The organism is Pseudomonas sp. UBA3149, assembly GCF_002364655.1.
In the GTDB taxonomy this organism is placed as follows: Bacteria; Pseudomonadota; Gammaproteobacteria; order Pseudomonadales; family Pseudomonadaceae; genus Chryseomonas; species Chryseomonas luteola.
Genome location: NZ_DEYV01000001.1, coordinates 1 through 57671 on the forward strand (window position 1 = coordinate 1; position 57671 = coordinate 57671).

The window sequence follows — 57671 nt, forward strand, 5'->3', positions numbered from 1 at the left end:
GTTGACCGTGAAGAGCGGCCGCCGTGAGAAGAGCGCCGACAGCGTGACCTACTTGCACCAGGGCATCGCCCAGCGTGCCTTCAAGCTGTCCTTCCGCCTGGCTGATCATATCGAGGTGAAAGGTGCGAGCTTGAAGAATGGCCTGCTCAACATCGATCTGGTACGTGAAGTACCGGAAGAGGCCAAGCCCAAGCGCATCGCTATCAACGGCCAGTTGAGTGCTGATGAAAAGCCTGCGCTGGAAGGCCAGATTGCCTAAGTACAGCAGGCATCAGACCCTAGAAAAGGGACGCCATGTGCGTCCCTTTTTGTAGTGCCTAAGTAATACCAGCCCATATAGTCTTTTCAAACACCTCAATAAAAAAGCAAAAGCAGCAAGTCATCAGAAAAGACGCTACGTTAAGAAGCTGGCTTCATACAAACGTAGCTTTCATGCCAGGAGAAGAGGGGCATTACCAGCCGTAGAAATGAATCGCTGTCTAACCAAATATTTTTCCAGTGCTCCAGCTTCATCTTTTCCTTCCAGATCAGCGGAGCGGGGCATTCGCGTCGGCATCGCAATCAGCGTTTCGAGCAGTAATCGAACGGTAGGAAATACGCCCAATGTATCCAGACCTCTAGCATTGCTCCATGATGTTGATGCTTACCTTATGAAGCATGACCGGTAAAAGCGGGTACGTTGCATATGAACCGTTACGAGTACTTATAAAGTCTCGTAACGGTAGGGGAGGAGCGCTATTTAAAAGCCTTGGCGACTCGAGAGCCTGTATCGCGGCCTAGGACCTCACAGATTCGTTGACCTGCGGCAATCAGCCGAGAAAGATCTACTCCAGTCTGGATACCAAGGCCGTTGAGCATGTAGAGCACGTCCTCTGTGGCCACATTACCGCTTGCACCCGTTGCATAGGGACAGCCTCCCAGGCCAGCAACAGAGCTATCGACCACAGAGACACCCTCCAGTAGGGCAGCATAGATATTGGCCAATGCCTGGCCATAAGTGTCGTGGAAATGCACAGCCAGTCGATCACACGGAATCTCTTGGGAGAGCTTACCTATGAGCGTTCGTACAGCGCCCGGTGTACCAATCCCTATCGTGTCACCCAATGAAATTTCACGGCATCCCATATCAATCAGTTCACGTGCAACTGATAAGACTTGATCAGGCGTAATGTCGCCCTCATAAGGACACCCCAGTACGCAGGAAACATACCCACGGACGCTAATCCCATGCTGCCGTGCAGCCTCCATTACAGGTTTAAACCGCTGCAGGCTCTCATTGATAGAGCAGTTGATATTACGTTGAGAAAAGCTCTCGGATGCTGCTGCAAAGATGGCTATTTCTTTCACACCTACATTCAGGGCAGCTTCGAAACCCATCATGTTAGGCGTCAAGGCACTATAGGTAATACCAGCCCTTTTAGAGATCTTCAAAAACAGATCAGAACTCCCTGCCATCTGGGGCACCCACTTGGGAGAAACAAAACTACCCACTTCAATGTAATCAAGGCCAGTATCAGTCAAATCATTTACCAGCCGTACCTTGTCCTCCAGGCTAATCGGCTGTGTTTCATTCTGAAGGCCATCTCGTGGGCCTACCTCAACCAGACGAACACGCTCAGGCAGCATCATCAGCCTCCATTTCAACCAAGATTGAACCCTCGCTGACCATGTCACCCTCATGGCAAAGGATGGCCTTGAGCATGCCTGGAGTCTGGGCCCGGATGGTATGTTCCATCTTCATGGCTTCCAGAACCACTAGGGGAGCGCCGGCTTCAACACGCTGACCTGGTTCTACCAGTATCCGCACAATGCTGCCATTCATAGGAGCGGTAAGCCCGCCTGAGTGAACCGTTTTATTGGTTGCGGCCTGTATGGGATCGAAGCGGGTAAGGGTGTGGGTTTCGCCTCGACAATTCAGATAGAGGTTGTCGTCGCGGCGCTGCGCCTTGACCTTTCGATCTTTTCCATCCCAGACAACACGCTGTTTTTCTTCATTGCATATCAGCGTTACTGCCTGCCGATTCGGCAAGCCTGCTCGCCATCCGGGCAACGATGCCCAAGGAGCGCTGGGGTCATCAGCCCTTGCTACCGGCGGCTCACTGCCTAGCCAGCCTTGAACAGCTGCTTGCCAGAAATCATTGTCATGCTCTGCAGGGGCTGGCAGTAATTCATTCCGATACCGAGGAATGAAATCTGTATCCAGTTCAGCACGCGCGAAGGCGGGGTGAGCCAACACGCGCTTGAGAAAGGCCAGGTTAGTTCGCAGCCCGCCTACCTGGGTATGCTCCAGCATGGCGAGCAGACGTTGTCTGGCTTCTTCGCGGTTCTCGCCCCAAGCGATGATCTTGGCCAGCATGGGATCGTAAAAGGGCGATACTGTATCCCCCTCGGTTACACCACTATCGATGCGGCGACCAGGACCACTGGCGGGTTCCTGATAGAGATGCAAGGTACCGGTAGCGGGCAGGAAATCATTGCCAGGATCTTCTGCATACACGCGTACCTCAATAGCATGCCCTTCAAGCGGGACCTGATCTTGAGTGATGGGCAGGGCTTCACCTCGGGCGATGCGAATCTGCCAAGCAACAAGATCCAGTCCGGTGATAGCCTCTGTCACAGGATGCTCTACCTGTAAGCGCGTATTCATCTCCATAAAGAAGAATTCGCCACGGTCGTCCAACAGAAACTCGACGGTACCAGCACCGACATAGCCGATCGCCTGTGCAGCCCGTACGGCAGCTTCTCCCATGGCTTTACGCAATGCAGGAGAAAGTCCGGGGGCAGGGGCTTCTTCTATGACTTTCTGATGGCGACGCTGAATAGAACAGTCGCGTTCGTTCAGATACAAACAATGACCGTGCTGATCGGCAAAGACCTGTATTTCGACATGTCGAGGCTTGAGCACGTATTTTTCAGCCAACATGCGGGCGTCGCCAAACGCAGATTGAGCTTCACGCTGCGCCGAGGCCAGGGCTTCAGCCAGATCGGCCTCTCGCTCAACGATTTTCATGCCCTTACCACCACCACCGGCAGCCGCTTTCAGCAGAACGGGATAGCCGATCTGCTCGGCGGCCTGTCTGAATGTTTCTAGCGTCTGGTCCTCGCCATGATAGCCGGGAACCAGGGGCACGCCGGCGGTTTCCATCAGGGCCTTGGCGGCAGACTTGCTACCCATCGCCTCAATTGCGGAGGCGGGAGGGCCAAGAAAGAGCAGGCCTGCTTTTTCAATAGCCTGGGCAAAGGCTGCATTTTCGGAAAGAAAGCCATACCCCGGATGGATGGCTTGGGCACCGCTGTGCTTGGCCGCTGCAATAATCTTGTCGATACACAGATAGCTTTCGCCCGGTTTACTACCACCCAGGTTAACAGCCAGGTCTGCTTCGCGAACATGGCGGGCTGTAATGTCGATCTCGCTGTGCACGGCGACCGTTCGGATGCCCAGCGATTGGGCGGTACGCATGATACGACAGGCAATCTCGCCGCGATTGGCGATCAGGAGAGTGTCGAGAGGCTTTAACATGCTCATACGGAGGGCTCCTGCCAGCTGGGCATACGTTTTTCAAGGAAGGCGCTTAGCCCTTCCTGTGCTTCTGGGCTTACCCGCAGTGATGCAATGAAGTGCTGGGTATAACCTTTCAGCGCATCATCCAGGTTTGCAGCCGTACCCACCTGGTGCAGCAGGCTCTTGCAGGCTTTAAGGGCCGCAGGGCTGTTGAGGAGCAGATTGTTTTTCCACTCGTTGACGGCGGCTTCCAGCTGGTCAGCCGGGTAGGTTTCATCCAGTAGCCCCAAGGCTTGCGCACGACCACTGGAAAAGCGCTCGGCTGTCAAGGCATAGCGGCGCGTGGCTCGCTCGCCAATAGCCCGAACGACATAGGGACTGATCACTGCCGGAGCCAAACCGATGCGGACTTCGGAAAGGCAGAACACAGCATCCTGTGCACCGATGGCCATATCGCAACAGGCAATCAATCCAAGTGCTCCACCAAAAGCCGCTCCCTGCACGACCGCCAACGTAGGCTGGGGTAGAGCATGAAGTGTTTCCATCAAAAGACTTAGTCGTTGTGCATCCTCATGGTTTTCCTTGAGGCTCAAGGTGGCCGATGCCTGCATCCAGGCAAGGTCTGCTCCTGCGGAAAAGTGCCGTCCCTGTCCACGTAGAATCAGAAACCGGATGGCCTCATTAGCACCAATTGTTTCCAATGCATGAATGAGCTCGGCAATCACCTCGGCATTGAACGCATTGTTTTTTTCAGGGCGGTTCAGCCACAAGGTGGCAACGCCGCGGCTGTCGATATCAAGTTGCAAGGTCTGGTAAGTCATCGCGGGATTCCTTACATGCGGAACACGCCAAAGCGGGTCGGCTCAATAGGTGCGTTTAAAGAAGCGGAGATAGCCAGAGCTAGTACTTCACGCGTCTGGGCAGGGTCGATCACGCCGTCATCCCATAATCGGGCGCTGGAGTAGTAGGGGTGACCCTGACGGTCGTACTGCTCCAGGATCGGCTCTTTGATGGCTGCTTCCTCTTCCATGCTGAGTGCTCCGCCTGTCCGCTCGGTCTGTTCCCGCTTGACCTGCACAAGTACACCGGCTGCCTGTTCGCCGCCCATTACCGCGATACGGGCGTTAGGCCACATCCAAAGAAAGCGGGGATCATAGGCTCGGCCGCACATGCCGTAATTGCCCGCGCCAAAGCTGCCGCCAATGATCACGGTAAACTTGGGGACTTGTGCGCAGGCGACAGCGGTCACAAGCTTGGCCCCATGCTTGGCAATGCCGCCTGCTTCATATTTCTGGCCAACCATGAAGCCCGTGATGTTTTGAAGAAACACCAGCGGAATACCTCGTTGACAGGCCAACTCGATGAAGTGCGCACCTTTTTGCGCCGCCTCGGCAAACAGGATGCCGTTATTGGCCAGAATTGCTACGGGGTAGCCGTGTAAATGCGCAAAACCGCAAACCAGCGTAGGCCCGAACAGCGCCTTGAACTCGTCGAATTCGCTACCATCAACCAGGCGCGCAATCACTTCGCGAACGTCGTAGGGCTGTTTGGCATCTGCCGGGATAACGCCATAAAGCTCATCGGGTGAGTATTTAGGTGCTACAGGGGAGCGCATCTGTACCTGACCCTGTTTGCGCCAGTTCAAATGGCCAATACAGCGACGCGCCAGGGCAAGGGCATGCTCATCATTCTCGGCGTAGTAATCCGCCACGCCGGACACCTTGCAATGTACATCAGCGCCACCCAGTTCCTCAGCGGTCACCACCTCACCGGTAGCGGCTTTGACCAAGGGCGGACCGGCCAGAAAGACGGTGGCCTGGTTGCGAACCATGATGGTTTCGTCCGCCATGGCGGGCACATAGGCGCCACCGGCAGTACAAGAACCCATCACTACCGCAATCTGCGGAATGCCTTGGGCGCTCATGGTTGCCTGGTTGAAGAAAATTCGTCCGAAATGCTCGCGATCAGGAAAGACCTCATCCTGTCGGGGCAGGTTGGCACCGCCAGAATCCACAAGGTAGATGCACGGCAGTCGGTTCTCTTTGGCAATGGCCTGAGCACGCAGGTGCTTTTTGACGGTAAGGGGGTAATACGTCCCTCCCTTGACCGTCGCATCGTTGGCAATGATCATGCACTCCACGCCCTCGACTCGGCCAATACCGGCTACCACGCCAGCCGCCGGTACGTCCTCGCCATAAACCTCATGAGCGGCAAGTTGGGCAACCTCCAGAAAAGGCGAGTTGAGGTCGAGCAGGTGATCAATGCGGTCTCGTACCAGCAGTTTGCCGCGTGAGGTATGACGCTCCTGCGCCTTGGGTCCGCCGCCTTGCTGGATGTGGGCAAGCAGCGCGTGCAGGTTTGCCACCTGTGCCTGCATGGCGTCTTGATTGCGGATAAAGTCAGGCGAGCGGGGGTCGAGCTGACTGGTTATAACGGTCATGGCGGATCTCGCTTCAGCGTTGTTGTTGGAATGTCCGCAGGATAAGAAGCGGGTTACATCGTTTCCTTGAACAACTCGCGCCCGATCAACATGCGCCGGATCTCGCTGGTCCCCGCACCGATTTCGTACAGCTTGGCATCGCGTAGAAGGCGGCCGGTTGGGAATTCGTTGATATAACCATTGCCGCCCAGAATCTGGATGGCATCCAGCGCCATCTGGGTTGCTCGCTCAGCCGTATAGAGAATGACGCCCGCGGCATCTTTGCGCGTGGTTTCTCCTCGATCACAGGCTTGGGTAACGGCATACAGGTACGCGCGGCTGGCATTGAGTTGGGTATACATGTCTGCCACCTTTCCCTGGATCAACTGGAACTCGCCAATGCTCTGGCCAAACTGTTTGCGGTCGTGAATGTAGGGGACAATGACATCCATGCAGGCCTGCATGATGCCGACAGGTCCGCCAGAGAGTACGACACGCTCGTAATCCAGCCCACTCATGAGTACCTTTACGCCCCCGTTCAGGGCGCCAAGGATGTTTTCTTCCGGCACCTCGACGCCATCGAAAAAGAGTTGGCAGGTATTGGAGCCTCGCATGCCCAGCTTGTCGAACTTGTTGCTGCGGCTGAAGCCTTTCCAGTCACGTTCAACGATGAATGCTGTGATGCCGTGTGGTCCTTTATCCAGGTCAGTCTTGGCATAGATCACATAGGTATTGGCATCTGGTCCATTGGTAATCCAGGTTTTAGTGCCGTTGAGGATGTAGCGGTCACCCTGTTTCTCTGCACGCAGTTTCATGGAAACCACGTCAGAACCGGCATTCGGCTCGCTCATGGCCAGGGCGCCGACATGCTCACCTGATACTAGCTTGGGCAGATATCTGGCTTTCTGCTCAGGCGTCCCATTACGGTGGATTTGATTGACGCACAGGTTCGAATGCGCACCATAGGAGAGGGCGATAGAGGCCGAGCCTCGGCTGATTTCTTCCATGGCCACTACATGAGCCAGATACCCCAATGTCGAGCCGCCGTACTCTTCATCCACTGTGATACCCAGGAGACCCATGTCGCCAAATTTGCGCCAAAGGTCATGGGGAAACGTGTTCTCACGGTCAACGGCTTCTGCGCGGGGTGCGATTTCCGCTCTGACAAAGCTTTGCACCTGCTCGCGCAGCATGTCGATGGTTTCGCCGAGGCCAAAGTCGAGCGAGGGGTATGTCATGGGGTCACCTGTGATTGTTTTTGTCTGGTGGAAGCAAAAGGGGATCAAGCCGTTGCGTTAGCCATCTCCAGCGCCGCACGACAGTGTTCTTCAGCCGTGTCTAGTTCGAGCTGCATCTGTTGAATATCCATCAGCTGCTGTGCAAGCTGCTCGCGACGTTCCGCAATCTTGGTCAGCATGCTATTGAGCTGCTTCTGGTTACCTGAACTCGGGTCATACAATTCGATTAATTCCCGGCACTCCGCCAGTGAAAACCCGATTCGCTTACCCCGCAGAATCAACTTGAGCGTGACGCGATCCTTGGCCGAGTAGATGCGCTCCTGACCACGCCGCTCGGGCGTAAGCATGCCTTGCTCCTCATAGAAGCGAATGGTTCGGGTTGTAATGTCCAGCTCTCGGGCCAGATCGGAAATGCTGTAACTCGCCGTCATATGTAAACTCATCTGGATTACCTTTACGTTAACGTAAAGCTGGTCAGCGAAGCTGTCAACTCGCTTCGGTAATGTCTGGATGTAAATACCTCGCAAGCATGCCAGACACCTTTTCAGAAATTTAGCTGTGCTGGTTGGATGCAACGACTTGCCATGCCCTTTACGTTAACGTAAAGATAACTAGGCTTTAGCGGTAGCCACATGAGTCAGCAGTTCCCACAACAATGACAAGAAGGGAAAGCCATGAACCAACCGAGCTATACCCAGGGCCGTCAAGACAAGCCCTTACTGGCCATGACGATTGGAGAGGCCTTTGATCTTACGGTAGCCCGTTACCCTGAGCGCGAAGCGCTAATTGTTCGTCACCAGAATGTACGACTGACCTGGCAGGCGTTGGCCGAGGAGGTAGAGCGTTGCGCCAGGGCCTTGGTAGCATTGGGTGTAGAGCAGGGGGACCGACTGGGTATCTGGGCACCAAACTGCATGGAATGGTGCGTGACGCAGTTTGCCAGCGCTAGAATCGGGGCCATTCTGGTCAATATCAACCCGGCATATCGGGTAGGTGAGCTGGAGTATGTGTTGAAGCAATCCGGCTGCCGTTGGCTGGTGTGCGCGCATATCTTCAAGACGTGCGACTACCACGCCATGTTGAACGAGCTTCTCCCTGATATTGAAAGCCAGCCCCCAGGACGGCTGCGCTGTGTAAACCTTCCGGATCTGCACGGCATAATCACGCTGGGCGAAACGGCACCTGCCGGTTTCCTGCGTTGGAGTGATCTTTCCAATTTCGCCAAGCAAACGAGCACGGCTGATGTGCATGAGCGCAGCGCGCTACTTCAGTTCGATGACCCTATCAATATCCAGTACACCTCGGGCACCACAGGCTTTCCCAAGGGAGCCACTCTGAGTCATTACAACATTCTCAATAACGGCTACATGGTGGGAGAAAGCCTTGGGCTGACCGAGCGGGATCGTCTGGTCATTCCCGTACCGCTGTATCACTGCTTCGGTATGGTCATGGGTAATCTAGGTTGCCTGACCCACGGTTCCACTATGATCTATCCAGCGCCATCTTTTGAGCCGTTGGCAACATTGAGCGCTATCTCGGAAGAGCAGGCCACCGTGCTCTATGGCGTTCCCACCATGTTTATCGCCGAACTTGATCATCCCGAACGTGTGCGTTTTGACTTGTCCTCCCTGCGCAGCGGCATCATGGCAGGATCGACATGCCCGATCGAAGTGATGCGCCGAGTCATAACCGAGATGCACATGAGCGAAGTGCAGATAGCCTACGGCATGACCGAAACCAGTCCGGTCTCCCTTCAGACCGGCCCGGACGATGAGCTGGAGCGCCGCGTTACCACCGTGGGCCGCAGTCAGCCCCATTTGGAAAGCAAGATCGTCGATGAGCAGGGCCGCATCGTTCCTCGTGGACAGATAGGCGAGTTATGTACACGCGGCTACAGCGTGATGCTGGGCTATTGGGAAAACCCAAAGGCCACATCCGACGTGCTGGACGGTGCCCGCTGGATGCATACGGGCGACCTTGCCTGCATGGACGAGCAGGGCTATGTGCAGATCGTGGGCCGCAGCAAGGACATGATCATTCGGGGTGGTGAAAACGTCTATCCACGTGAAATCGAAGAGTTCCTATTCCGTCACCCGTCAGTGGCAGATGTTCAGGTGATTGGCATTCCTGACGACAAGTACGGTGAGGAGATCGTCGCCTGGGTCAAGTTGCATGACGGGCATAGCCCGCAAGAGGAGGTACTTCGCGACTTCTGCAAGGCCCACATCGCACACTTCAAGGTGCCGAAACATGTTCGCTTCGTAGACGAGTTTCCCATGACCGTAACGGGCAAGATTCAGAAATTTCGCATGCGGGAAATCATGATCGAGGAGCTGACGCAGCGGAAGGCATCGTAGTGCGTATCGCTCCCGCTGGTCATGATGTCAGCGGGAGCGGGGGGAATTATTTGTATTTGCTCTCGATCTTACGCTTTTCCAGCGTGTACTGGGTCATGTCAATTTGACCCAGCTGAAGCTGGCTATCAAGCGTGTCCAGGTCCTTGTCACGCTCAGCATCAAGCTTAGCCTTGGTGGCCTGATAGTTGATGACCTTGGCTGCATCGTAACCGCCAACCGGGTCCCAGATGATGGAAAGAGGCCAGAGCAGAAGATTCACGACGCCAAAGCCGTATTCTCTGCTATAGAAAGAACCTCCTCCGGGAAGAAGGCCAAGGCCTGCTGCAAGACCAGGGCTCTTTTCTTGAACGACCAGACCGCGGGCTTCGTACCGGTCGAGTTCTGACTTCTGAAAACTGTTCAAGCCAGAGGCACATCCATTTAATAATACGGCCATTCCGATAGCCGCAACTGCTTTACGATACATCACTAATCCTTTCGGGCATCCTTGATTCGCACCATGCGAATTGTGATTAGGTTAACATTTTGCCGTGCCATTGATAAAGCCACCTTCTGCATTGGGATACGAGCGGCTCATTCCTGCAACCGCTCGATTCAACACCTTACAGCTGGGTAGTACGAATGCGCTGCAGAGTCTCCTGTACCTCAGCGGCAGCGTCTACAAACGAGGCTTGTTGCCTCAAGCGGGCCAGCAGTTCGGCACGCTTGCGTTCGGCAGTAGCCAGATAACGCTCCTGCACCGGGCCGAACCCCCGGATGTCCAGCGGCAACTTGGCAAGCTCAACCGCAACGGAATAATTGTCAGGCGTCAGACGCTGCAGGATTTCATCCAGGTTGGCTTCGTATTCCCTAAGCGTCTTCAACTCTCGCTTGCGGTCTTCAGTGCGGGCAAAGGGGTCCAGCCAGGTATTGCGGATACCTTTCAGGCGCGCCAGCACGCTGAAGCCTTTCATCATCCACGGTCCGAACTGCTGCTTCTTCGGACCCTCACCAGCCTTGGATTTATTGAAGATAGGCGGAGCCAAATGGAAGTTGAGCGTGTAGTCTCCTTCAAACATCGAAGCAATCTTGCGTTGGAAGTCGCCATCGGTGTACAGACGCGCCACCTCGTATTCGTCCTTGATAGCCAGGACTTTGTAATAGGCGCGGGCAACCGCCTCGCTCAACTCTCCGGCTTGTCCCATCAGGGCAGTGTCAGCTGCCTTGATCTTTTCAAGACGCGCAAGGTAGCGCTCGGCATAGGCGGTGTTCTGGTACGCCGTCAGATCATCCACACGCCGCAGAATCACTTCTTCAAGGGTTTTGGATAACTGGTGAGACGCGGTAACAACGGAGCCTTCCTTGACCTTCTGCTCGACCCGCGCCTGGTCAACGGCAGTTCGACGGCCCCAGATGAAGGCTTTTTTGTTCAGCTCGACGGCAGCGCCATTCATTTCGATCGCCTGGAATAGCGAGTCCTGGCTAACCGGCAGCCAACCTTTCTGATAGGCCACTCCCATCAAGAAGGTATTGGTTGCAATCGAATCCCCCATCAGCGCAGTGGCGATACGGCTGGCATTGAGGAAAAAGGCACGATCCGTTCCTACGGCTTCGGCGATCTGAGCGGCCATGTTCTGGGACTGGAATTGAGGATCAGGATGGGTGTGAACATCGCCACTGTTTGCCTGATGGGCAAAGGTGCGAACAAAGTGGCTGGTTACGCTTTCCTGGCTGTTGACGAGCGCATGGGTGACGCCCTGGCGAAGCTTATCAAGCGTCTCGGCATTGGCACTGACGATGAGATCGCCACCTAACAACAGGTTGGTTTCACCTTCAGCAATGTGGGGTGCAAAGAGCTGCTCCTGCCGCTCGGCGATCCGTACATGAGTCCACACTGCGCCACCTTTCTGCGCCAGCCCCGCCATGTCCAGCGTCAGCACTCCCTTGCCTTCAAGATAAGCCGCCATGCTCAGGAGGGCACCGATCGTGACGACTCCTGTACCGCCCACACCAGTTACCAGAATGCTGTAAGGCTCACTGACCGAGGCCAGTACAGGCTCAGGCAGATCCCAACTATCGGAAGGGTCTTCCGCCAGCGCCTTGGCCTTGCGCAGCTTTCCGCCTTCCACCGTGACAAAGCTCGGGCAGAAACCTGAAAGACAGCTGAAATCCTTGTTGCAAGCGGATTGGTCGATCTCGCGCTTGCGTCCGAACTCAGTCTCGACCGAAGCCACGGACATGCAATTGGACTTGCTGCTGCAATCACCGCAGTTTTCACACACGGCCTCGTTGATCACAACGCGACGAGCGGGATCAGGATAGGCACCACGCTTGCGGCGACGTCGCTTCTCGGCGGCACATGTCTGGTCGTAGATGATGACGGATGCGCCCGGGTGCTCTCGCAGCTCACGTTGCACAGCGTCCAGCTCGTCACGGTGTTTGACCGGTACATTCTCGGCAAGCCCTTTGACTGGCTTGTATTTGTCCGGGTCATCCGTGACGACCACGATGCGCTCGATACCCTCGGCGCGTAGCTGCTGGGAAATCTGCGGCACGGTCAAGGTACCGTCCACCGGTTGGCCGCCTGTCATGGCCACGGCATCGTTGTAGAGAATCTTGTAGGTAATCGGTACTTTCGCGGCGACCGATGCGCGAATGGCTAGAAGCCCTGAGTGGAAATAAGTCCCATCGCCCAGGTTCGCAAACACATGCTTTGTCTGAGTAAACGGTGCCTGTCCTACCCAGGCAACACCTTCACCACCCATCTGGCTGAATGTCTGGGTGTGCTCAGGGTAGATCCAGGTTGCCATGTAGTGACAACCGATCCCGGCCAGTGCGCGACTGCCTTCCGGGAGCTGAGTAGAAGTGTTGTGTGGACAGCCAGGGCAGTAATGGGGCATCCGCGCCATCTTGGTGACCAGTCCGCCTTTAGCTGCCAACTGAGCATCCAACACCGCCAGGCGCATCTGCAGCAGGCCATTGGATTGGCGTTGCAGGATGCGCTTGACCACTGCACGGGCAATCTGCGCTGGGGTCAAGTCACTGGTGGCCGGGAGCAGCCAGTCCGTATGGGGCAGTGACCATTCGCCCTTGTCGTCAAACTTGCCCACGATGCGTGGACGGACATCCTCGCGCCAGTTGTACAGCTCTTCTTTGAGCTGGTATTCGATCAACTGGCGTTTTTCTTCCACCACGATGATTTCTTCCAGCCCGTCGGCAAAATGCCGAACGCCTTCGGCTTCCAGGGGCCAGACCATGCCCACCTTGTACACGCGCAAGCCGATCTGCCGGGCCATGTCCTCATCAATGCCCAGGATCTTCAGGACTTGGCAGACTTCCAGATATGATTTGCCTGACGTGATGATACCGATGCGGGCATTGGGAGAATCATGGGTGATGCGGTCGAGCCCGTTGGTCCGCGCATAGGCGAGGGCGGCATAGAGCTTATGCTCCAGTAAGCGCTTCTCTTGCACCAGCGGCGGATCGGGCCAGCGGATGTTGAGACCATCCGCCGGGAGCTCATAGGTAGGCACCTTGGGCTGTACACGAAGCGGGTCGACATCGACCACCGCGCCACTTTCCACGGTTTCCGAAATGGCTTTCATGGCCACCCAACAGCCTGAATAGCGGGACATGGCCCAGCCATGCAAACCAAAATCGAGGTATTCCTGCACCCCGGAGGGAGACAACACGGGCATCATCACGGCCTTGAAGATGTGCTCGGTCTGATGAGGCAGGGTGGAAGAACGAGCGCCATGGTCGTCACCAGCGATAACCAGCACGCCGCCAAAGCGTGAAGAGCCTGCAGCGTTAGCGTGGCGGAAGACATCGCCACAGCGGTCAACGCCTGGGCCTTTGCCATACCACATGCCAAACACGCCGTCGTATTGCGCACCCTGGAAGAGGTTGACCTGCTGTGATCCCCAGACGGCCGTAGCGGCCAGGTCTTCGTTCAGGCCGGGCTGAAAGACAACGTGATGCTGTTTGAGATGGCTCTGAGCCTTCCATAAAGCCTGGTCCAGGCCGCCCAGTGGCGAGCCACGGTATCCCGAGATGAACCCAGCAGTATTCAAACCTGCTGCAAGATCACGTTGCCGTTGCATCAAGGGTAGGCGGACGAGCGCCTGGATACCGGTTAGCAGGATGCGCCCGCTTTCCAACGTGTACTTTTCATCCAACGTCTTGTTGGCTGCACTCATTCGCTATTCCTCGATTTATTGTTTTTGTCATCAGGATCGGGGCGAGCGAAGCCCCATTTGCTTTTGAGTGTAGGAAGGGGTACAGGTAACGTAAAATTCTAAAAACCGCACTCAGGTATTCGAAAATCAGATGGCCAGCTCCAAAGATATTTCGATGCGTCAACTACGCTACTTTGTGGCGGCTGCCACCACGGGCCGTTTCTCCCAGGCGGCATTGGATGTCCATGTTTCCCAGTCCGCGATTACCTCTGCAGTGGCTCAACTGGAGGAAAATCTGGGGGTCAATCTGTTTGAGCGACAGCCCTACGGGGTTGCTCTGACAGCAGAAGGGCACCGGTTCCTGCAGCATGCCCGGCACATTCTCGATACGCTGAACGATGCACTCAAGGAACCCCTATTCTTGAGTCATACCCAGGAGGGAGTGGTGCGCGTAGGAGCCACCTACGCAGTGCTGGGGTATTTTCTGCCCAGCCTGCTGGCTCGCTTCAAGCGCAGCTATCCACAGGTGGATATTGATCTAGTGGACATGGATCGGCCCAGCATCGAGCAGGCTGTTCTGGAAGGGCGCCTGGATCTTGGCCTGATCATTGTGTCCAACAGCGAGGCCATTGACCGTTTCGAGCATTATGTTCTGATTCGATCACGGCGCCAGCTCTGGCTGGCCAGTCACCACCCGCTGATGACCAAACCCGACATTACCCTCAAGGATGTGGCCGAGCATGCCTATATTCTCGGGACGGTCGAAGAGGGCGAAGCCTCGACCCAGCGCTATTGGCAGGCACGCGGTCTGGAACCAAGGGTCGCGTTTCGAACATCCTCCATGGAGTCTGTACGTGGCCTGGTTGCCCATGGATTTGGCGTGACCATCCTATCGGACATGGTGTTTCGTACCTGGTCGCTTGAAGGCAAGAAGATCGAGGTCCGCCCGCTCAATGATGCCGTTCCGCCTATGGAGCTCGGGCTGATCTGGAAGCCGGATACCGAACTGCCGACGGCGGCAGAAGCCTTTCGACAATTTCTCATTCAAGCCTGCGGAATGTAGAAGCAGCTTTTGCTGAATGGTCAAGTTGTCGTATAACCGTTGCAGACCTAAGCATAAGCACAACAGAAGAGAGGAGAACGCCTTGAGCTATACGGCTGCCATCAACCGATACGAATCCATGCCTTACCGTCGGGTAGGCAAGAGTGGTCTGGTCCTGCCTGCACTGTCCCTGGGCTTGTGGCACAACTTCGGTGACACCACACCCATTGAAAACCAGCGGGCCCTGTTACGTACGGCGTTCGACTTTGGCATCAACCATTTCGATCTGGCCAATAACTACGGTCCCCCCTACGGCAGCGCCGAAACCAACTTTGGCCGAATCCTGCGGGAAGACTTCAAGCTCTATCGGGACGAGCTGATCATTTCCAGCAAAGCCGGCTGGGATATGTGGCCAGGGCCTTATGGACAGGGCGGTGGCTCACGCAAATACGTCCTGGCAAGCCTTGATCAAAGCTTGAAGCGTATGGGGCTGGATTACGTCGACATCTTTTACTCCCACCGCTTCGATGCCAACACACCACTTGAGGAAACCGCCAGTGCATTGGCTACGGCCGTGCAGCAGGGCAAGGCCCTGTACATTGGCATATCATCCTATTCAGCTGGCAAGACACGCGAGATGGCGGCACTGCTCAAGGAATGGAAGGTTCCTCTTCTCATCCATCAGCCTTCCTACAACCTGTTCAATCGCTGGATCGAAAAAGACCTGCTGGATGCAACTGATGAGGTCGGTGCAGGCGTCATCGCATTTACACCGTTGGCCCAAGGCTTGCTGACCGGCAAATACCTCAATGGCGTACCGGAGGATGCACGGGTGAACCGTCCCGGTGGTGCCTCCTTGCGAACGGAGCACCTGTCCGATGACAACATCGCACGGGCGCGCGCACTGAATGATATTGCCCAGCGTCGCGGTCAGAGTCTGGCTCAGCTTGCCCTGGCCTGGACGCTACGCGATCCGCGTGTCACCTCGGCGCTGATCGGAGCGAGCCGTCCGGAGCAATTGCAGGAAAATATCGGCGCGCTAGGCAACCTATCCTTTACACCAGAAGAGCTGGCAGAAATCGATAAGTATGCCGTTGAAGGGGGAATCAATCTGTGGGAAAAACCCTCTACCGATAGCCCTATTTGATCGAGTGAAAGGGTATGGCCTCTTCAGGTCGTACCCTTTGGAGAAGTATATGCAACCCGCGTGGCCGCTCACCTTGTTTTACGATGGCGACTGTCCGCTGTGTGCCCGCGAGATTCGACATCTGCGTCGACATGCTGACCCTGCACGTCTTTTATTTACAGACGTAGCTGACCCGGCCTTCGAGGCACCGGCACCTGGCATGTCATCACAGCAGTTCAGGGATCTGTTGCACGCCCGATTTGCCGACGGGCAATGGGTCAAGGGGCTGGATGCAACCTATTGGAGTTGGCGAGCGGCAGGGCTTGGCCGTTGGGCAGCACCTCTTGCCTGGAAGCCGCTGCGGCCGTTGTTTGATTTGGGTTATCGCCTGTTTTTGCGCGCTCGCCCGCAACTGATCTGGATTCCTCATCCGGAAGGCTCCAGACGCTGTAAGGATGATCAATGCGCGCTTCCTGAGAAACCGAACGCTACCCGCGATTAGTAGCTCTAACAGTAACCCTATAAGGTTTCTGAAAAGGAAATGACCAGCAGGTCATCTTTATTCCTTACCGTTTGGTTTGAGGATCCGGGCAATCTTTGAACTTTTCCTATGCGTTCTGATGTCCCAATAGCATCACTGCCAAGGGAGTGGCCTTATTCATACAGCCCGCCCATGTCCCAGACAGGAGGGACCTTCACGCTGTTGGTGACGGGACTTTTCAACCAACGTTGGAAGAACGCGCATGAAAGCACTCTGTTGGCACGGGAAAAACGATATCCGCTACGACACCGTTCCGGACCCCAAGATCGAACACCCACGCGACGCTATTATCAAGACAACCAGTTGCGCCATTTGCGGCTCCGACCTTCACCTCTATGACCATTTCATTCCCGGCATGGAGTGCGGCGATGTTATGGGCCATGAGTTCATGGGAGAGGTGGTTGAGGTCGGCTCGGAAAACAAAGAGCTAAAGGTAGGCGATCGCATCGTCGTGCCATTCACCATTACCTGTGGCGAATGCGAGCAATGCAAACGCGGTAATTTTTCTGTCTGCGAGCGCTCGAACCGCCGTAAAGACCTGGGTGACAAAGTGTTTGGTCACTCCACAGCAGGCCTTTTTGGTTACTCGCACCTAACCGGCGGTTACGCAGGCGGGCAGGCCGAGTACGTACGTGTTCCGTTTGCAGATTCTACCCATGTAAAGGTTCCAAGCACGCTTACGGACGAACAGGTACTGTTCTTGGGTGATATTTTCCCCACGGGTTGGCAAGCTGCGGTGCAGTGCGACATTCAGCCTACTGATACCGTAGCGGTCTGGGGGGCGGGTCCGGTGGGTCAGTTTTGTGTGCGCAGCGCCATACTGCTGGGCGCCAAGCAGGTCGTGATGATCGATAACGTGCCTGAACGACTGCTCATGGCAGAAGCGGGCGGGGCGATAACCATCAACTTCGACAAGGAGAGCGTGGTTGAGCGTCTGAACGAGCTTACCCGCGGTAAGGGTCCTGAAAAATGCATTGATGCCGTAGGCCTTGAGTCCCATGCGACGCGGTCGCTGGATGCCGTTTATGATCGGGTCAAGCAGGCGACCATGATGGAGAGTGATCGTCCTCATGTATTACGCGAGATGATCTATGTCTGTCGCCCGGCGGGCATTTTATCTATCCCGGGCGTTTACGGCGGTCTGGTCGACAAGATTCCCATGGGGGCGCTCATGAATAAGGGGCTTACCATGCGCACCGGGCAAACGCACGTCAAACGTTGGACGGATGACCTGCTGCGCCGTATCGATGACGGACAGATCGACCCCTCATTCGTGATTACCCATACGGTAAGTCTCGACCAGGGCCCAGAAATGTATAAGACCTTCCGGGATAAACTCGACAACTGCATCAAGGTTGTTCTGAAACCTTGAGGGAGACGGCTATGACCATGCTTGAGAAATTTTCATCCCCCCAGCGATCACTAGGCGCTTCAGACAAGCTGGCCCGTGGCCTCGGCTTTTACAGCCTGGGTCTTGGTCTCCTGGAGTTGGCTGCTCCACGGCTACTGACCCGCGCCTTGGGTATGGAAGGGTCGGAGAATATTGTTCGTGCCTATGGGGTGCGTGAGATTGTCAGTGGTGTCGGCGCGCTGAGTGACAACCCTACACCTGCGCTCTGGAGCCGTGTAGCGGGTGATGCCCTGGATCTGGCTACACTGGCGACCGGTCTGAATGCCGATAATCCCAAGCGGGGAAACGTGAAAATCGCGATGGCTGTCGTGCTGGCTACCGCGTTGGTCGATGTCATGGCAACACGGGGCGTCACAGAGCGCCACCACCGTCCACGACACATGCCTATACGTGATTACAGCAACCGATCCGGCTTTCCAAAGTCAATAAGCGACATGCGTGGTGCCGCAAGCGACTTTGAAACACCGGCTGATATGCGAGCCGATATCGGTAACGGTTATGCACGTGCAGATACTAGCCGCGCGTAGTCAGAAACCAGCAAGAAAAGGCCTGCTTTTAAGCAGGCCTTTTCATTTCAGGCGAGGTGAGAGTGAGAAAATGCGTTGTTGTTGCCTATCTCATCAAGCAAGAACGCCTGAAGTTTTTCGAAGGGAAGAGGGCGACTGGGTAGAAACCCTTGGGCAAGGTCGCACTGGTTATCGATCAGAAAGGTAATCTGTTGCTGGGTTTCCACGCCTTCGGCAATGACTTTCAGATGCAGCTTGTGTCCCATGGCGATGATGGCTTCCGCCAGGTCAAGGTCCCGCGCATTGTTGGGAATATCCTGAATGAACGAGCGGTCCACCTTGATAGCATCCAAGGGAAGCTGACTCAGATACGCCAGCGATGAGTAACCTGTACCAAAGTCGTCAATGGACAACCGCACGCCAAGCTCACGCAGCTGCCTTAGCTGCCCGATAACCTGGTCAATGTTGGCCATTAGCGCATTTTCGGTTACTTCAAGTTCGAGAAACTGGGGCTCCAGGCGTGCCTGACTCAAGGCTTCCTGAACGTTGGATACGAGCGTTTCACGCTCCAAGCTGCGTACACAGCAGTTGACCGCAACTCCAATCTTGAAGCCTTGCCGATGCAGTTTCTTGATATCACGACAGGCTCGGCGAATCACCCAACGGTCGATATCAGCAATAAACCCGTTTGCCGTCGCAATATCAATAAAGTTACCGGGCAGCAGCAAGCCTTGTTCGGGGTGCTGCCAGCGCACCAATGCCTCTACATGGCAAACCTTGCCGCTACTTAACTCAAAGACGGGCTGGTAATACACGGTCAGATTATTACGACTCAATGCCTGTCGTAGTTCTTCCTCCATTTTTAGCTCAAGAGACGCTTTGCTCCTGAGCTGTTCCTGAAAGAAATACAGCATGTTGCGACCATTAGCCTTGGATTTGTACAAGGCCAGATCGGCATGCTTCATGAGATCTTCACCGGTCGTTGCATCTTGCGGGAATAGGCTGGCCCCAATAGACGTGGTTATAACCATTTTTCGACCGGCCAGGATAATAGGCTCTTTCATCTTTTGCAGGATGCGGCGCCCCAACAGCTCGGCCTCATAATTCTCTTCAACGTTGGCAAGAATGCAGAATTCATCACCGCCTAGGCGTGCAATCAGGTCTCGCTCACGCAAGGCACTTTTCAGGCGCTGAGCCACAACACGCAACAGCTCATCACCGGCATCATGACCTAATGAATCATTGATCCGCTTGAAGTTATCCAGATCCAGAAACAGCAGGGCCATGGAAGTGCCTTGGGCCACGTGTTCATCCAGCCGCATCTGAATTTCCTTGTTGAAGGAATAGCGATTGTGCAGGCCTGTAAGGGCATCGAAATGAGCGACGTTATGGAGTGAAGCCTGTGTGCTATCAAGTTCGTGGAGCAGGGCGTTGACCCGTTCAAGATCTCGACGCTGGCTTTCCAGCTTCTTTCCTGCCCATACCGCAACCAGGCTGCAGCTGATAATAATCAGCGAAATAAAAGCCGTCGCTATACCTAGATAAGGTGAGTGATTGTCAACGTGCGCACCAGGGTCAAACGTCGAGCCGGCGGGGAGGGTAAAGGTAACGGCCGCCATACCACTGAAATGCATGGAGATAATACCTGCACCCAGCGCCAGACTCGCCGCCAGTTTCAACTTGAGCGGAGCAGGGTTGTCCGGCTGGCGTAGCTTCATGATCAACATCATTGATCCGAGGCTGGCCAACATCGATACCACAATAGAAAGCACGAATAGCCAGGGATCATAGTAGGCCGTCGCAGCAGATTGCATGGCGGCCATACCGATGTAATGCATGGCTGTAACCCCCAAGCCAATACTGATCGCCGCGCCGATATATTGCTTGGCGGTAAGAGCAGGGCGACCAATCATGACCATGGCCAGCAAGGACGCCATGATAGCGATGACCAGCGAAAGGGCTGTAAGGCGATGGTCGTAATACACCGGGATCGGCATGACGAACGCCATCATGGCGAGGAAGTGCATCGACCAGATACCGCCGCCCAAACAAAAGGCACCGATCCAGCGCCATAGCATGCGCGTTCGGCGATCATCAACGACCGCAACATCAGCAAGGCTCAGCGCGGTATAACCGGCAGCAGTTGCAATCAGATAGGAAAAGACAACCAATAGAGAAGTGTGGCTATGCTCGACAGGCGAAAGGCCGGATTGCTGAAGATCTGTGAGAAAATGAATACCTAACCAGTCCACGGCGAGCCACCTTTAAAGCTGAACGGCATTTGCCTATAAAAATGAGATCAATCTCACACAGCTTAGTTCTTTAACGGTTCGTTGGAAGCGGCCCGAGACGGCTTTCGTAAGTACTTGTGTCTTCTATAAAATCCTATAAATAAGCTAATTTCCGATTACGTCCATAATCGGAAATTGATATACTAAGAAACTTGCCTTTTCAGTGTTATTTCGATGCTTTTCTCGTCTAAACCCCAGCCTTTATTTGATACTTATGCCAGTTTTCTTGGGCTTAACGCTACGTCTTATGAGGCAGAACATACGTCTATCCTGAATTACCTGAAACGGTTTGAGCCCGGTATTCCGGCTAAAGACGATTATTTTCATGTGCGTGAATTTTTGCGCTCTTATGCCGGCTGGGAAACGACATTCAAAGCCTATCGCACCCAAGTTGAACGTCTCCTTCTGTGGAGCTGGATCAAGGAAGGGAGGTCTATCCTTTCGCTCCGCCGCCAGGATGCCGAGGCGTTCTTAGCATTCAGTCAGGAGCCTGACGAGGACTGGGTGGGCACCTCTGTTCGTCGCCGCTTCATTCTGAAAGATGGCAGCATGGAGCCCAATCCGTTGTGGCGCCCCTTTGGGATTCAGGGTGACAAAGCCTCACGCAAGCTTGCTGTCGAAACAGGAGACGACGATGACACTACCCCAGAACGCTATGAAATGGCTCAGGGTACGCTCAAGCAAGTCTTTGCAATCTGCAGCTCATTCTATGATTACCTCAATGATCAGGACGTGTTAGTGGGTAATCCCTTTCGGGCAATCAAGCAAAAGAGCCGCTTCTTCCAAAAGAAAGCCAAGGCTGTCAGCGGCAAGGTTCTTGACCGCCTTCAATGGGAGTTCGTTATCGAAACAGCGGAATGGATGGCTGCAGAGGAGCCTGAAAAGCACGAACGTACACTCTTTATCATAGCGACCCTGTTTTCACTCTACCTGCGAATCTCCGAACTTTCCGGGCGGCCCGGCTGGTCTCCCACCATGGACGCTTTTCAGAAAGACCCTGACGGCTCCTGGTGGTACGTTGCAATTGGCAAGGGCAACAAGGAACGTCGTATCTCGGTCAGTGATGACATGCTGGTCTATCTCAAGCGCTACCGGGCCTTCCGCAATCTGACGCCGCTGCCATACGCCGGAGATCCTGCGCCGCTACTGACTAAACACAGTGGACAAGGCGGTCTGACCGATCGGCAGATTCGCAACCTGGTACAGGAATGCTTTGACACGGCGTTGGTACGAATGAAACAGGAAGGTCGCAGCGAGGACGAAGTATCCAATCTGCGTGCAGCCAGCGCCCATTGGTTACGCCACACCAGCGCAACCTACGATGCACCAAGCAGACCACTCAAACACCTGCAGGAAGATCTTGGCCACGCCAAGGCGAGTACAACGCAAGACATTTACTACAACGCCATCAACCAGGAGCGAGCGGCGTCTGGTAAACAGCGGCGTTTAAAGGATCAATAAAGACGTGAGCCATAAAAGGCTCAAAAAAGCTCATATGGGGTTTCGCAGCGTTCAAGGCGCTGCCCCATGGCTCCATATCCAGAATACATAACTTCGCATAATGTATATTATGTTAAATTTGATATTAGCAAGCACTGACGCCTCTATCCCCTTCATGGGTTTTGGGTCCTAAACCTTCATCTGGATCCGGTTAAGCCAAGACAGATTTCCTTGCCTCGTTAATGAACCTTCCTACGCCTTGTCTTTTTTTCACTGCCTGATACAACTGCCCAACTGAAATTCACTTTGCGTGTTCAGTAAACCTTTTTCTGCGTGCGCGCAGCCTCGATGTTGCGCCTTATCCTGTCACTCAAGGAAAGCCTGGTATGTTCAAACGATTTGCAGCAGATGCTTTGGGACTAAGCGACATCGGATCCATTATCAAACCAGCAGACTTCGACAAGGTCGATGCGGACGACTATCTCTTTCACGAGGACGGTGAAAAGATTTTCTTTCTGATCAAATCGAAAAAGGATGAATATTGCTTTACTAATCTGGCGTTGATTCATGTGGACGGCGAATCTGCGGTATCGTCCAAGCGCACTATCAAACGCTACGATTACCTCAGCGAGCGTATTCAGAGCGTCATGATTGAAACGGCCGGCACGGTGGATCTAGATGTCGAGCTGAAATTCGTCATAGGCGGCAAACCCTTCAGCATCGATATCAAAAAGACCTTTCTTGAACAGGTCAAAGACATCTACAAGTCTCTGATCGGGATCAGCAAGATTCAGCACCTGGAAGAACTCAAGCGTGCCAATGCCCTAAAAGTATTGGATGTAACGGCCTCCATGTACAAGATTGCTAACCCAGCATCGCCTGAACACATAACCCACCAATACACAGGTACCTTGGACACGCTGAATACATTGATGCTGGAGACTTATATGACCCATGACTACAGCGCTGTATTCAGCAAGTATGTCCAGGCTTAAATATTCGCCAAGCAGCAACAGATAAAGTTTACATAAAAAGTAAAATACGTAATGGGCGGCAGTTATCACCGCCCTATTCCCTCGGACTGCCTTTAGCTGCTGTCCATTCTTTTAAAGCTCTGTATTGCACGCCTCCCTGGCTGCTTTCCGATACAAACAAGGCAAAGCACTCTACTGGCCACGCCAATGACGGTAGTCCATTTGGCCGATAGCGGCTTTTACGTGCGGCCGTCAGGTGTGGGACAAAGGGTCTGCGATCCAGCGGAACGCCCAAACTTTTCAGTCCCAGGTTTAGATCGTCAACCAGCGACACCAGCGGCACAGGCGTCTGGGATGCAATCATGCTGATAAGCCCCTGATGCCAACGCTCGACGCGATCAAGCACGACCGTACATGGCTCAAAGCGTATGTGATCGCCTAGAGCCATAAGCGCGTCTATCTGTTCTTCTGGAATTTCACCCAGAAAAGCCAGTGTTATGTGGAGATTTTCAGGAGGAACCAGGCGCCCATCTATGCCCTGCTCCTTTCGCCAGGCGACTACACGTGTAACCACAGAGGCTGGGCACGGCAACGCAAAAAACATACGCATGATGATGGAATCCCTATAGTCAGAGCGATCAAACACTCTGACCCGGGAGCAGAGGCCTTATTCCGGTTTTTTGTAGGCGACGCAATCCACTTCGACTTTGCAGTCAATCACCATGCTCGATACTACACAGGCGCGTGCAGGCGGATGCTCGCCAAAATATTCCTTGAAGATCCTGTTGAAAGACATGAAGTCACGAGGATCATCCAGCCATACACCGCAACGCACCACATGTTCCGGGCCGTAGCCGGCTTCCTTGAGAATGGCCATGACGTTATCCAGGCATTGGCGCGTTTGAGTGACGATGCCGCCTTCGACCACTTCTCCGTTGACCATAGGGGTCTGGCCCGAGACGTAGAGCCATCCATCAGCCTCAACAGCGCGCGCAAACGGCAGGTGCTGCCCGCCTGTCCCGCTACCACCCTCAACACCGTAACGTTTGATTGACATGTCATCCTCCTAATTAAAGTATGTGCGCAGGTCGCCTTGCCGGGAAAGGAAGCGACCGTTTCTATGGGGAGTCAGTTGTTTAGCTGAGTACGACAGGATTCCATTTACCCAGACCGCATCGATCCCCTCTGCGACAACCTTGGGCGTCTTGAAATCGGCGGCGGCATGTACAGTTTTGGGATCGAACAAGACCAGATCCGCCCAATAGCCTTCCTTGATTAATCCGCGCTTGTAGAGCCCAAAACGGGCCGCTGAAAGCCCGGTCATCTTGTGTACCGCGGTATGCAGGGGAAACAGGGCCACGTCGCGACTGTAATGTCCCAGCACTCGCGGAAAGGCGCCCCACAAGCGAGGGTGCGGGAATGGGTCTTCGGGTAGGCCGTCCGACCCGATCATTGATAGCGGATGAGCCAGAATGCGCCTCACATCGTTTTCATCCATCCCGTAGTACACTGCCCCGGCCGGTTGTAGGCGTTTGGCAGCATCCAGTAGCGATACGCCCCACTCCTCTGCAATGTCGTTCAGGTCGCGGCCGCTCACGTCAGGATGGGGTGTAGACCAGGTAATGGTGATGCGAAAATCAGCTGTTACCTGCTTGAGATCCAGCGTTGAGGAACTGGCCGAATAAGGGTAGCAATCACACCCAACTGGATGATCCCGTGCAGCTTGCTCCAATGCCGCAAGAAGCTGTGGACTACGTCCCCAATTGCCTGCACCGGCACATTTGAGGTGCGAGACGATAACGGGCGCCTTCGCATGACGACCGATACGAAACGCTTCGTCCAAGGCCTCTAGTACAGGCTCGAATTCGCTACGCAAATGTGTGGTGTATACCGCTCCGTAGGCGTCCAGCTCTGAGGCCAGCTCCATTACTTCGTCGGTACTTGCGTCATAGGCCGAGGCATAAGCGAGCCCTGTGGAAAGCCCCAGCGCACCTTGCTCCAGACTCTCACGCAACTGAGCCCGCATGGCAGCAATTTCGCCAGGCGTTGCCGTACGATAAAGGTCATCCATATGGTTGCTGCGCAGTGCTGTATGCCCAACGAGGGCAGCAACGTTTACCCCCGGATGCGCCTGTTCGATGGCTGACTTGTAATCGGCGAACGTCGGATAGACAAAGGCCGCTGCTGGCCCCAACAGGTTCATGGGATCTGGCGGCTCGCCTTTCAAGCTGACGGGAGAAGCGCTGATGCCACAATTACCTACGATAACAGTCGTTACACCCTGGCTTAGCTTGGGCAGCATCTCCGGCTGACGAATCACCACGGTATCGTCATGGGTATGAACATCAATGAAGCCCGGTGCAAGCACCCTCCCCGCGGCGTCAACCTCATGGGTTGCCGTTGCCCCACTTATACATCCTATCTGTTCTATTCGGCCGTTCTGTATAGCGATATCCGCCTGATAACCCGGCGAGTTGCTGCCATCGATCACCTGTGCATTGCGGATAAGAGCATCGTAGGTTGGCATTGTCAGTCTCCCAGCGGCAATCGCTCATCGCCGCCACGGTAGTCGTCCATGGCGAGCTTGATGCGCCGCAAGCGTTCCTGATTCGCTTCAGGTGCGCTCAATGCCAGCTCAGTAGCCAGAATATCCACGGCAAGCATCATTCCGTAGCGGGCGGCGGTAGGTTTATAAATAAAGTCTGTTTCAGCCAGAAACAGCGGCAGTACGACATCAGCCAGTTGGGCAACCAGCGATGTTTCGGGTGCGATGGCCAGAATGCGAGCGCCGTACCCCTTGGCCAGTTGCAACGACTCGACAAGTTCGGGGGTTATGCCCGTCATCGAGCAGGCAATCACTACCTGATCCTGGCCCAACGTGGCAGCCGTCAGGCGCATCAGAACCGGATCGTGATAAGCCGCGATGGGGTATCCCAGCCGAACCAGCCGGTACTGCAGTTCATCCGAAAAGATCGTAGAGCAACCGCCCATACCAAAGGCGTAAACCATGCGCGCCTCGTGAACAAGTGCAACCGCCCGTGCAAAGGTTTGCTCATCGAAACGGGCCAGATGCTGGCGAAGCGTTGCTTCGATGTCACTGACGATATTGCCAAAGAATGCAGAATGCTCCGGTGCGTGTGTTCGGCCCAGAAACCGCGCTCCAACACCGCTGGCCTGAGCTAGCTGCAAGCGCAGGTCCCGCAAGTCCTTGCACCCTGCGCTGCGGGCAAAGCGGGACAAGGTAGCACTACTGACCTCAGCCCGTGTCGCCAGCTCGTCCAGGCTGGCGCTGGCTGCGAACGGCACATCCTCCAGGATCAGGCGAGCGATACGTTGTTCGCCTGCACTCATATGTTCGAGACGTGCGCGGATTTGATACAGAATGTCCATTACAGTACAGCCGCCAATGCCAATGTCAGAAGAAAGGCGATGATGGAGATCAATGTTTCCAATACGGTCCACGTCTTGAACGTCTGGGTTACCGTCATGTTGAAATACTCCTTGATCAACCAGAACCCGCCGTCATTTACATGGGAAAAGATGACCGACCCTGCCCCGGTAGCCAGAACCAGCAGTTCAGGGTGTGGATAGCCCAACCCTAACGCAACAGGCGCGACGATGCCTGAAGCCGTGGTCATGGCGACCGTGGCCGAGCCGGTGGCAATGCGCATTAGTGCAGCAAAAAGCCACCCCATCATCAGAGGTGACAGGTTGAATTCCCGGGCCAGTCCAACGATTTCGGTGGTCACACCAGCATCGATAAGGATTCGGTTTAGCCCTCCACCAGCGCCTACCAGTAATGTGATCGTTGCCGTTGGAGCCAAGCATTCATTGGTAAATTTCAGGATCGCATCGCGGTTGAAGCCTTGAGCCAGCCCTAACGTCCAAAAACTCACCAATGTGGCAACCAGCAGTGCAATCACGGAGTTGCCGATAAATTGCAGAAACTGATTGAAGACGCTGCCCGGCGTTGAAATCAGGTTGGCCCAGCCACCCATCAACATCAGCACAACGGGCAGGATAATCGTACCGATTGTGACGCCAAAACCAGGCAGCTGTTTACGAGGCTCACGCTCGGTAAACTGCTCGGCCAGTGGGTTTTCGGCTGGTAACTGAATCTTTGGAACGATGAACCTGGCGTAGACCGGTCCGGCAAGAATAGCCGTCGGAATACCTACGAGAACCGCATAGAAGAGCGTCTGCCCTACCGAGGCATGATAGGACTGCACGGCCAGCATGGCAGCAGGATGCGGCGGAACGAGCGCATGCACAACCGACAACCCCGCGACCATGGGCAGGCCTACCATCAGGATAGAGACACCTACACGGCGGGCCACGGTAAAGGCGATAGGAACCAGCAGCACGAAGCCCACTTCAAAAAACAGGGGCAGCCCCACGAGAAAGGCAATGCAGACCATCGCCCAATGGGCATTGCGCTCGCCGAATTTGGCAATTAGCGTACGAGCGACCTGCTCTGCGCCGCCTGACTCGGCCATCATCTTGCCGAGCATGGTACCCAGTGCCACGACCAGGGCGATATGCCCAAGCGTCTTGCCGACACCGGCCTCATAAGAGGCAACAATCGTATTGGCTGGCATACCGGCGACCAGAGCCAGTCCTACCGATACCAGGGTAATCACGATAAAGGGATTCAGCCGATACCGCGCAATCAAGACAATCAACGCAATGATGGCTACTACGGCATAGATCAGAAGCCAGAACCCGATAGAAGGCGTCATCGAGCATTCCTCGTGCCTGAGTCCGGCACAACGTCATTGTTAGAAATAAGTAGCGACAGCTCCGGTGACACGGTATTGCTCATCTACCAGGAGGAGCTGCTTCCATTTATCGAACGTGAGACATGGATGAGAAATATCGAAACACAGCATGTCCCCTTCCTGCAGATCCGCCTCGGGCGGTACGTCCATAAAGGCATGCTGATCCATCATGGCGCTGATCTTCCAGGCTGCAGGCGCCTCCATTGGAGAGGCGGAATGACCGGGCCGAAAATGCAGCGTGGGAACAGGGAAACCGGCATCGAACGCCGCATCACGCTTGCCCAGTGCAATGATGGCGCGACCCGGCTCGGGTCGTGATTGCACATAGGCCCACAGCTGCAGGGCGGGCAGAAGGCTGCGCTGCATTTCCTGTGCAACAGGGTTATTGGCTTGAATACGTGCCTCGGCCGCTTTGTATATACCTACGTCATGGGTGAGATAGCAGCCGGGGCGTAACACAATATCCAAAGGCAGCCCCGTCTGAGGAAGCGCAAACTCCTCGGCAACCAGATCGAACCAGGCAGACCCAGCGCCTGACAGGATAATGCGAGGCTCGGCAAACCCGCTTTCATCAGCTATGGCACGCGTCCTTGCTACGGTTTTCTTGAGAAAATCACGGATTTCGGCCTCCTCTTTCAGGACCCCCTCGTAGACCTCAACCCCTACCAGGGCCAATGCGTGTAGCCAGTATGAAATGGCGTCTCGCACTGCCTTTTCCTGCTCCTCATTACGCACCCCAGTTCGCCCACCTGATACGCCGTATTCGAGTAGAACCCTGAGACGCTGACCTCTCCCGCTGAAGTAACGCCCCAGGCTTTCGACGTTCTGAGGGGAATCAACTACACAGCAAAAGCTGAAACCGGGATCGGCCTCTTGCAGATCGGCAATCAGGGCCATATTGGCTTTGCCAACCAGCTGATTGGCCATTAGCACACGTCGTATCCCGTGGGTAAACGCTACGCGAACCTGTGGTGCAGTGGCGAGCGTAATACCCCAGGCCCCCGCCTCCATTTGCCGCTTGAACAATGCCGGGCTCATGGTGGTTTTACCATGCGGCGCAAGCTGTACGCCGTATCGCTCCATGAACTGCTTCATCCACTGCAGGTTATGCTCGATACGCTGCTCCCGCAGTACCGCAACAGGCAGACTCACGTCCTCCTTCAAGATATCCCACCCCGAGGCGGCGACTTCTTGGGTAGAGACAGTACCCGCTAACGAACCGAGACCCTTTCCGAGTCCATCGACTTGTTCAGATGCAGCATGGTGAGGCTTCACGGCGATTCCCCTGTCTGGCTTTTTGAAAGCAACATACACCGAAGCGAGGTTTTATCAATTTATCATGAAAATTAATTTCATAAGCAGAAGACTTGATGCCGTTATTGGATAAAAACAGGTCGTAATTTAGGGAGAGGTTGTGCTTTTGGCAGGGCATGTAGAGACAATGGGTTCGTCTGTCATGACTTTATGAGCAAAGCTCAATGCATCCTTTTGAGAGACCAGCCAAGCCCCTGAATGGCTTTCGCCCTTATATACATGGGCCTCAATTGTCGTACCGGCATTGCAGGCCTCCCGAACCAGTAGCTGCTGCCCCTCTGGGCGAACATCCCGGTCCGCATCGCCGGTTCCGACAAACAAGGGCTGGTCCAGCTTCAAGGTATTGAAGCGATATTGAGGCAAAAGAATCTTGGCCATCGTCTTCACCGCCTCGGGTTGAACCGTATTAGCCTGAGTGAGGCCAGCCTGCATGACCTCTCGTGCCAAGGTGCCCACACACAAGCGGGCGGCCTTTTCGAATAACGGCATGGCTTTTGGCGTAAACAGCGTCGAAGCATCGGTTACTGGCTGCCTCTGATGGGCAACCAGCGCTACGTAAAACATATAGGCAATGCCGGGATCCACCTGGTTAGGATCTACCCCCGAGACGGTCATCGTTCTTTCCGTCAGATACGGTATACCTGTGACTATCGTGCCCTTGATATCCAGCTCCGGCGCATACTCCTTGGCAAATCCGGCCGTCGCAAAGGCCGCCCCGCCCCCTTGGGACTGTCCCGCCACGATCACCTTGTTGGCGATGGGATATCGTCCATCCGTAACGGCGCGGATACTATCGAGCACACCGTAGGCCTCGGAGCGCTTGGTCAGGTAGGGATGCAAACCGGGCGTGCCAAGCCCCTCATAATCCGTCGCGACAATGGCGTAACCCTGCTTAAGCCAGCGATTCAAGTAATCTTTGTAAACGGTTGGTGCTTCATTCCAGGACGGCGCGCAGACATCGGCCACGCCTACCGTTCCATGAGCCCACGCAAGCAACGGCCACCCTCCCTCAGGCAGTTGCCCTTTGGGAACGAACAACTGACCAGAGACCGTAATGGGCGAGCTGTCCAGACCGCTTACTGACGTGTAAAGAATACGAAACTGCCCTTCTGCATCCTCCAACCAATTTTGTGGGGGAAGTGGCTCACTGCGCAGCAACTCACCTGCAGCGGTTGGAATTGGTTTATCCCACCGATAGAACGTTGAAACGCCACCGTCCCCCGAATCCCAAGACTCCTGAGCCCTCGCTGGCTCTATTCCCATTAGTAACAACTGGGCACTGACCAGCAGAGTTGCTCTGAGCAGTCCTCTACGTTCATGAACAGGTCTTGCTCTGAATGACATCGTACTGTGTCTCCGCAGAGTTTATGGGACGGCTTTTATGCAAGACAGCGACGACGACGCATGGTTTGATCAATGCCCTTTTGACCTGCTGCGCCGTACCAGAAATAGGAGTGCGAAGACTCGCACAGTTAAAAAACCGAAGACCGTCTATCCTGTTTTTGCTTGTCGTACCGCTTCGCTTGGAATACTGTATATCCAAACAGGAAAAGGACTGAGGTTGCATTATGTCGCTTGATCAAGCGGAAATGACAGTTAAGCAAGACCTGGAATGTGCTCTGGCATCGCTGGACATGCAGCGTGACGATTTTCTCGAACTGGCGCGCGGCATCAGACAGAAAATTTCGGAAGAGACTGAGGAAGCCGTTGAGCTGGAAGCTAATCTTGGCTGATTGCTCTTGAGTTAAACGGTACTTTCCCCGCTGCGGCTGCACCTGATCAGCCGCACGCTAATTTCCTGATTAAAGCTTCTTGCTATATCTATAGCGCCGGAAGCTATTTTATTAGCCCACTTGTGTAATCTTATAGTTCTGGATCCTTACATTATGGAATAAGAACATGAGAACCGCTCTGCGTCGTTATTTCACGTTTGCAAGCCTGGCTCTGGCACTCGGTATCTCCGTTAATGCCCATGCAGAAGACCTGTTAAAGGAAGTCAAGCAGCGCGGTACGTTGGTGATTGGGCTTGAGGGTACTTACCCTCCTTTCAGTTACCAGGATGAAAACGGCAAGCTGACCGGTTTTGAAGTCGAGTTTGCCCAGGCGCTGGCCAAGGAAATGGGCGTACAGCCAAAAATCCAGCCGGGCAAATGGGATGGTTTATTGGCCGCGTTGGACTCCAGGCGTCTGGATGTGGTGATCAATCAGGTTACCATTAGCGAAGAGCGCAAGAAAAAATATGATTTTTCGACGCCCTATACGGTCTCCGGTGTCCAGGCAATGACTCGCAAGAACGAGCAGGACACCATCAAGAAACCGGAAGACTTGGCCAACAAGAAGGTGGGTGTTGGTCTTGGTACCAATTATGAGCAATGGCTCAAGGAAAACGTACCACAGGCAGATGTTCGCACTTATGAAGACGACCCAACCAAGTTTCAGGACCTGCGTGTAGGTCGGATTGATGCCGTTCTGGTAGACCGACTAGCCGCCTTTGAAATGGCTGCCAAAACCGACAACCAGTTTGTACCAGCAGGCGAACCGTTCAATCGTCAGGAGTCGGGCGTGGCCGAGCGCAAGGGAAATCCTGAATTCCATGCCGCCATCGACCAGGCCATTGCCAAGATGAAAGCTGATGGCACGCTGGCCAAGCTCTCACAGAAGTGGTTCAAGGCTGACGTCACTCAATGAGCGAATCCAGCCTTCAACTGATACTGAATTCGCTTCCGTTTCTACTCAAAGGTGCCGTCTGGACTGTACTACTCAGTCTGGGCGGCATGTTTTTCGGGCTGGTGCTGGGGTTCTTTCTGGCGCTGATGCGGCTTAGCCAAAACATGGTAGTGCGCGCAGTAGCGCGGGTATACGTGTCTTTCTTTCGAGGCACCCCACTGCTTGTGCAGCTGTTCATGATCTATTACGGCTTGCCTGAGCTGGGCATCCAGCTAGATCCTCTGCCCGCTGCGCTCGTGGGTTTTTCGCTGAATATGGCCGCTTACATCTGTGAAATTCTGAGGGCAGCCATTGCCTCGATTGACCGAGGACAATGGGAGGCGGCTGCCAGCATTGGCATGACACGGGCACAGACACTGCGTAGGACCATCCTTCCTCAGGCAGCCCGTACGGCGCTCCCACCTTTAGGTAACAGCTTCATTTCGCTGGTAAAGGATACCTCTCTTGCGGCTACCATTCAGGTCCCTGAGATGTTTCGCCAAGCGCAGCTCATTACGGCGCGTACCTTTGAAATCTTCAGCATGTATCTAACGGCAGCATTGATCTACTGGGTTCTGGCCAGCACCCTGGCGGCGTTGCAGAACACGCTGGAAAATCGGGTAAACCGGCATGATCAGGAGCGTTGAGTCATGATTGAAGTACGTAACCTGACCAAGTCATTCAATGGCCAGCCGGTGCTCAAGGGGATCAATCTGGATGTAGCTGCGGGCGAAGTCGTTGCCATTATTGGCCCCAGTGGCTCCGGCAAGACCACCCTGCTTCGTTGCCTGAATCTTCTTGAAACGCCCGATAAAGGCCGTATCCGCGTTGCGGATATCGCTATTGATGCAAGTCAGAACCTGAACTCGCAGCAGAGCCAGATTCGGGTGCTCCGCCAACGCGCCGGCTTCGTGTTTCAGAACTTCAACCTGTTTCCTCATCGTACGGCTCTGGAAAACGTGATCGAAGGGCCGATTGTGGTCAAACGGGAGGCCAGGGAATCCGCCGAAGCCCGGGGCCGGGCATTACTGGCGAAAGTAGGCCTGGCGGGCAAGGAAGATGCGTATCCCAGACGGCTATCCGGCGGACAGCAGCAGCGCGTTGCCATTGCCCGTGCGCTGGCGATGCAGCCCGAGGTTATTCTCTTCGATGAGCCCACGTCAGCCCTTGATCCTGAGCTGGTCGGTGAGGTGCTGACGGTCATTCGTGACTTGGCCAATGAGCAGCGGACCATGGTGATCGTGACGCATGAGATGAGCTTTGCCCGTGACGTGGCGCATCGCGTGCTGTTTGTCGATCAGGGCGTGATCGTTGAACAAGGAGAAGCCAAGGCGCTGTTTGCCAATCCCCAGGAAGAGCGGACGCAACGGTTCTTGAGCAAGTTCAGAAGCCATGAAGGTTAGATACTAACCTCCATGGCCTATTGGTCACTGCTTGTCGGGCCACCTCGGTTAATAGGCTGCTCCAGCTGTTAACCGAGGTGGCCCGAGATCACTTGGCGCTGTTCCGAGCCAATCAGTGCTTTTAAACGATAAACATATTCAATTCATGACTATATCGTTTTTGATGCTTATAACGGCTTGTAATCGAGAATGCAAAGAATACGCATAATCAAACAGTCGCTTTCTTGTTGATCCGCATGCATGATTTGCGGCCTTTACAGCTGGCTGAGCCCGTTCGCTATGAATTTACGTTTTTGCCTCATTGCCATGACGGCCCTGGCAGTTATTGGCGATAACATGCTCATTCCGTTTTATCCGCAATACTTTGCTAGCCGTTTTGACGATCCTCGTCCCGAGCAGGTCGGTGCCTACCTGGCTGCTATTTGCGTTGTTGTCATGTTTGCCTTTCCTCTCTGGGCCAAGCTGGCCAAGCGCGTGCATCCTATCCGGATCCTGATCTGGACACAGCTGGCTGCGGGGCTGCTCAGCGTATGCTGCTATACCATCGACTCCCTGCCCTTGTTCTGGGTTGTCTCACTGGGCATGGTGGTCTTCAAAGGCAGCTATCTCTTGATGTATCCCTATGTGATGAGTCTGGAAGCCAAGGAAAGCCACACGCGAACCATTGGCACATTGTCGGTTGTGGTGCATTTCGGAGCCATCTTTGGCGCAGCTGTGGGCGGGCTGGTTCTCCAGGCGCTGGAAATGGGTGAAGTGTTCCTGATCATGGCGCTGGGCGACTTCATTCAGATGGCAATCTGTATGCGTCTGATGCGAGACAAGCCTCCCGCTTCGGGAGAAGCTCCAGCCTCCAGCGAAACCCCGGAACAGTCTGCAACCGAAGTGCCTATCGCCAAACCAGGTAGCCACCTGATCATTTACAAGCTCTGTCTGATCATGTTGCTGTTCTACTTCAGTGCCTATGTCATTCGACCGTTCTTCTCGGTTTACTGGCAACAGGTTTCCGCTCTGGAAAATGAGCTCTTCACCGGCTTCGTCTATTCGCTGCCAGGCGCTGTAGCGCTGGTCGCACTCTGGTGGAGCAAGCGAGCCAGCCAACAAGGCCATGCCTGGGAAGGTATCCTGTCCGCCCTGCTGCTTGGCGTCTGCGGTATTTTCATTCAGGGCGTTGAAAACGAAGTGGCCATCCTAGGAGGTCGTTTGCTGTTCGGCTGGGCCTTGTATCAGGTCACGGTGCGCCTGGATGCGCTCATGTTCGAGATGAGCAAGCCCGAGGCGTATGCTGTGGACTTCAGCAAGGTCAATTTTTTCCAGAGCCTGGGTGTCATGTGTTCATCCTATGGCGCTGGGCTTCTCGTCAGTCATTTCACGCTTTCTACGCCGTTCTGGGTAGGCGCCGCCGGCCTGCTGCTCACGGCAGTTCTCTTTCCGCTACTGGTTAAAGCGCCCAACAAGGCTACAACAGTAGTCAAGGCGTAAATGCTTGAGGCGGTGGCAACCCTCTGCCACCGCTCACCCTGTTCCGCTCATCGCAATCTAGCGAAATGTTACACATGGATTGCTAATGATAATTTGATGCATTTGTATTTAAGTGTTTAAATCGGCATATCCGAGCATGTCCTCTCGAACGGCCGAACCAGACGTTCGGGAGATGACATCCAACCTCGTTCTGGGTCCGACGTATGACGATTCAGGTAAAGACCGATCTTACCCGCCTGCTGGATCTTTCCGCCCTTTCCTATTTAGGACTCAAGGGAACGATAGGCCCTGCAGGCCCGGATGACCTCGCCTGCGGCAGTGCCGAAAACCCTGTGCGCATTGCAGCGCTTTATGACCATTGGCAGCAGGCCCATCCGGAGGCCGGCCCCCATTACTGGTCAGCGCGTAGCTGGACGCTCATGGTCTGGCAGCCGATCTACCTGACGATTCTGGGTGTCCACCTCGGTCGATGTGCTCCTTCTCTCGATCAGTTTGCCCAGCGCGTACACCACGGGTTCGTGGCAGGGTTTTACCTGCATGATCATTGTCCCTATATCGCCGACCAGGACACGTTGATTCGTGTCGCCGCCAAGCAATTACAGAACCTTTGCGAACGGCAGCTGGAAGAAGCAGGCACGGTTTTCAAGCTCAACCCGAAAATGGCCCGCCGTCTGGCAGCAGACTGTGTGCTGGCAGCCCTTCTCTATGTGCAGAACAACCTGCGCGAAACGCTATGCAACACCCGTATGCGTGTGCTGGAAGGTATGTGGCTAGAAGCGCTGGGCCTCAAGGACAACAGCGAGCTGATCTGCATTGCGCTTGACGATGGACAAGAGCGGCTGGCACTTGGACGCAAGGTCTGCTGCCAACACTTCCGCCGCGCAGATGGCGAATTATGCAGCACCTGCCCCAAGCTCAAGCAGGAAGAGCGCATTGCCCGTTTACGACAGGAGTTAACCCTTGAAGCTGCAACTCACTGATATCCGCGTCAACCGCGGCGGACGACTCATTCTGAGTCTGGACCAGCTGCGGCTTGCCGGAAATGAGCTGACAGTCATTCTAGGGCATAACGGTTCCGGCAAGTCGACATTGATGAACCTGCTGGCGCGTCAGACCATGCCCGACAGTGGCAGGATCGAGCTGGACGACCAGCCTATCGCACGGTTGAGCCAGCGGGAATTTGCGCGGCTGATTGCCTTTCTGCCTCAGCGGTTGCCGGAAGTCGCCGGGCTTACAGTACGTGAACTGGTGCGCCTGGGCCGTTTTCCCTGGCGCGGTCTGTTAGGCCGCTGGCAGCGTGAAGATCAGACGATCATCGAGCGAGCCATGCAACAAACGGATGTGGCGCATTATGCCGATCACCTGACCGACACCCTTTCCGGCGGCGAACGGCAACGGGCCTGGATTGCGATGCTATTGGCCCAAGAATCGCCACTGATTCTGCTGGATGAACCCACATCGGCCCTGGACCTCTCTCATCAGTATGAGCTGATGGGCCTTTTACATGAGCTGAACCAGAAGACCGGACGCGGAATTGTCGTCATTCTGCACGACATCAATCTAGCTACACGTTATGCCGACCGTATCGTTGCCCTCAAGCAGGGTCGGCTGTTCTTTGACGGGACGCCACAGGCCTTGTTGTCCAGTCGTTTGCTATCCGAGCTGTACGAGATCGATATTCAACTCATTGAGCAGCCTGCGGCGCAGCGCAAGATTGCGGTTGTTGCCTGAAGATGCACGTTACCCGCACCGGGACGGGCGTCCCATCCAGAACCATGTTATCTACTGCACCAGGTCTTCTGCGTTATCCGCTCACGCTACTATCATTGCTTCTGGTACTGCTCGTACACCTGCAGATTGCTTCACCGCTGTCGTTAGGTCAGCAGTGGCATGCATTGTTCGATGCCTCCAGCCAAGACTTCACGCTGCTGCAATTTCGTGACTCTGCGCTTCCACGGGTTGTTATGGGTCTTCTGGTTGGGGCAGCGTTGGGCTTATCAGGCAGTCTTCTTCAGCAATTGACGCAAAATCGTCTGGTTTCACCCATGACTATCGGGTCGGCCTCAGGGGCATGGTTAGGACTGGTTTGTGCCACGCTGATTGCACCAATTCTGGCTGCCGATCATGGTGAATGGGCCGCGCTACTGGGCGCAATGGCTGCAATAGGCATTGTCCTGTTGATTGCAGGGCGATCTGGTATTGCTGGTCTTCCAATCGTTTTGGCCGGTATGGCCATGAATCTTCTTCTAGGAGCGCTGGCCTCGGGGCTCGTATTGCTCAACGATCAGTACGCCCGGAATCTTTTCCTCTGGGGGGCTGGCGATCTGGCGCAAATGGACTGGCAATGGGTCATCTGGCTGCTGCCCAAGCTGGCGGTCGGTCTGCTTGTCCTGGCCTTTGCTCAGCGACCGTTGACCCTGCTGCGCCTGGGCAGTGAAGGTGCACAAGCACGCGGCATGAGTTTATGGCCGGTTATGCTGATGCTGTTTCTCGCCTCACTGTGGCTCACATCCGTTTCCATTACCGCGGTCGGCCTGATTGGATTCATTGGTCTGCTCACACCTAATCTTGCGCGATTGTTCGGCGCTCGTACCGCCTTTGATGAACTGCTATACAGCACGCTGCTGGGAGCTGTTCTACTGCTGACAACCGATGCACTGGCTGTGCTCGCCAGTCAATGGACGATCAACCTGATTCCCAGCGGAGCAGCGGCCGCATTGATAGGTGCACCGGCACTCTTATGGCTTTCGCGCCGCAAAATGTCGGCAGAAGATCAGCGTGGACTGACGCTCCCGGGCAATAGCGACAGAAGAATCACCACATCAGGCTGGGTACTTATTTTGGGCATTGCCCTGGTGATTGCGTTACTGACCCTATGCCTAGCGCCGGGCGCCCAAGGCTGGCAGTTGAACTGGCCCTCCTCCCTCGTCTGGTCCTTTCGCTGGCCGCGGACGCTAACGGCCGCCTCGGCAGGATTCGGACTGGCGATTGCAGGTGCCATTCTTCAACGTCTGCTGCGCAACCCCTTGGCGAGTCCGGACATTCTTGGCCTTTCCGCCGGGGCAACGCTTGCCCTTCTCATAAGTGCGTTTGTCATGGGTGGGACTATCCAGACTGCAGGCGGGCCATTGGCGGCTTTTGCCGGGAGCATGCTGGTCTTGGCTGTGCTGCTTCTGTTTGGTCGCCAGCACCAATATGCACCGGGCATGCTGGCATTGGTAGGTATCTCCCTGATGGCATTGCTGGACGCCATCCTTCAATTTGCCCTGGCCAAGGGGACAGCAGACTCCTTCGCCATCATGGGCTGGTTGGCGGGTTCGACCTACCGGGTTTCGGCCAGCCAGTCTGTCGGACTTTGTGTAGGCGTTCTGCTTATCGGAGGGGTCAGTCTACTGTTCCATCGAGGCCTGTCGCTGATTTCGATAGGTGACGGCGTGGCCCTTGGTCGCGGCCTGAATCTGACGCGCCTACGTATCGTGCTACTGGTTCTGGTTTCGCTGATGTGTGCGCTCGTGACCAGCGTAATGGGGCCGGTCGCCTTTCTGGGCCTGCTGGCACCGCATATTGCAGCCATCCTGGGTGCCAGGAAAGTCCTGCCTCAACTCTTGCTCGCCGCCACGCTGGGTAGCGTCTTGATGCTTGTTGCCGATTGGATAGGCCGTGTCATGATCTATCCGCTTCAGATGCCGGTAGGCATCGTGGCGTCCGTTCTGTGTGGAGTCTATTTCATTATTCTGTTAGCCAGACAGCGAGGCGCGTAGGGTTGCTCAAGCATAAAATCAGTCCCAGCCTGCTCCGTTGGGTCCTAACCGGACTCTTGATGATCGGCTCTGCACTCGCTCACGCAGCCAAAACACCGCAGCGGGTAGTTGCGCTCACCTGGGAAGCGGCTGAACACTTGGTCGAAATGGGGATCACGCCCTTGGCGGTAGCGGACGCCGATGACTACAAGGTGTGGGTCGTGCGCCCTGCTTTGCCGTCATCGGTTCTCAATACCGGAAGCCGTGTCGAGCCCAATCTTGAGCTCTTGGCCGAACTCAAGCCAGACCTGATCATCTCCAGCCCGGCTCTTGAAGATCTACGTGGCAAGCTTGAGCGGATCGCCCCGGTAGAGTCATTCGACAGCTATCGACAGGATCACAACAATTACGAAACCGCACGGCAAAATTATCTGACACTGGCCAGGCAGTTTAATCGCCTCGATCAGGCACAGCAGCGCTTGGCGGAAATGGATCGCCATATTGCTGAACTACGGCAGCGGCTGCTTGAGCACTTCAATGGCGAACCTCCGAAAGTCACGGTGATTCGCTTTTCTACGCCGGCGGTGGCTTATGTATATGGCGACAATTCCATGCCTCAATATGCCATGAACCTACTGCATCTTCAGCCTGCCTACCCTTTACCCGCTACCGCCTGGGGTATTACACAGAAACCTATCAGTGACTTGGGAAAGATACGTGAAGGCGCTGTGCTCCATATCGAGCCGTTCTCCCAAGAGGACAAACTCTTTCCTACCCGCCTCTGGCAGGCGATGCCCTTCGTGCAAGCACGACGATTCGCTACGGTCCGCTCAACCTGGACCTATGGTGGTGTTTTCTCGGTGGAATATCTGGCTGAGTCGCTTGTAGACGCGCTCCTGACCTTAAAGCCTGAGTAACGAGCTTTCTGCCCTTAAGCTCGCTCTAAGCTTATAGCTAGAAAGTATTTATAACTCTTTTTAAATTCCTTTAACGTCTATTTACCGGATCACCGGACCTGCACTGACTTTTCATCTGTCGGTCCGGCTCCGCTGTGGATCTGGCCGGCATTGCTCATTGCGAGGCCGTATGCTCAAGCCAGATACCCTTCTTGATAACGATCAGGATGTAGCTCCACCCGTCTACCCTGCCCGTATTCTCACTACCGACGCCGAAGCCATTGCTGCTGCTCATGAGCTAGCCCGTTTCGCTGCGCAAGAAGCATCGCTGCGTGATCAGGAGCGCAAACTTCCCTGGGCCGAAATCGAGCGTTTTACTACCAGCGGTCTGGGTAGCGTATTCGTTCCCAGAGCCTTTGGAGGCCCTCAGGTTTCCTTTGTAACGATCGCTGAAATCTTCAAGATCATTGCCAAGGCTGATCCAGCACTGGCTCAAATTCCCCAGAATCATTTCAGCATTCTCAATGTCATTCGAAGCGTAGCGTCCGCCGAGCAACAGCAGCGCCTATTCGAAAGCGTGTTGGCTGGATGGAGAATAGACAATGCAGGCCCCGAGCGCGGCAGCAAACATACATTGGACCTGAAAGCGCGCCTGACACCCGAAGGTGATCACTTCCACTTGAACGGCGAAAAGTTTTATTCGACAGGTGCCCTGTTTGCCCATTGGGTAACCGTCAAGGCATTGGATGACACCGGACGACAAGTCATGGCGTTCGTCCGGCGCGGAACACCGGGGCTTCGAATCATTGATGACTGGTCCGGCTTTGGACAGCGCACCACAGCAAGCGGAACAGTCACTCTCAATAATGTTCGTCTCCCCGCAGAAGACATTATTATTCCGAGCGGATTGCTAAGCACTAAGCCTTCCTTACAAGGTGCCTATGCGCAGCTGATCCATGCAGCCATTGATGCAGGCATAGCCCTGTCTGCTTTGGCTGATTTGAGGTGGTTTGTTGTTGGTAAAACTAGACCCTGGTCTGAGGCTGGTATTACTGAGGCACGAAATGAACCTTACCTGATTGCAGAGGTTGGACGACTGGAAGTTGAACTGCATGCAGCTGAAGCGCTATTGCGAAAGGCAGCCGGGGTACTTGATTCCTTTAAGGACCAGCCTGCTGATGAGTCACAGGCTGCTCAGGCCTCGATTGCGGTAGCCGAGGCTAAGGTGCTGACGTCCGAAATTGCCTTGGCAGCCAGTGAAAAACTCTTCGAGCTGGCTGGTAGCCGAGCCACGCTGGCTGAGTTCAACCTTGACCGGCATTGGCGCAACGCTCGGACGCACACCCTTCATGACCCCGTGCGCTGGAAGGTACATGCCATTGGCAACTATCACCTGAACGGTATATCCCCTGCCCGCCATGCCTGGATCTGAACCATGAATGCACCTGTATTGCACGGTATTGCCGACCGGATCGAAAGTGATGAACAGGCATTAAGGATTGCCACCGAGCTGGCCACCCTTTTCAAGCAAGACGCCGCTCAGCGGGATCAACATCGGACGCTGCCGTGGAGTGAATTGGAGCAGTTCTCCCAGTCCGGACTCCGGACTCTGGGCTATTACAGTACCTAAAGCGCTGGGAGGCGCTGAAGTCTCCAGCGTAACGCTTGCCAAGGTCATCTCTATTATTGCTGCGGCGGATGGCTCCCTAGGCCAGATACCGCAAAATCACTACTACGCGTTGGAAGTATTGCGTGTAAATGGCAGTGCCGAACAGCAGCACAAGCTCTATACCGAAGTGTTGGCCGGCGCCCGTTATGGCAATGCACTGGCCGAGATTGGTACTAAGACGGTACTGGACCGCACTACCCGGCTCACCCCTGACAGGGACGGTTTCAAGGTCAACGGGCGCAAGTTCTATGCAACCGGTGCACTGTATGCTCAGCGCATCCCCACCTCGGTTGTGGATGACGAAGGCAAGCAGCGGCTGGCCTTTATCCCGCGCACCCGTGAGGGCGTAACCGTTATTGATGATTGGTCTGGCTTTGGGCAGCGGACCACGGGCAGCGGCTCGGTCGTGCTAGATAATGTCGCGGTAACGGCTGATGAGGTCGTACCTTTTCAAACAGCATTTGAGCGCCCTACTACGGTAGGCCCTTTCGCCCAGCTATTACACGCAGCGATCGATACAGGTATTGCGCGAGGTGCTTATGAGCACGCTCTTCTTTTTGTCCGTGAACAGGCGCGTCCCTGGCCCGATTCCGGTGTTGAACATGCTTACGAAGACCCCCTGACGATCAGTGATATCGGCCGGCTGGCCATACGTGTTGCCGCCGCGGAAGCCCTGCTTGAGCGCGCTGGAGAGGCACTCGATAAGGCGCAGCAAGATCCGACCGCAGACACCGTAGCTGCCGCTTCCATTGCAATCGCTGAGGTGCGTGCGTTGAGTACAGAGGCCTCTCTACTGGCAGGCAACAAACTCATTGAATTGGGTGGTGCCAGGGCCAGCCTGGCAGAGCATGGGCTTGATCGTTACTGGCGTAACGCACGTGTACATACCCTGCATGACCCCGTGCGCTGGAAATACCACGCCATTGGCGACTACTACCTGAACGATACCCTGCCGCCCCGACGCAGCTACCTCTGAGGTTGTCATGGCAAAGAAACAGATTCGGCTAAACGCCTTCAACATGAATTGTGTCGGGCACATCAACCATGGGCCCTGGACGCATCCACGGGATGCGTCCACCCAGTACAAGACGCTGAGCTATTGGACTGAGCTGGCTAAGCTGCTGGAGCACGGTTTATTCGACGGTTTATTCCTTGCTGACATCGTAGGGGTCTACGACGTGTACGGTGGCGGTATCGACCTCACGGCGAGGGAGGCCATCCAGCTTCCGGTTAACGACCCTCTCCTTCTTGTCTCTGCCATGGCGTCCCATACCACACACCTTGGGTTTGGTGTGACTGCAAATCTCACCTATGAACATCCCTACCTGCTGGCTCGACGGTTCTCAACGCTGGATCACCTGACGGCCGGCCGTATCGGCTGGAACATCGTGACGGGCTATCTGGACAGCGCAGCCAGGGCGATGGGGCTTACCGCTCAGCATGAGCACGATCGTCGCTACGATCAGGCTGATGAATATCTAAGCGTGCTTTACCAGCTGTGGGAGGGCAGCTGGGAAGATGATGCTGTCATCGCTGACCGCCTGGGCCGTGTCTACGCACGACCGGATAAGGTGCACAAGGTTAGGCACCACGGAGCGTTCTACGACGTTGAAGGTTATCACCTGAGCGAACCCTCCTCACAGCGCACACCGCTGCTTTACCAGGCAGGTTCTTCCGAACGCGGCGTTAATTTCGCCGGGCAACATGCGGAATGCGTTTTCATTGGCGGGCAGGATATTCAGGCGGTCCGGCATCAGGTTGACCGAACACGTGCCAGCGCAGTAGCCGCCGGGCGTACGCCGGACGCTATCAAAGTCTTTATGGGGTTGAGCGTGATTGTTGCGCCGACTGAAGCTGAGGCCCGGGAAAAGCATGCGGACTATCTACGTTACGCCAATCCAGAAGCAGGCCTTGCTCATTTTTCCAGTTCGACGGGTATCGATTTCGCAGGCTATGGGCTTGATGAGCCTATCCGTTATCAAAAGACCAATGCCATCGAGTCGGTCGTCAAGGCGTTTACCGGCAAGGACAGTGGTTGGACCAAGCGCAGGCTTCTTGAGCAGCACGCTCTGGGTAGCCGATACCCACTCATTGTTGGCTCGCCCAGTCAGGTGGCGGACGCCTTGGAACAATGGGTCGACGAAACCGGGCTGGATGGATTCAACCTGACACGCATCGTCACACCGGAAAGCTATACGGACTTTATCGACCTAGTAATTCCAGAGCTGCAAACACGGGGTCGCTATAAGACAGCCTACGAGCCAGGCACCCTGCGTGAAAAACTGTTCGCCCAAGGCGCTCGATTACCACCGGATCATGCCGGTACACATTGGCGAAACCTGACACATCAGGCCAGCCAGACACCCAGACAAACTGCCATCTGATCTCAACGACCACTGGAACGCTTCCAGCCTCGCCTCCCATGACCTTGAACAGGATGACCGATATGCTGCACCGATTGAACCCAGGCCGTGGCTGGATAAAGACCTTCGCCCTTGCAGCACTGCTAGGCGCTGCAGGCATGAGCTACGCGGCCGACTCTAATGAGCCACTGAAACTCGGCACGACAGCAGCCTTTGCCCCTCCACTGGAAGCAGCTGTGGCTGAAGCGGAAAAGCAGGGGTTGAAGGTGGAGCTGGTCGAGTTTACCGACTGGATTGCCCCTAATGTCAGCTTGGCTAACGGGGACATTGACGTGAACTACTTCCAGCACATCCCGTTTCTAGAAAATGCACGAAAGGAGGGCGGTTATAACCTGATTCCCTATGCCCCCGGCATCATCAACAACGTAGGCCTGTATTCGAAAGAGTATAAACGCTTCGAAGACCTGCCGGACGGCGCCCGTGTGGCAATTGCCAATGACCCTGTCAATGGAGGACGTGGCTTACAACTACTGGAAAAAGCGGGCCTGATCACCTTGAAGCCCGGCGTGGGATACAAGGCGACTCAAGCCGATATCCTGACCAACCCCAAGCATATACAGATCATTGAGCTGGAAGCCGTTCAACTGGTACGCGCCTATGATGACGTGGATCTGGTGCAGGGTTACCCGGCCTACATCCGCCTGGCCAATACCTTCGACCCCTACTCAGCTCTGCTTTTTGACGGGCTTGATCATCCTGAATACGTCATCCAGTTCGTCATTCGGCCTGACCGGCAGAACGACGAACGTCTACGCAAGTTCGTCGATATCTACCAGCACTCTCCGGCTGTGCGTGCAGCCCTAGATAAGGCACATGGAACCCTTTACCAAACCGGCTGGAGGAGCTGATTCATGACGGGATCGATTACACCTATTCGGCAGGCTCGAAGCACTCATGAAGCAGAGGCGGACCAATCCTCTCATGCACTACCCTACCCCCTTACCTCTACCGCACTGGAACGCGCCGAGACCCATATCCGCTTTCAGGATATTGGTAAAACCTATAACGGTGAGCAAGGACCAGTGCGTGCGCTGCATGGTATAGATCTGGCTGTGCGCAGGGGTGAGATATTCGGCATCATCGGGCGCAGTGGTGCGGGCAAGTCTTCCCTGTTAAGGACAATCAACCGACTGGAGCAACCAAGCGAAGGACAGGTTCTGATAGACGGCGAAGATATCGGTCGCTACGGCACAAGTGAGTTGGTTACCTTGCGCCGGCGCATCGGCATGATCTTTCAACACTTCAATCTGCTTTCTGCCAAAACCGTGCGACAGAATGTGGAATTGCCCCTTAAAGTGGCTGGCGTACCGCGGCAGGAGCGGCAGCAGAAAGTCGACTCACTCCTCAAGCTGGTAGGCCTGGACAACAAGCATGATGCCTATCCTGCGCAGCTCTCCGGCGGCCAGAAGCAACGCGTCGGCATTGCCCGGGCGCTTGTTCATGATCCCGATATCCTGCTATGCGACGAAGCGACTTCAGCACTGGACCCTGAAACGACACAGGCCATTCTGGCACTGCTACGCGATATCAATCGGTCGCTGGGGCTGACCATTGTGTTGATCACCCATGAAATGGAGGTGATTCGCGAGATCTGTGATCGTGTCGTCGTGCTTGAGTGTGGTGAAGTCGTCGAACAAGGCCCCGTATGGAGAGTCTTTGGTGATCCCCACCATGACGTGACCCGCACCCTGCTCTCTCCGTTGCAGCAAACGCTATCAGATGATCTTAAAGCGCGTCTGCAGACACAGCCATTACGCCAAAACGATGCCCTCCTGCTTGAACTGCGCCTGAGTGGCTCAAGAAGCCGTGAGCCCGACCTGGGATCACTCTTCAACGCGTTGGGTGGACAGCTCACGCTTATCAGATCGAGCATCCAACGACTTCAAGGGCGCACGGTAGGCCATCTGCTGGTCTCGATCAGGCGCTCTCCCCACGCTCAGGAAGAGCTGATCAAGCGGGCTCGGCATATTTTCGACGATGTGGAGGTATTGGGTTATGTCGCTGCTGATTGATCGTCTATGGCAAGGGCTACTGGATACCCTGCTAATGGTAGGCGTCTCTTCCCTGATCGCACTGATTGCCGGTATTCCACTGGCTGTATTTTTGGTTACCAGTGGTAAAGGTGGAATGTTCGAGGCTGTCCGCCTGAACACGCTGATTGGGAGTGTCGTCAATCTCTTCCGCTCCATTCCCTTTCTGATCCTGATGGTGGCTCTTATTCCGTTCACCCGCCTGATTGTAGGCACCACTTACGGTGTATGGGCCGCCGTCGTACCGTTGGCGATCGCAGCAACGCCCTTCTTCGCCCGTATCGCTGAAGTGAGCCTGCGTGAGGTAGACCATGGCCTGATCGAGGCCGCCCAGGCTATAGGGTGCCGACGCCGACATATCGTCTGGCATGTTCTGCTACCTGAGGCCCTGCCGGGTATCGTGGGCGGATTCACCATTACGCTTGTTACGATGATCAATTCTTCTGCCATGGCGGGCGCTATTGGCGCGGGCGGTCTAGGGGACCTTGCTTATCGCTATGGTTACCAGCGTTTCGATGTATCGGTTATGTTGATTGTCATTATAGGGCTGGTATTACTTGTCACATTGATTCAATTTGGCGGGGATCGCTTGGCGAAGGCGTTAAACCATCGAGCATGAGCCGATAAAAAAGGCCAGTCGGGAGCCCGCTGGCCTTTTTTGCATTCGTATGAAGTTTAAAACAGTTCGATCTTGAGCCCTTCAGACTGCACTTCGTGTCCTCGACCTATCTCTTCGAGATGGCCTTTGTGCTGTGAGTGCGTCACATAGCTGTTCAGGTGCTTTTGCATCCGAGCATCGAGATCAGGTAGCTCCCCCGGCTGACAGGTTTCAGGTGAGGCAAGCCCGACACCATAGGCCTCCATAACATCGCTCAAGGTGTCCAGCATATGACTGCTCTGCTCCAGGCGCTGACGTAGCGGGTCCTGGAACTGCAAGCAGGACAGCACGTTTTGAAGGTCATTATTTACCTCGGAACTCAACCCCTTAACGCCGCTCACTACAGTTGTCATGCAATCAGCTGCTTCCTGCAGATATTTGACCATCGAGCGCAACTCATTACCCACATGGTCCAACCCGCTCCTGGCTAGAAAATCCTCTTGGCGATTTTGAGCTGCTGTTGACTCTTCTTCAAAGCGCGAGGCCAGATTTTGGATGGTTGAAGAGATTGAATTAGCAGCTTCTGCCGTACGGGCAGAAAGATTACGTACTTCGGTGGCCACTACAGCAAATCCACGTCCAGAGTCCCCTGCCCTTGCAGCCTCGATTGCAGCATTAAGCGCGAGCAGGTTGGTCTGTTTGGCAATATCGCTGATGAGTGCAATCAACGGTCCCGTCGCCTTGACCTCCTCATATAATCGGCGCATACGCTCGATATCGCTGCTCAGGCTTTCTTTGCGCTCCCTCTCGAATGAAGACAGCGTAGCCAATGTCTTTTCGTTGCGTAGCTGATGGCTGTCCGCCTCGCAAGATAATTGCTTAGCAGAGCTACAGCCTTCATTCACTGTTTCGGATAGCTTCTGACCCGTAAGGTGAATATTGTTCAAGCGCTCAATGGCGCTTAGCACGTTGCGCTCGGTCTCATCACTCACCTCTTTCAGGTTACGCTGCACAATGCGGCTCAGGCCAGGTACGGCATTTGCCGTGGCAACCGTCTTGTCGAACAGTGCCGCCTGTGTGCTTCGCTCTTCCAGTCGCTCAGAAACATGGACAGAGGTCTGGGACAACTTCCACGTCATCAATAACAATGGAATAGAGAAAAACACGGCGATGCCCATGCAGGCCAGCGTTGACTGTTGCGCCAGCCAAGCCGACCAGACCGGCGAGCTGAGGCCCAGCGCCACGATGGTCAGCAGCAATCCGGCTTTGAGGTAGGCTTGGTTATTCATCTCAGCTCCTTAGGCACCCGGCAGGACTTGCTTGATGACCTTGAGCAGGTCCGCTGCCCCGACAGGCTTCACTAGCCAGCCGGTGGCACCATTCTTTTTGGCCTCGTCACGCTTGCTTTGCTGGCTCTCGGTAGTGAGCGCCAGAATGGGAACAAAGCGCATTCCAGGTAACGCACGGGCCTTGCCGATCAGCTCAAGACCACCCATGTTGGGCATGTTGATATCAGTGATGATCAGATCCGGCTTGTAGCCGCCTTGCAGCCTGCTCATCGCCTGCACGCCATCATTGGCCGCCTCGACTTTAAAGCCGGACATTTCCAAGCTGCTGCGCAGACTCATCAGCATGGTCGCGGAGTCGTCGACGATCATGATGTTCTTGCTCATTTCACTCTCTCCTACGCATTCAGTGCGGCTTCAAGCCACACCTTTATATCGGTATTTTTCGGCCAAACTGAAACGTTTGGTTTCAATGCCATAAGTACTTGCAGATCAGCGGTATGCAGGTGTTCGAGGTCACCCAGATTGACCTTTGCGGCCGGGTTTTTCACCAGCCATTCCAGCAGGGTTTCTGCCTCTTCCACCGTGACCTGATCAGCCAATACGGCTACGCTTTTCTTGAAGGTAATGCTCATTCGAATAGCTCCGTGGGGTTGAGGATCATCAGGATGGAGCCATCCCCCATCACGGCTGTACCGGAGTAGCCGGACAGCTCACCGAGAATGCCCACCATAGGCTTTAGGATGATGTCGATCGAGCCGTGGAAATCATCAATGATCAGGCCGACCAGCTCGCCTCGGCTGCGTAGCACCATCAAGGCGTACTCATCATCCTCGTTAAGCACCTGCTCCTCGGAGACCGCCAGCATCTGGTTCAAACTCTTGAGCGGAATCGTGCGGCCGCGCAGTTGCGCGGTGGGCTGATGCTTGATGGTATGAATCGAATCCTTGGGTAAGCGCACGGTTTCCATGACTTGATCCATGGGAATGCCAAAGCGCTGACCGCCTGACTCAATCACCATGACCTGCGTTACTGCCATGCTCAGCGGCAGTGTCAGGCTCAGCTGCGTACCCTTGCCGACCTGACTGGTCAGGCGCAGTTGGCCGCCCACTTTTTCGATACCCGAGCGCACCACATCCATACCAACGCCACGGCCGGACAGATCGGAAATCTGCTCCGCAGTCGAAAAGCCCGGCAGGAAGACCAGATTGACCAGCTCCTGATCACTCATCGCATCCAGGGCGGTCTGTTCGACCAGACCTTTACCAGCCACCTTGGCCTTGATCTTTTGTGGATCGATACCGCGACCATCGTCTTCAATAACAATAACCACATGGTCCGCGTTCTGGCTGGCGCGAATACGCAGCGTGCCGGTTTCCGGCTTGCCAGCGTTTGTACGCTCCTCCGGAAGCTCCAGCCCGTGATCCATGGAGTTACGGACGATATGCACAAGCGGATCGGCCAAGGCCTCGATCATGGATTTGTCCGCTTCGGTGTCTTCCCCTTCCAGGATGAGATTGACCTTCTTGCCCAGCTTGCGCGCGATATCACGCACCAGACGCGGGAAGCGCTGCAGCACGAAAGAAACCGGCATCATGCGTACTTGCATGATGGCGTCCTGCAGGTCTTCGGCGATACGGTTGACTACGGCATATTGAGCCTTGATCTCTCGCGCCAGCTCGCGCTGACCATATTGGTCTTCAGCACGCTCGGCCAGATAAGGTAATCCGTTCTTGGCAACTACGATCTCGCCAATCAGGTTCATTAGGCGGTCGATCTTTTCCTGCTCGATCTTGAGGACCTTAGGCGTAACATGATTGCCAGCCTCCTCCTGACGCCGACCGGCAGATGCCTCGGAAGGCGCGCGTGCAGCTTCCACCACCGGTACAACAGGTGCTGCGGGATCAAGCTGTGCCGACAGCCATGCGCTCATGGCCTCTTGAGTACGACCCTCTTCTTTGGGCGCCTCGGATATGGAGTCAGCACCCGCCTGCCAGTGTGCCTGGAACCAGGCCATGATCGGTGTAGCGCTGCGCTGCTGATCGGCGTCCATCACGCTACGCTGCAAGGTCTCAGTGAGTGCAGGATAAGCCATGAGAACATTGGTTAATGTCCGGACGATGGCGCCATGCTGACCGCTACGCCAAGGCTGAGAGAGGCAGGCAGCCAAGGCTATCTGCTGAGTGCCTACTACGTCCCGTACCAGTGGATCGATTGCTTCGTTACCATGGCTTAAGCCCTGTTGAGCCTCTTCGACCGGAGCAGGTGAAGCAAACAGTGCCGCTGTTACGGCCTCCCAGCTGACCTGATCACTGACATACCGGAAGTGCTCAGCCAGATCCTCTTCCCGTATCGCTAACAAGAATTCGATACGCAGATTGCAGTGATAGGCATCCAGTTCTGACGCTGCCGCCCAGGGCTCTACAGCGGTCACACGACGCCAGAAAATGTCCGGCAGCTGACGCACCAGGTGCAAAGGATCGGTGCCCTGGAAAAAACAATCGGCGGCAGGACGATACTCAACACGGTAAACGCATTGTTCGCCCTTCAAACGATCGGCTATGTGCTGACGTACTTCATCATTCAGTTCAGTAGCCCAGGCGGGCGACTCGCTTTCAGTCGTACCGTTTTTTGCGCCAGCAGCAACCACTGCCGCCTCGCTGCTGGTAAGCCACGCGCGCAACCCATCGACCAGTTCACGAGGCGGAACCTGAAAACCGTCACCCGGCTGACTGTTCTGCTCGATCTCATCCAGAAACTCGCTGACATAGTCAGCCGTGTTCAAAAGCTGATCAGCCAGTTGCTGATTGAAGTCCAGCTCACCGTTACGGACTGCATCCATCACGTCTTCAGCGGCATGCAATACACTGGTCAGCGCCGGAAAATCAAACAGGCCTGAGTTACCTTTAAGCGTATGCACCAGGCGGAACAGTTCGCCCAGTGGGGCGGTATCGCCAGGCTCTCGTTCCATGGCGAGCAAGGTACTGCCAATGGACTCCAGGGCTTCCCGGCTTTCCTGAATAAACTGTTGCAGCAATGCGTTCACTGGGCACCTTCTCCGGTCAGAACATTCACCAGCCTCAGCAACGCTTCCGGCTTAATCGGTTTAGTTAAGTAATAATTAGCACCAGATTCCCAAGCCTGCTGACGATCATGATCACCCGACTCGGTTGTAATCATTACCGCAGGGGCCTGTTCAATAGGCCGGGAGCGCAATTCACGCAGGAAGCTGAAGCCGTCCTGCATGGGCATATTCACGTCTACCAGATACAGGTCGTAGAGCGTCTCGAGGCTTTTTTCCAGCGCCTCAATGCCGTTGATGGCCTCGTCAACGTGATAACCGGCTTTCTCTAGTATTTGTCGGTTGAACAGCCGTACGGTGGCCGCGTCGTCGACGATCAGAATGCGTTTCATCGGGCCTCCAACGGCTTCTGGTAAACAATTGCTTCAGGGAATTTGCGCACCTGGAACAGAGACGAGATACGACTCATGGACTCCGAGTGACCCAGGCAGATCATCCCGCCTGGATTGAGCGCATCAAAAAACGTATCGGCCGCCTGGCGACGCGACAGGTCATCGAAATAGATCAGCAGATTGCGACAGAAAATAATGTCGAAGCCCTTATAAGCCTTCACATCGGCAGCGCTCATCAGGTTTACCCGGCTGAACTCGACGCTTTGACGAATATCGTCGATCAGCTGGTAATCCCCGGTTTTCTGCTGCGTGAAATACTTTTCTAAAAGTGTGGCAGGCAGGTTGTGTACCGAACGCGGGCTATAAAGACCTCTTCTGGCGCGCTCCAAAATGTTGGTGTCGATATCCGAGGCGATCAGCTCAACATCCCACTCCTCAATACCCTTCCAGTATTCGAGCAAGTACATGGCGATGGAGTAAGGCTCCTCACCTGAGGACGACGGCATCGACCAGATACGAATGGGCCCTGAGTCACGCTTACGCCGGGTGACCTCCTCCAGCATGTTCGTCACGAGACACTTGAGCTGATACTCCTCGCGGAAAAAGTAGGTCTCGTTGACGGTCATCGCATTGACCAGAGACTGCAGCTCATCACCCGATGCCTGAAAACGCAGGTTCACAAAATAGTTGCGAAAAGTACCCGCGTCCGTGGCCTCGATGCGCTCGATCAAGCGCTTGTCCACGAAATAGCGCTTCGAGTCATCGAAGTGGATGCCGGTCTTGCGGTAGAAGAATTCGCGAAACTTCACGAAGTCTTCTTTGGTAATCGCGGGTGTCTGGCTCACAGGACTGATTCTCCACGCAGGCGCTGGATAGCCAGATCAACGGCGAAACGCAGGTAAGCCTCATCGGGGAAGCGCTCAAGACAAGCCTCAAGCGCCGGCACCGCACGCTCGCTCCCGATTTCGCACAGCAAATCCACGGCGCAGGCACAGACATTGAGATGCGGGTCATGCTCCAGCAGATCGATCAGCCACAGCTCGACATCCGGGTGCTTAAGTGATTCCAGAATGCCGATAGCCAGGATGCGGACGTCGGCGTCGTAGTCCTGCAGCGCGTTCTGAATCAACCCAGGGTGCTGAACACCTGCCGTCTTCAGAGCTTCGATGGCATCGTTACGTAGCGCCGCATCCTCACTGCGCAGGCAGTCAAGCAGAGCGGTGACTGAGCTGACATCGGCGATAGCAGCCAGACTGGTGATAATGGCCTCACGCACAGACGGTTCGGCTTCTTCTTCCAGACGATCGATCAGAGCGCTACTGGAGTCTGGAAACTGTGCTATGGCACGTGCGGCCAAGCGGCGAGCCGCGGTATCGGGACTACCGAGTGTATCAAGCAGCTGCTCGAACCCGCTTGGCTGGTCATCACCGGCCTGATCGGCCAGAGTATTACGAACGAGTGGCATGGCGGGATACTCGAGAAGACGTAGTGGTTTTACCGCTGCCCCAACGGACAAGGGTGGCGGCCATTTCAGTGCAGGCCATGATTTCCGTGGCACCGCCACGACGGATCAGCTCTGCCGGCATACCAAATACAACAGATGATTCCTTGGACTCAGCCAGGGTGCGCCCCCCACGGCGCTTGAGTTCGGTCATCTCATCAGCACCGTCGTACCCCATGCCCGTCAGCATTACGCCAATCAGTTGACTTGGCTGGAAATGCCCCATGGCAGTTTCCACCATCAGGCTGACGGAGGGATGCCAGAGGTACTTGTTGTTTTCCGGCTTGGGCAAGGCATAAGGACGGCCTGCACGACGACCGATACAAACGTCACTGCCCCCCATCCCAACGTAAACCGTACCCGCCTCGAGCGGCAGAGGTCTGCTGACCTCTATCACCGTGAGTGCGCAAACATTGTTCATGCGCTCGGCGAAAGCACGGGTAAAGTTGGCCGGCATGTGCTGGGAAACCACGATCGGCCAGGGATAGCTCGCCGGAAGCTTCGACAGAATTTCTTCCAGCGTACGAGGGCCACCGGTAGAGGAGCCGATCAGCACAAGCCCTTCACCCAAGTCACCTGCCAGCTCTACGGCTTTTTCCACCGGCTCGCGCTCGATCTGGGAGCGAGTCGGCGCGGTTGATCCGGCGCGTGGTTTTCCTGCCTTCTTGAGCTGAGCGCCAGCAGCGGCACGCACCTTGGCAACCAGGCTGTCACGCACCTGATCGATATTCAGGGAAATCGTACCGCCCGGTTTGGGAAAGAAATCCACCGCGCCGAGCGCCAACGCCTCAAGCGAGGCAATAGCGCCCTGCTCGGTCAGCGATGAAAACATCACGACCGAACGAGGCTTTTCTGCCATGAGCATGGACAAAGCCGTCAGCCCGTCCATTTCAGGCATATTGATATCCAGGGTGATGACGTCCGGATCGAACTGGCGAGCCAGCTCAATCGCTTCGAGGCCATTGCGGGCCATTTCGAGTTCGAAATCACCTTCGGCCTCGAACACCTTTTGCAGATGGCGACGCATTAATGCGGAGTCATCGACGATAAGCAGACGAATCATGACGGCAGCACCCTTCCCTTACGCGACGCTCGACAGGGCGCTAAGCTCCTGCTCACCCAGAAGCTGACGCGGCTCGACAAGTTGGATCATGCGCTTCTGCTTGGGCAGGTTTGCCACACGACCAAACAGGCGCTGCTGTTCGCTCGACAGTGCCGGTGCAGGCTCGATAAGGTTGCGTGAGATTTTCAGCACTTCAGCGACCGAATCCACGATAAAGCCGGTGCGCAGATCATTGATGACAAACACCATGATGCGCTGGCGATCATTGTTCTCAATGCTCGGCAATCCGAAGCGGCGGCGCTGATCGATTACCGGCAGCACAACGCCACGCAGGTTCATGACACCCTCGACAAAGGAAGGCGCCTTGGGTACATGCGTTAGGTTTTCCGGGACGCGAACGATCTCCTGGACGCTGTCGATGGGTACGCCAAACTCTTCATTACCCAAACGGAACACCACCAGTTGCTCTTCGTCGTCGTTATCAATCTGATCGAGCAGCTCTTCGTCCACGCTCGGCTCCTTATCATTCGTATTCAAAACACGTTGCACCGACTGGTGCTGGAACAAGCGCTCTGCTGACACGACGGAGACCAGCCGCTTGCCATTTTGCAGGCGGCATAAACCGGTCAGCTCAGCCATGTTCTGGTCTCGCGCCAGCATTGGCGGCATGGGCTCAACCTGAGAGCCGGGCACTCGCAAAACTTCATTAACACTATCGAGAATGATCCCAACCGATACCCCGGCGAGACTTACCACCAGGATGCGGCTGCGCTCGTCAGTCTCCTGACTGGGCAAATGGAACATCTCGCGTAGCGATACCAGAGGTAGCAGGCGCTGACGCAGCGTCATCACGCCACGGACATGGGAGGCCGACTTAGGCACGGAGACTATGTGCTCGGGAACCTGAACAATCTCCTGAACATCCTGTATGGCTATGCCATATTCCTGCCCGTCTACGGTAAAGCTAACCAGTTGCAGCTCATCGCTGTTCTCGTCCTCTTCCATCTCGTCGTGCATGGCAGACATGGCACTCGCCATGACGGTGCGCTGAAGCAGACTGTTCTCGCTAAAGCTGTCTCGAATCAGCGCAGCAAAGTCGAGGATCATCACCAGTTCATGCCCACCGACCTGCTTGAGCAACCCCGTCAGGAGGCGGCTGTTAATCGTGGCCTGTACATTACTTACCGGCTCGATCTGGCCCTCTTCAACCATGATCACGCTGGCGACACGATCAACCACAAAGCCCAACGGCTGGCCCATGTTGAGTACAATAGCCCTCGTCGAATCATCCGCCTCTCGGGCCGCCATGTTGAACAGAGTCCGCAGGCAGATGATGGGCAGTACATTGCCACGTAGGTTGGCCAGCCCATTTAGGGCCGGCGGGGTAAGCGGCACGCGGATCACATCCGGTACACGGATGATTTCCTGCACAGGCAACATCTCGACGGCGAACACCTCTTTACCCACGGTGAATGTCACAAACTGATGGCCGTGAGCCTGGTCTTCGTCGTCGCCCTCGCTGCGAACAGCGGGGACGTTATTTACAGTTGATTGAGTCATTACAATCCCCTCACTTCAGGGACTTAAGCGCTTTGCAGCTCGTCAGCCAGGGAAGCAATCTCTTCGATAGCAGCCGACAGCTCTTCAGCACCTTGAGACTGCTGTTTAGCAGCAGCAGCAGCTTCTTGAGCTGCATTCTCAGCTTCCTGAGCGGCTGCAGAAATTTGCTCGATACCGGACTTCACCTGAGCAATGCTGGCTCCGATCTCTTCAGCAGACTTGAGAATGTCGGAGGAACCTACTTCCACGCTGGCAATATCACCAGCCATATTGTCAAGGTTGCGCGTGATCACAGTGGCCTTTTGAGCCTCAGCCAATGCCGCACTAATAATTTCTTCAAGGTCGCGACCCACAACACCGATCTGATCTTGTACAGCCTTTACGAGGTCCTTGATACGATCAGCATTCTCTGCTGAATCATGAGCCAGGTTACGAATATCAGTAGCGACTACTACAAAGCCCTTACCAAACTCACCGGCCCGGGCTGCTTCGATCGAACCGTTGACAGCGAGCATGTTCGTTTGAATAGAAACTGTAGTAATGGCGTCGACGATCTTATCGATACGGCGAGAGATCAGCTCCAGATCTTTAATCTGGCTCAGGCTGGCACGTGTCTCCTCAATAGAGGACGTCACGCCTTTAACCATTGCGTCAATGCTGCTCTTATTAGCACCCATCAGTGTTTTGATGGTAGATGCCTTTTCCAGGCTGCCTGTAGCACGGCTCTGGGCCAGTTCAAGGCCCTTTTCAATCTGGCTGACAGCAGCAGCAGACTCTTCAGTCGCAGCAGCCTGAGTTTGTGCACCCTGGCGGATCTGGTCGATAACTTGAGAAATCTGGCTTGAAGCCCGATTGATTTCCTGCACGGCAGAAGACAACTCTTCCGCAGCAGAGGCAACCTCTTCAGCGCTCTTACTGACATCAGTAGAGGTTTTCAATTCTTCAGCCAGTTCAGACAAGCTTTGTGATGCCTGCTCACATTCGGCCAGGGCTTGAGCCTGCTCGTCGACGGTCTTGGCTGACTCCTCAGCAGCCGCAGACTGTTGCTCCGCAGCAGAGGCAATAGAATCGGCGCCACGCAAAGCTTGTTGCGCGGCTGCGCTGCTCTGTACTGCTCCGGCGGCGATCTCAAGGGCACCCTTTACGATTTCGGTACAGCCTATACTGATCTGGTCAAGCTGCTGGCTGATGGTGCCGCCTTTCTCAACCTCAGTCTGAATAGCTTCAGCCGAGCGGTTAATGCCTAGAGCAATGTTTTCCACGTCGTGCTGGATCTTTCCGACCATGTCGGAGATCTGCTTAGCACTCTTCTCAGAGGTTTCTGCCAAGGTACGAACTTCATCTGCCACAACCGCAAAGCCCTTGCCGTGCTTACCGGCACGCGCTGCTTCAATCGCTGCGTTTAAAGCCAACAGGTTGGTCTGATCTGCGATACGGCCTACTGCTTTGACGATTTCACCAATATTGGCAGCTTGTTGTTTGAGTTCAGCTACACGCTCGACTGAGCCGGCCTGACGCTCAGCCGCAATACTTACGTTGGCAATTAGCGCAGTCACATCAGCATTAACCGATGCGGCCAAGCGTTGCATGGCTTCGGATTTTTCCTGGGCGACCGCAGCACTCTGCTGCTGTAACTCAATGGAGCGACCCACAATTTCGAAGGCTTTAAGCGATTGCTGGGCTGCACCGGAGGCTTCCTCAGCACCGCTGGCAATCTGGTCGGCAGCACGCTTGAGCTCTTCCGCAGCAGAGGCCGCCTCGTTAACGCCGGTAGACAGCTGATTGGTAGCCGCGGCAATACGTTCAGCAGCCTGTTGCTGCTTGGCCATGGTACGAGCGCGCTTGCGCTGCACTTCAGCATCACGGGCTACATTACGGGATACGACTTTTTCAGCCGCGGTGGAAGGCGCGGTGGGTTTCTTGACCAGTGCCATGAAAAACTTCCTCAACTACGAACGATGGTTTCAATGAAATGGATGCGTAACGCAGCTGGGTGGCTCCTGCTCACACCAAAGCGTGCGGCCTGTCTGATGTAGGCCGAAACACTTCGGCTCGCCTGACATCCACGGCAGGCATATTTAAGCGTCGTTGATCAAGAGAAACTATCGGGGAGAACCTGAGGTAAAACGTTTGCTTTTCCTAAGAAAAAACCTGAAACATCTAAGCCACCGAGCGGCTAAAGTTTCAGGATGGATGGCAGAATCGAAGGCCTGCCATGCCGTAAGCTCAAAAAAAAGCCGCTCTACAGCGGAGCGGCTCTATGACACAACAAGCTGAAAGAACTAAGTCATTTACCTAATGGCAATATGCTTTTCCTCAAAAATAACGGCGTCAACCGGCGGACTGATCAAGAAACCCTGCATCTGGTCACAATGCAGTTCCTCTAATAACCGTTGTTGCTCCAGCGACTCGACACCTTCGGCTACAACCGTCATCGACAAGGCGTGAGCCATCTCAATGACGCTTTTCACAATGGCACGATCAGAAGCATTGCTGGCCATCTCGTTAAGAAAGCATCGATCAATCTTGAGTGTGTCCGGCACAAAGGAACGCAAACTTCCCAAGGTCGAATAACCCGTACCGAAGTCGTCCACTGCTATCCGGACGCCCAACGTTTTTAGATCATTGATGATGGCGCTCGACTCGCTGCCTGCCTCAGGCATGATGGACTCGGTAAGCTCCAGTTCCAGGCAGCCCGGCTCAATACCATGTCGCTCCAAACTAGCTCGCACTTGCTCGCATAGGTCGGGTTGCAGCTGGCGAAGCGACAGGTTCACCGCTACTACAAAATGGCCTAGCCCTCTTGA

At 55.1% G+C, this 57671-nt stretch carries 50 protein-coding genes and 2 pseudogenes (1 of these 52 running past the window's edge); 24 read left to right on the top strand and 28 right to left on the bottom strand.

What is annotated here, in order from left to right; all coding sequences use genetic code 11:
• A partial coding sequence (locus B3729_RS00005) for an Hsp20 family protein (protein ID WP_286786661.1) occupies positions 1-259 on the top strand: 259 nt, incomplete at its 5' end.
• Between the two features lie 476 nt (positions 260-735).
• Here B3729_RS00005 and B3729_RS00010 read toward each other — a convergent pair.
• The 6 genes from B3729_RS00010 to B3729_RS00035 are packed head-to-tail and all read right to left on the bottom strand — an operon-like array spanning position 736 to position 7590.
• The gene (locus B3729_RS00010) at positions 736-1629 is read right to left on the bottom strand and encodes a hydroxymethylglutaryl-CoA lyase (RefSeq protein WP_037030240.1); all 894 of its coding nucleotides are present in this window, start codon (positions 1627-1629) and stop codon (positions 736-738) included.
• Positions 1616-3526 carry an acetyl/propionyl/methylcrotonyl-CoA carboxylase subunit alpha gene (locus B3729_RS00015; RefSeq protein ID WP_409438634.1) on the bottom strand — a complete coding sequence of 637 codons (1911 nt, stop codon included), beginning with the start codon at positions 3524-3526 and terminating at the stop codon, positions 1616-1618. Before B3729_RS00015 ends, B3729_RS00010 begins: the two co-directional genes overlap by 14 nt.
• The gene (locus B3729_RS00020) at positions 3523-4323 is read right to left on the bottom strand and encodes an enoyl-CoA hydratase-related protein (RefSeq protein WP_286786662.1); all 801 of its coding nucleotides are present in this window, start codon (positions 4321-4323) and stop codon (positions 3523-3525) included. The genes B3729_RS00015 and B3729_RS00020 overlap by 4 nt, the downstream gene beginning before the upstream one ends.
• An 11-nt stretch (positions 4324-4334) precedes the next feature.
• Positions 4335-5942 (bottom strand): carboxyl transferase domain-containing protein, encoded by a 1608-nt coding sequence (locus tag B3729_RS00025; protein WP_286786663.1) that lies wholly within the window; start codon positions 5940-5942, stop codon positions 4335-4337.
• A gap of 53 nt (positions 5943-5995) precedes the next feature.
• The gene (locus B3729_RS00030; RefSeq protein WP_286786664.1) at positions 5996-7159 is read right to left on the bottom strand and encodes an isovaleryl-CoA dehydrogenase; all 1164 of its coding nucleotides are present in this window, start codon (positions 7157-7159) and stop codon (positions 5996-5998) included.
• A gap of 44 nt (positions 7160-7203) precedes the next feature.
• Positions 7204-7590, bottom strand: a complete 387-nt coding sequence (locus B3729_RS00035; RefSeq protein ID WP_286786731.1) for a MerR family transcriptional regulator — start codon at positions 7588-7590, stop codon at positions 7204-7206.
• Between the two features lie 243 nt (positions 7591-7833).
• Between B3729_RS00035 and B3729_RS00040 the strand changes: the two genes are divergently transcribed.
• The gene (locus tag B3729_RS00040) at positions 7834-9516 is read left to right on the top strand and encodes an AMP-binding protein (RefSeq protein WP_286786665.1); all 1683 of its coding nucleotides are present in this window, start codon (positions 7834-7836) and stop codon (positions 9514-9516) included.
• Between the two features lie 46 nt (positions 9517-9562).
• On the opposite strand, the gene B3729_RS00045 is transcribed toward B3729_RS00040, so the two are convergent.
• Entirely contained in the window at positions 9563-9982 is a 420-nt protein-coding gene (locus B3729_RS00045) for a hypothetical protein (protein ID WP_286786666.1), read from the bottom strand.
• A 136-nt stretch (positions 9983-10118) separates the two neighbouring features.
• On the bottom strand, positions 10119-13694 hold the full coding sequence (locus tag B3729_RS00050; protein ID WP_286786667.1) for an indolepyruvate ferredoxin oxidoreductase family protein: 3576 nt from the start codon (positions 13692-13694) through the stop codon (positions 10119-10121).
• Positions 13695-13824: 130 nt separating this feature from the next.
• Here B3729_RS00050 and B3729_RS00055 point away from each other — a divergent pair, with 130 nt between their 5' ends.
• The 5 genes from B3729_RS00055 (at position 13825) to B3729_RS00075 (ending at position 18320) form a co-directional block, all read left to right on the top strand.
• Positions 13825-14736, top strand: coding sequence for a LysR substrate-binding domain-containing protein (locus B3729_RS00055; RefSeq protein WP_019364172.1), 912 nt, complete (start codon positions 13825-13827; stop codon positions 14734-14736).
• Between the two features lie 82 nt (positions 14737-14818).
• Positions 14819-15862 carry an L-glyceraldehyde 3-phosphate reductase gene (mgrA, locus tag B3729_RS00060; protein WP_286786668.1) on the top strand — a complete coding sequence of 348 codons (1044 nt, stop codon included), beginning with the start codon at positions 14819-14821 and terminating at the stop codon, positions 15860-15862.
• Positions 15863-15911: 49 nt separating this feature from the next.
• Entirely contained in the window at positions 15912-16343 is a 432-nt protein-coding gene (locus tag B3729_RS00065) for a thiol-disulfide oxidoreductase DCC family protein (protein WP_286786669.1), read from the top strand.
• 241 nt (positions 16344-16584) lie between these two features.
• Positions 16585-17754, top strand: coding sequence for a zinc-dependent alcohol dehydrogenase (locus B3729_RS00070; protein ID WP_010798320.1), 1170 nt, complete (start codon positions 16585-16587; stop codon positions 17752-17754).
• Between the two features lie 11 nt (positions 17755-17765).
• Entirely contained in the window at positions 17766-18320 is a 555-nt protein-coding gene (locus B3729_RS00075) for a hypothetical protein (protein ID WP_286786670.1), read from the top strand.
• Between the two features lie 47 nt (positions 18321-18367).
• Here B3729_RS00075 and B3729_RS00080 read toward each other — a convergent pair whose 3' ends face one another.
• The gene (locus B3729_RS00080) at positions 18368-20551 is read right to left on the bottom strand and encodes a putative bifunctional diguanylate cyclase/phosphodiesterase (RefSeq protein WP_286786671.1); all 2184 of its coding nucleotides are present in this window, start codon (positions 20549-20551) and stop codon (positions 18368-18370) included.
• 213 nt (positions 20552-20764) lie between these two features.
• Here B3729_RS00080 and B3729_RS00085 point away from each other — a divergent pair, with 213 nt between their 5' ends.
• A complete protein-coding gene (locus tag B3729_RS00085; RefSeq protein ID WP_150347383.1) occupies positions 20765-22051 on the top strand; it encodes a tyrosine-type recombinase/integrase in 1287 nt (428 codons plus the stop codon).
• 365 nt (positions 22052-22416) lie between these two features.
• The gene (locus tag B3729_RS00090; RefSeq protein WP_286786672.1) at positions 22417-23025 is read left to right on the top strand and encodes a PH domain-containing protein; all 609 of its coding nucleotides are present in this window, start codon (positions 22417-22419) and stop codon (positions 23023-23025) included.
• Positions 23026-23098: 73 nt separating this feature from the next.
• On the opposite strand, the gene thpR is transcribed toward B3729_RS00090, so the two are convergent.
• The 7 genes from thpR to B3729_RS00125 form a co-directional block, all read right to left on the bottom strand.
• On the bottom strand, positions 23099-23614 hold the full coding sequence (gene thpR / locus B3729_RS00095; protein WP_286786673.1) for an RNA 2',3'-cyclic phosphodiesterase: 516 nt from the start codon (positions 23612-23614) through the stop codon (positions 23099-23101).
• A gap of 57 nt (positions 23615-23671) precedes the next feature.
• Positions 23672-24061 (bottom strand): RidA family protein, encoded by a 390-nt coding sequence (locus B3729_RS00100; RefSeq protein WP_010798326.1) that lies wholly within the window; start codon positions 24059-24061, stop codon positions 23672-23674.
• 9 nt (positions 24062-24070) lie between these two features.
• Complete coding sequence (locus tag B3729_RS00105) at positions 24071-25531, bottom strand: N-acyl-D-amino-acid deacylase family protein (RefSeq protein ID WP_286786674.1); 1461 nt, start codon at positions 25529-25531, stop codon at positions 24071-24073.
• A 2-nt stretch (positions 25532-25533) separates the two neighbouring features.
• Positions 25534-26394 (bottom strand): MurR/RpiR family transcriptional regulator, encoded by an 861-nt coding sequence (locus B3729_RS00110; RefSeq protein ID WP_010798328.1) that lies wholly within the window; start codon positions 26392-26394, stop codon positions 25534-25536.
• On the bottom strand, positions 26394-27743 hold the full coding sequence (locus B3729_RS00115) for a gluconate:H+ symporter (protein WP_286786675.1): 1350 nt from the start codon (positions 27741-27743) through the stop codon (positions 26394-26396). The genes B3729_RS00110 and B3729_RS00115 overlap by 1 nt, the downstream gene beginning before the upstream one ends.
• A 39-nt stretch (positions 27744-27782) precedes the next feature.
• On the bottom strand, positions 27783-28949 hold the full coding sequence (locus B3729_RS00120; RefSeq protein WP_409438637.1) for an amino acid deaminase: 1167 nt from the start codon (positions 28947-28949) through the stop codon (positions 27783-27785).
• Between the two features lie 234 nt (positions 28950-29183).
• Entirely contained in the window at positions 29184-30440 is a 1257-nt protein-coding gene (locus B3729_RS00125) for a lipase family protein (protein ID WP_286786677.1), read from the bottom strand.
• A gap of 224 nt (positions 30441-30664) precedes the next feature.
• On the opposite strand from B3729_RS00125, the gene B3729_RS00130 reads away from it, so the two are divergent.
• From B3729_RS00130 to B3729_RS00200, 15 genes and pseudogenes are all read left to right on the top strand, one after another.
• Positions 30665-30829: a hypothetical protein gene (locus B3729_RS00130; protein WP_010798332.1), complete on the top strand. Its 165-nt coding sequence runs from the start codon at positions 30665-30667 to the stop codon at positions 30827-30829.
• A gap of 166 nt (positions 30830-30995) precedes the next feature.
• Positions 30996-31784 carry a cystine ABC transporter substrate-binding protein gene (gene tcyJ, locus B3729_RS00135; RefSeq protein WP_286786678.1) on the top strand — a complete coding sequence of 263 codons (789 nt, stop codon included), beginning with the start codon at positions 30996-30998 and terminating at the stop codon, positions 31782-31784.
• Positions 31781-32449: a cystine ABC transporter permease gene (gene tcyL / locus B3729_RS00140; protein WP_286786679.1), complete on the top strand. Its 669-nt coding sequence runs from the start codon at positions 31781-31783 to the stop codon at positions 32447-32449. The genes tcyJ and tcyL overlap by 4 nt, the downstream gene beginning before the upstream one ends.
• A 3-nt stretch (positions 32450-32452) precedes the next feature.
• A complete protein-coding gene (gene tcyN / locus B3729_RS00145) occupies positions 32453-33205 on the top strand; it encodes an L-cystine ABC transporter ATP-binding protein TcyN (protein WP_286786680.1) in 753 nt (250 codons plus the stop codon).
• A gap of 279 nt (positions 33206-33484) precedes the next feature.
• Complete coding sequence (locus B3729_RS00150; RefSeq protein ID WP_286786681.1) at positions 33485-34684, top strand: MFS transporter; 1200 nt, start codon at positions 33485-33487, stop codon at positions 34682-34684.
• Positions 34685-34887: 203 nt separating this feature from the next.
• Entirely contained in the window at positions 34888-35664 is a 777-nt protein-coding gene (locus B3729_RS00155) for a siderophore ferric iron reductase (RefSeq protein WP_286786682.1), read from the top strand.
• Positions 35645-36415, top strand: coding sequence for an ABC transporter ATP-binding protein (locus tag B3729_RS00160; protein ID WP_286786683.1), 771 nt, complete (start codon positions 35645-35647; stop codon positions 36413-36415). Before B3729_RS00155 ends, B3729_RS00160 begins: the two co-directional genes overlap by 20 nt.
• Positions 36416-36459: 44 nt before the next feature.
• Positions 36460-38445, top strand: a complete 1986-nt coding sequence (fhuB, locus tag B3729_RS00165) for a Fe(3+)-hydroxamate ABC transporter permease FhuB (protein WP_286786684.1) — start codon at positions 36460-36462, stop codon at positions 38443-38445.
• 59 nt (positions 38446-38504) lie between these two features.
• A complete protein-coding gene (locus B3729_RS00170; protein WP_286786685.1) occupies positions 38505-39341 on the top strand; it encodes an ABC transporter substrate-binding protein in 837 nt (278 codons plus the stop codon).
• A gap of 169 nt (positions 39342-39510) precedes the next feature.
• On the top strand, positions 39511-40752 hold the full coding sequence (locus B3729_RS00175; protein WP_286786686.1) for an SfnB family sulfur acquisition oxidoreductase: 1242 nt from the start codon (positions 39511-39513) through the stop codon (positions 40750-40752).
• Between the two features lie 3 nt (positions 40753-40755).
• Positions 40756-41965, top strand: a pseudogene (locus tag B3729_RS00180) (SfnB family sulfur acquisition oxidoreductase).
• Positions 41966-41972: 7 nt separating this feature from the next.
• Positions 41973-43373: an LLM class flavin-dependent oxidoreductase gene (locus B3729_RS00185; protein ID WP_286786687.1), complete on the top strand. Its 1401-nt coding sequence runs from the start codon at positions 41973-41975 to the stop codon at positions 43371-43373.
• A 62-nt stretch (positions 43374-43435) separates the two neighbouring features.
• Positions 43436-44260 carry a MetQ/NlpA family ABC transporter substrate-binding protein gene (locus B3729_RS00190; protein WP_197870638.1) on the top strand — a complete coding sequence of 275 codons (825 nt, stop codon included), beginning with the start codon at positions 43436-43438 and terminating at the stop codon, positions 44258-44260.
• Positions 44261-44263: 3 nt separating this feature from the next.
• Positions 44264-45424, top strand: coding sequence for a methionine ABC transporter ATP-binding protein (locus B3729_RS00195; protein WP_286786688.1), 1161 nt, complete (start codon positions 44264-44266; stop codon positions 45422-45424).
• Positions 45408-46061 carry a methionine ABC transporter permease gene (locus B3729_RS00200; RefSeq protein ID WP_286786689.1) on the top strand — a complete coding sequence of 218 codons (654 nt, stop codon included), beginning with the start codon at positions 45408-45410 and terminating at the stop codon, positions 46059-46061. The genes B3729_RS00195 and B3729_RS00200 overlap by 17 nt, the downstream gene beginning before the upstream one ends.
• Positions 46062-46117: 56 nt before the next feature.
• Here B3729_RS00200 and B3729_RS00205 read toward each other — a convergent pair whose 3' ends face one another.
• The 12 genes and pseudogenes from B3729_RS00205 to B3729_RS00255 form a co-directional block, all read right to left on the bottom strand.
• Positions 46118-47329, bottom strand: coding sequence for a methyl-accepting chemotaxis protein (locus tag B3729_RS00205; protein ID WP_286786690.1), 1212 nt, complete (start codon positions 47327-47329; stop codon positions 46118-46120).
• 9 nt (positions 47330-47338) lie between these two features.
• Entirely contained in the window at positions 47339-47713 is a 375-nt protein-coding gene (locus tag B3729_RS00210) for a response regulator (protein WP_125888409.1), read from the bottom strand.
• Between the two features lie 11 nt (positions 47714-47724).
• Positions 47725-47961, bottom strand: coding sequence for a hypothetical protein (locus B3729_RS00215; protein WP_010798349.1), 237 nt, complete (start codon positions 47959-47961; stop codon positions 47725-47727).
• Complete coding sequence (locus B3729_RS00220) at positions 47958-50372, bottom strand: chemotaxis protein CheA (protein ID WP_286786691.1); 2415 nt, start codon at positions 50370-50372, stop codon at positions 47958-47960. Before B3729_RS00220 ends, B3729_RS00215 begins: the two co-directional genes overlap by 4 nt.
• Positions 50369-50740, bottom strand: coding sequence for a response regulator (locus B3729_RS00225; protein ID WP_286786692.1), 372 nt, complete (start codon positions 50738-50740; stop codon positions 50369-50371). Before B3729_RS00225 ends, B3729_RS00220 begins: the two co-directional genes overlap by 4 nt.
• Positions 50737-51585 carry a CheR family methyltransferase gene (locus B3729_RS00230; RefSeq protein ID WP_286786693.1) on the bottom strand — a complete coding sequence of 283 codons (849 nt, stop codon included), beginning with the start codon at positions 51583-51585 and terminating at the stop codon, positions 50737-50739. The genes B3729_RS00225 and B3729_RS00230 overlap by 4 nt, the downstream gene beginning before the upstream one ends.
• The gene (locus B3729_RS00235; RefSeq protein WP_286786694.1) at positions 51582-52205 is read right to left on the bottom strand and encodes a HEAT repeat domain-containing protein; all 624 of its coding nucleotides are present in this window, start codon (positions 52203-52205) and stop codon (positions 51582-51584) included. Before B3729_RS00235 ends, B3729_RS00230 begins: the two co-directional genes overlap by 4 nt.
• The gene (gene cheB / locus B3729_RS00240) at positions 52189-53304 is read right to left on the bottom strand and encodes a chemotaxis-specific protein-glutamate methyltransferase CheB (protein WP_286786695.1); all 1116 of its coding nucleotides are present in this window, start codon (positions 53302-53304) and stop codon (positions 52189-52191) included. The genes B3729_RS00235 and cheB overlap by 17 nt, the downstream gene beginning before the upstream one ends.
• 18 nt (positions 53305-53322) lie before the next feature.
• Positions 53323-54864 carry a chemotaxis protein CheW gene (locus B3729_RS00245; RefSeq protein ID WP_286786696.1) on the bottom strand — a complete coding sequence of 514 codons (1542 nt, stop codon included), beginning with the start codon at positions 54862-54864 and terminating at the stop codon, positions 53323-53325.
• A gap of 23 nt (positions 54865-54887) precedes the next feature.
• Positions 54888-55541 (bottom strand): methyl-accepting chemotaxis protein, encoded by a 654-nt coding sequence (locus B3729_RS24655; RefSeq protein ID WP_414704018.1) that lies wholly within the window; start codon positions 55539-55541, stop codon positions 54888-54890.
• Positions 55542-55985: 444 nt separating this feature from the next.
• A pseudogene (locus B3729_RS24660) lies at positions 55986-56798 on the bottom strand (methyl-accepting chemotaxis protein); the annotation flags it as partial.
• 357 nt (positions 56799-57155) lie between these two features.
• On the bottom strand, positions 57156-57671 hold the end of the coding sequence (locus B3729_RS00255; RefSeq protein ID WP_286786698.1) for a sensor domain-containing protein. The gene runs 3468 nt beyond the window's last position; 516 of the gene's 3984 nt are visible here — the last part of the coding sequence; its start codon lies beyond the right edge, outside the window; the stop codon is at positions 57156-57158.

Bases quoted from the DNA above. Each gene is read 5' to 3' on its own strand.
- B3729_RS00010 (WP_037030240.1), bottom strand. From the start codon at position 1,629: ATGATGCTGCCTGAGCGTGTTCGTCTGGTTGAGGTAGGCCCACGAGAT.
- B3729_RS00015 (WP_409438634.1), bottom strand. From the start codon at position 3,526: ATGAGCATGTTAAAGCCTCTCGACACTCTCCTGATCGCCAATCGCGGC.
- B3729_RS00020 (WP_286786662.1), bottom strand. From the start codon at position 4,323: ATGACTTACCAGACCTTGCAACTTGATATCGACAGCCGCGGCGTTGCC.
- B3729_RS00025 (WP_286786663.1), bottom strand. From the start codon at position 5,942: ATGACCGTTATAACCAGTCAGCTCGACCCCCGCTCGCCTGACTTTATC.
- B3729_RS00030 (WP_286786664.1), bottom strand. From the start codon at position 7,159: ATGACATACCCCTCGCTCGACTTTGGCCTCGGCGAAACCATCGACATG.
- B3729_RS00035 (WP_286786731.1), bottom strand. From the start codon at position 7,590: ATGACGGCGAGTTACAGCATTTCCGATCTGGCCCGAGAGCTGGACATT.
- B3729_RS00040 (WP_286786665.1), top strand. From the start codon at position 7,834: ATGAACCAACCGAGCTATACCCAGGGCCGTCAAGACAAGCCCTTACTG.
- B3729_RS00045 (WP_286786666.1), bottom strand. From the start codon at position 9,982: ATGTATCGTAAAGCAGTTGCGGCTATCGGAATGGCCGTATTATTAAAT.
- B3729_RS00050 (WP_286786667.1), bottom strand. From the start codon at position 13,694: ATGAGTGCAGCCAACAAGACGTTGGATGAAAAGTACACGTTGGAAAGC.
- B3729_RS00055 (WP_019364172.1), top strand. From the start codon at position 13,825: ATGGCCAGCTCCAAAGATATTTCGATGCGTCAACTACGCTACTTTGTG.
- B3729_RS00065 (WP_286786669.1), top strand. From the start codon at position 15,912: ATGCAACCCGCGTGGCCGCTCACCTTGTTTTACGATGGCGACTGTCCG.
- B3729_RS00070 (WP_010798320.1), top strand. From the start codon at position 16,585: ATGAAAGCACTCTGTTGGCACGGGAAAAACGATATCCGCTACGACACC.
- B3729_RS00075 (WP_286786670.1), top strand. From the start codon at position 17,766: ATGACCATGCTTGAGAAATTTTCATCCCCCCAGCGATCACTAGGCGCT.
- B3729_RS00085 (WP_150347383.1), top strand. From the start codon at position 20,765: ATGCTTTTCTCGTCTAAACCCCAGCCTTTATTTGATACTTATGCCAGT.
- B3729_RS00090 (WP_286786672.1), top strand. From the start codon at position 22,417: ATGTTCAAACGATTTGCAGCAGATGCTTTGGGACTAAGCGACATCGGA.
- thpR (WP_286786673.1), bottom strand. From the start codon at position 23,614: ATGCGTATGTTTTTTGCGTTGCCGTGCCCAGCCTCTGTGGTTACACGT.
- B3729_RS00100 (WP_010798326.1), bottom strand. From the start codon at position 24,061: ATGTCAATCAAACGTTACGGTGTTGAGGGTGGTAGCGGGACAGGCGGG.
- B3729_RS00105 (WP_286786674.1), bottom strand. From the start codon at position 25,531: ATGCCAACCTACGATGCTCTTATCCGCAATGCACAGGTGATCGATGGC.
- B3729_RS00110 (WP_010798328.1), bottom strand. From the start codon at position 26,394: ATGGACATTCTGTATCAAATCCGCGCACGTCTCGAACATATGAGTGCA.
- B3729_RS00115 (WP_286786675.1), bottom strand. From the start codon at position 27,743: ATGACGCCTTCTATCGGGTTCTGGCTTCTGATCTATGCCGTAGTAGCC.
- B3729_RS00125 (WP_286786677.1), bottom strand. From the start codon at position 30,440: ATGTCATTCAGAGCAAGACCTGTTCATGAACGTAGAGGACTGCTCAGA.
- B3729_RS00130 (WP_010798332.1), top strand. From the start codon at position 30,665: ATGTCGCTTGATCAAGCGGAAATGACAGTTAAGCAAGACCTGGAATGT.
- tcyJ (WP_286786678.1), top strand. From the start codon at position 30,996: ATGAGAACCGCTCTGCGTCGTTATTTCACGTTTGCAAGCCTGGCTCTG.
- tcyL (WP_286786679.1), top strand. From the start codon at position 31,781: ATGAGCGAATCCAGCCTTCAACTGATACTGAATTCGCTTCCGTTTCTA.
- tcyN (WP_286786680.1), top strand. From the start codon at position 32,453: ATGATTGAAGTACGTAACCTGACCAAGTCATTCAATGGCCAGCCGGTG.
- B3729_RS00150 (WP_286786681.1), top strand. From the start codon at position 33,485: ATGAATTTACGTTTTTGCCTCATTGCCATGACGGCCCTGGCAGTTATT.
- B3729_RS00155 (WP_286786682.1), top strand. From the start codon at position 34,888: ATGACGATTCAGGTAAAGACCGATCTTACCCGCCTGCTGGATCTTTCC.
- fhuB (WP_286786684.1), top strand. From the start codon at position 36,460: ATGTTATCTACTGCACCAGGTCTTCTGCGTTATCCGCTCACGCTACTA.
- B3729_RS00170 (WP_286786685.1), top strand. From the start codon at position 38,505: ATGATCGGCTCTGCACTCGCTCACGCAGCCAAAACACCGCAGCGGGTA.
- B3729_RS00175 (WP_286786686.1), top strand. From the start codon at position 39,511: ATGCTCAAGCCAGATACCCTTCTTGATAACGATCAGGATGTAGCTCCA.
- B3729_RS00185 (WP_286786687.1), top strand. From the start codon at position 41,973: ATGGCAAAGAAACAGATTCGGCTAAACGCCTTCAACATGAATTGTGTC.
- B3729_RS00190 (WP_197870638.1), top strand. From the start codon at position 43,436: ATGCTGCACCGATTGAACCCAGGCCGTGGCTGGATAAAGACCTTCGCC.
- B3729_RS00195 (WP_286786688.1), top strand. From the start codon at position 44,264: ATGACGGGATCGATTACACCTATTCGGCAGGCTCGAAGCACTCATGAA.
- B3729_RS00200 (WP_286786689.1), top strand. From the start codon at position 45,408: ATGTCGCTGCTGATTGATCGTCTATGGCAAGGGCTACTGGATACCCTG.
- B3729_RS00205 (WP_286786690.1), bottom strand. From the start codon at position 47,329: ATGAATAACCAAGCCTACCTCAAAGCCGGATTGCTGCTGACCATCGTG.
- B3729_RS00210 (WP_125888409.1), bottom strand. From the start codon at position 47,713: ATGAGCAAGAACATCATGATCGTCGACGACTCCGCGACCATGCTGATG.
- B3729_RS00215 (WP_010798349.1), bottom strand. From the start codon at position 47,961: ATGAGCATTACCTTCAAGAAAAGCGTAGCCGTATTGGCTGATCAGGTC.
- B3729_RS00225 (WP_286786692.1), bottom strand. From the start codon at position 50,740: ATGAAACGCATTCTGATCGTCGACGACGCGGCCACCGTACGGCTGTTC.
- B3729_RS00235 (WP_286786694.1), bottom strand. From the start codon at position 52,205: ATGCCACTCGTTCGTAATACTCTGGCCGATCAGGCCGGTGATGACCAG.
- cheB (WP_286786695.1), bottom strand. From the start codon at position 53,304: ATGATTCGTCTGCTTATCGTCGATGACTCCGCATTAATGCGTCGCCAT.
- B3729_RS00245 (WP_286786696.1), bottom strand. From the start codon at position 54,864: ATGACTCAATCAACTGTAAATAACGTCCCCGCTGTTCGCAGCGAGGGC.
- B3729_RS24655 (WP_414704018.1), bottom strand. From the start codon at position 55,541: ATGGGTGCTAATAAGAGCAGCATTGACGCAATGGTTAAAGGCGTGACG.